The organism is Burkholderia sp. Ac-20365 (genome assembly GCF_017104715.1).
In the GTDB taxonomy this organism is placed as follows: Bacteria; Pseudomonadota; Gammaproteobacteria; order Burkholderiales; family Burkholderiaceae; genus Paraburkholderia.
This window is the reverse complement of sequence record NZ_JAAGPI010000026.1, coordinates 57,672-114,545: the sequence shown is the minus strand read 5'-3', so window position 1 is coordinate 114,545 and position 56,874 is coordinate 57,672. Positions and strand designations below refer to the sequence as shown.

At 63.3% G+C, this 56,874-nt stretch carries 53 protein-coding genes and 1 tRNA gene (2 of these 54 running past the window's edge); 23 read left to right on the top strand and 31 right to left on the bottom strand.

Translation table 11 applies throughout. The annotated features are described in order from the left end of the window. Nucleotides 1-304, bottom strand: partial view of an aldehyde dehydrogenase family protein gene (locus G3O01_RS31830; protein ID WP_205810953.1) — the 5' portion only. Its footprint begins 1,136 nt before the window's first position; only the first 304 of its 1,440 coding nucleotides appear in the window; it begins with the start codon at nt 302-304; its stop codon lies off the left edge, out of view. 238 nt (nt 305-542) lie between these two features. Between G3O01_RS31830 and ppa the strand changes: the two genes are divergently transcribed. Then, nucleotides 543-1,070, top strand: coding sequence for an inorganic diphosphatase (gene ppa, locus G3O01_RS31825; protein ID WP_205810952.1), 528 nt, complete (start codon nt 543-545; stop codon nt 1,068-1,070). Nucleotides 1,071-1,169: 99 nt separating this feature from the next. Here the strand turns inward: ppa and G3O01_RS31820 are convergent, their stop codons facing one another. From G3O01_RS31820 to G3O01_RS31810, 3 genes are all read right to left on the bottom strand, one after another. Then, entirely contained in the window at nt 1,170-1,496 is a 327-nt protein-coding gene (locus G3O01_RS31820) for an H-NS family nucleoid-associated regulatory protein (RefSeq protein WP_205810951.1), read from the bottom strand. 206 nt (nt 1,497-1,702) lie between these two features. Beyond that, on the bottom strand, nt 1,703-2,011 hold the full coding sequence (locus G3O01_RS31815) for a GIY-YIG nuclease family protein (protein ID WP_205810950.1): 309 nt from the start codon (nt 2,009-2,011) through the stop codon (nt 1,703-1,705). A gap of 19 nt (nt 2,012-2,030) precedes the next feature. Further along, nucleotides 2,031-3,203: a GNAT family N-acetyltransferase gene (locus G3O01_RS31810; protein WP_205810949.1), complete on the bottom strand. Its 1,173-nt coding sequence runs from the start codon at nt 3,201-3,203 to the stop codon at nt 2,031-2,033. Between the two features lie 296 nt (nt 3,204-3,499). On the opposite strand from G3O01_RS31810, the gene G3O01_RS31805 reads away from it, so the two are divergent. Then, nucleotides 3,500-5,557 (top strand): NAD(+) synthase, encoded by a 2,058-nt coding sequence (locus G3O01_RS31805; RefSeq protein WP_205810948.1) that lies wholly within the window; start codon nt 3,500-3,502, stop codon nt 5,555-5,557. A 132-nt stretch (nt 5,558-5,689) separates the two neighbouring features. After that, nucleotides 5,690-6,028 carry a P-II family nitrogen regulator gene (gene glnK / locus G3O01_RS31800; protein ID WP_008342452.1) on the top strand — a complete coding sequence of 113 codons (339 nt, stop codon included), beginning with the start codon at nt 5,690-5,692 and terminating at the stop codon, nt 6,026-6,028. 211 nt (nt 6,029-6,239) lie between these two features. Here the strand turns inward: glnK and G3O01_RS31795 are convergent, their stop codons facing one another. The 5 genes from G3O01_RS31795 to G3O01_RS31775 all read right to left on the bottom strand — a co-directional run bounded on the left by G3O01_RS31795 (nt 6,240) and on the right by G3O01_RS31775 (nt 11,249). Beyond that, on the bottom strand, nt 6,240-7,391 hold the full coding sequence (locus G3O01_RS31795; protein ID WP_205810947.1) for a porin: 1,152 nt from the start codon (nt 7,389-7,391) through the stop codon (nt 6,240-6,242). 581 nt (nt 7,392-7,972) lie between these two features. Further along, a complete protein-coding gene (locus G3O01_RS31790) occupies nt 7,973-8,758 on the bottom strand; it encodes an ATP-binding cassette domain-containing protein (RefSeq protein WP_277403066.1) in 786 nt (261 codons plus the stop codon). A 30-nt stretch (nt 8,759-8,788) separates the two neighbouring features. Beyond that, on the bottom strand, nt 8,789-9,502 hold the full coding sequence (locus G3O01_RS31785; protein ID WP_205810946.1) for an ABC transporter permease: 714 nt from the start codon (nt 9,500-9,502) through the stop codon (nt 8,789-8,791). Continuing rightward, complete coding sequence (gene hisQ / locus G3O01_RS31780; RefSeq protein ID WP_205810945.1) at nt 9,499-10,188, bottom strand: histidine ABC transporter permease HisQ; 690 nt, start codon at nt 10,186-10,188, stop codon at nt 9,499-9,501. The genes G3O01_RS31785 and hisQ overlap by 4 nt, the downstream gene beginning before the upstream one ends. A gap of 284 nt (nt 10,189-10,472) precedes the next feature. Beyond that, nucleotides 10,473-11,249, bottom strand: coding sequence for an ABC transporter substrate-binding protein (locus G3O01_RS31775; RefSeq protein WP_205810944.1), 777 nt, complete (start codon nt 11,247-11,249; stop codon nt 10,473-10,475). 473 nt (nt 11,250-11,722) lie between these two features. Between G3O01_RS31775 and G3O01_RS31770 the strand changes: the two genes are divergently transcribed. After that, nucleotides 11,723-12,430, top strand: a complete 708-nt coding sequence (locus G3O01_RS31770) for a pirin family protein (RefSeq protein WP_205810943.1) — start codon at nt 11,723-11,725, stop codon at nt 12,428-12,430. A gap of 112 nt (nt 12,431-12,542) precedes the next feature. On the opposite strand, the gene G3O01_RS31765 is transcribed toward G3O01_RS31770, so the two are convergent. Next, on the bottom strand, nt 12,543-13,082 hold the full coding sequence (locus G3O01_RS31765) for a periplasmic heavy metal sensor (protein ID WP_205810942.1): 540 nt from the start codon (nt 13,080-13,082) through the stop codon (nt 12,543-12,545). A gap of 223 nt (nt 13,083-13,305) precedes the next feature. On the opposite strand from G3O01_RS31765, the gene G3O01_RS31760 reads away from it, so the two are divergent. Next, a complete protein-coding gene (locus G3O01_RS31760) occupies nt 13,306-14,031 on the top strand; it encodes a response regulator (protein ID WP_109483336.1) in 726 nt (241 codons plus the stop codon). Beyond that, nucleotides 14,015-15,343 (top strand): ATP-binding protein, encoded by a 1,329-nt coding sequence (locus tag G3O01_RS31755; RefSeq protein WP_205810941.1) that lies wholly within the window; start codon nt 14,015-14,017, stop codon nt 15,341-15,343. Before G3O01_RS31760 ends, G3O01_RS31755 begins: the two co-directional genes overlap by 17 nt. A gap of 100 nt (nt 15,344-15,443) precedes the next feature. Here G3O01_RS31755 and G3O01_RS31750 read toward each other — a convergent pair whose 3' ends face one another. Next, nucleotides 15,444-15,710, bottom strand: a complete 267-nt coding sequence (locus G3O01_RS31750; protein WP_205810940.1) for a hypothetical protein — start codon at nt 15,708-15,710, stop codon at nt 15,444-15,446. 143 nt (nt 15,711-15,853) lie between these two features. Continuing rightward, nucleotides 15,854-17,533, bottom strand: a complete 1,680-nt coding sequence (locus G3O01_RS31745) for a sensor domain-containing diguanylate cyclase (RefSeq protein WP_205810939.1) — start codon at nt 17,531-17,533, stop codon at nt 15,854-15,856. 718 nt (nt 17,534-18,251) lie between these two features. On the opposite strand from G3O01_RS31745, the gene G3O01_RS31740 reads away from it, so the two are divergent. After that, nucleotides 18,252-20,006 carry an ABC transporter permease subunit gene (locus tag G3O01_RS31740; RefSeq protein WP_205810938.1) on the top strand — a complete coding sequence of 585 codons (1,755 nt, stop codon included), beginning with the start codon at nt 18,252-18,254 and terminating at the stop codon, nt 20,004-20,006. A 22-nt stretch (nt 20,007-20,028) separates the two neighbouring features. Continuing rightward, the gene (locus G3O01_RS31735; protein ID WP_205810937.1) at nt 20,029-21,372 is read left to right on the top strand and encodes a nitrate/sulfonate/bicarbonate ABC transporter ATP-binding protein; all 1,344 of its coding nucleotides are present in this window, start codon (nt 20,029-20,031) and stop codon (nt 21,370-21,372) included. A gap of 90 nt (nt 21,373-21,462) precedes the next feature. Here G3O01_RS31735 and G3O01_RS31730 read toward each other — a convergent pair whose 3' ends face one another. The 3 genes from G3O01_RS31730 to G3O01_RS31720 form a co-directional block, all read right to left on the bottom strand. Next, entirely contained in the window at nt 21,463-22,011 is a 549-nt protein-coding gene (locus G3O01_RS31730; RefSeq protein WP_205810936.1) for a hypothetical protein, read from the bottom strand. Nucleotides 22,012-22,013: 2 nt separating this feature from the next. Beyond that, on the bottom strand, nt 22,014-22,553 hold the full coding sequence (locus G3O01_RS31725; protein WP_241024424.1) for a hypothetical protein: 540 nt from the start codon (nt 22,551-22,553) through the stop codon (nt 22,014-22,016). Nucleotides 22,554-22,940: 387 nt separating this feature from the next. Beyond that, nucleotides 22,941-23,996: a sigma-54 dependent transcriptional regulator gene (locus tag G3O01_RS31720; protein ID WP_205810934.1), complete on the bottom strand. Its 1,056-nt coding sequence runs from the start codon at nt 23,994-23,996 to the stop codon at nt 22,941-22,943. A 413-nt stretch (nt 23,997-24,409) separates the two neighbouring features. On the opposite strand from G3O01_RS31720, the gene G3O01_RS31715 reads away from it, so the two are divergent. The 6 genes from G3O01_RS31715 (at nt 24,410) to otsA (ending at nt 29,132) form a co-directional block, all read left to right on the top strand. Then, the gene (locus G3O01_RS31715) at nt 24,410-24,727 is read left to right on the top strand and encodes a DUF883 family protein (protein ID WP_205810933.1); all 318 of its coding nucleotides are present in this window, start codon (nt 24,410-24,412) and stop codon (nt 24,725-24,727) included. A 71-nt stretch (nt 24,728-24,798) separates the two neighbouring features. Further along, nucleotides 24,799-25,059 carry a hypothetical protein gene (locus G3O01_RS31710; RefSeq protein ID WP_205810932.1) on the top strand — a complete coding sequence of 87 codons (261 nt, stop codon included), beginning with the start codon at nt 24,799-24,801 and terminating at the stop codon, nt 25,057-25,059. A gap of 305 nt (nt 25,060-25,364) precedes the next feature. After that, entirely contained in the window at nt 25,365-26,771 is a 1,407-nt protein-coding gene (locus G3O01_RS31705) for a sigma-54 dependent transcriptional regulator (protein ID WP_205810931.1), read from the top strand. A gap of 138 nt (nt 26,772-26,909) precedes the next feature. Then, complete coding sequence (locus tag G3O01_RS31700) at nt 26,910-27,131, top strand: hypothetical protein (protein ID WP_205810973.1); 222 nt, start codon at nt 26,910-26,912, stop codon at nt 27,129-27,131. Between the two features lie 176 nt (nt 27,132-27,307). After that, complete coding sequence (locus tag G3O01_RS31695; protein WP_109478469.1) at nt 27,308-27,520, top strand: hypothetical protein; 213 nt, start codon at nt 27,308-27,310, stop codon at nt 27,518-27,520. A gap of 190 nt (nt 27,521-27,710) precedes the next feature. Beyond that, complete coding sequence (gene otsA / locus G3O01_RS31690) at nt 27,711-29,132, top strand: alpha,alpha-trehalose-phosphate synthase (UDP-forming) (protein WP_205810930.1); 1,422 nt, start codon at nt 27,711-27,713, stop codon at nt 29,130-29,132. Nucleotides 29,133-29,231: 99 nt separating this feature from the next. On the opposite strand, the gene G3O01_RS31685 is transcribed toward otsA, so the two are convergent. The 7 genes from G3O01_RS31685 to G3O01_RS31655 form a co-directional block, all read right to left on the bottom strand. Then, a complete protein-coding gene (locus G3O01_RS31685; RefSeq protein WP_205810929.1) occupies nt 29,232-29,822 on the bottom strand; it encodes a hypothetical protein in 591 nt (196 codons plus the stop codon). Between the two features lie 149 nt (nt 29,823-29,971). Further along, a complete protein-coding gene (locus G3O01_RS31680) occupies nt 29,972-31,414 on the bottom strand; it encodes an MFS transporter (protein WP_205810928.1) in 1,443 nt (480 codons plus the stop codon). Between the two features lie 105 nt (nt 31,415-31,519). Beyond that, complete coding sequence (locus G3O01_RS31675; protein WP_205810972.1) at nt 31,520-32,029, bottom strand: YbhB/YbcL family Raf kinase inhibitor-like protein; 510 nt, start codon at nt 32,027-32,029, stop codon at nt 31,520-31,522. A 175-nt stretch (nt 32,030-32,204) separates the two neighbouring features. After that, complete coding sequence (locus G3O01_RS31670) at nt 32,205-32,651, bottom strand: very short patch repair endonuclease (RefSeq protein ID WP_205810927.1); 447 nt, start codon at nt 32,649-32,651, stop codon at nt 32,205-32,207. Nucleotides 32,652-32,664: 13 nt separating this feature from the next. After that, entirely contained in the window at nt 32,665-33,939 is a 1,275-nt protein-coding gene (dcm, locus tag G3O01_RS31665) for a DNA (cytosine-5-)-methyltransferase (protein ID WP_205810926.1), read from the bottom strand. 300 nt (nt 33,940-34,239) lie between these two features. Beyond that, a complete protein-coding gene (locus G3O01_RS31660; RefSeq protein ID WP_205810925.1) occupies nt 34,240-34,563 on the bottom strand; it encodes a hypothetical protein in 324 nt (107 codons plus the stop codon). Between the two features lie 442 nt (nt 34,564-35,005). Then, nucleotides 35,006-35,278: a hypothetical protein gene (locus G3O01_RS31655; RefSeq protein ID WP_205810924.1), complete on the bottom strand. Its 273-nt coding sequence runs from the start codon at nt 35,276-35,278 to the stop codon at nt 35,006-35,008. A gap of 230 nt (nt 35,279-35,508) precedes the next feature. On the opposite strand from G3O01_RS31655, the gene G3O01_RS45615 reads away from it, so the two are divergent. Continuing rightward, nucleotides 35,509-35,634: a hypothetical protein gene (locus tag G3O01_RS45615; RefSeq protein ID WP_277403065.1), complete on the top strand. Its 126-nt coding sequence runs from the start codon at nt 35,509-35,511 to the stop codon at nt 35,632-35,634. A 108-nt stretch (nt 35,635-35,742) separates the two neighbouring features. Here the strand turns inward: G3O01_RS45615 and G3O01_RS31650 are convergent. After that, a tRNA-Arg gene (locus G3O01_RS31650) sits at nt 35,743-35,817 on the bottom strand. 97 nt (nt 35,818-35,914) lie between these two features. On the opposite strand from G3O01_RS31650, the gene G3O01_RS31645 reads away from it, so the two are divergent. Beyond that, nucleotides 35,915-36,670: a class I SAM-dependent methyltransferase gene (locus G3O01_RS31645; protein ID WP_205810923.1), complete on the top strand. Its 756-nt coding sequence runs from the start codon at nt 35,915-35,917 to the stop codon at nt 36,668-36,670. 97 nt (nt 36,671-36,767) lie between these two features. On the opposite strand, the gene G3O01_RS31640 is transcribed toward G3O01_RS31645, so the two are convergent. Next, nucleotides 36,768-36,953 (bottom strand): rubredoxin, encoded by a 186-nt coding sequence (locus G3O01_RS31640; RefSeq protein ID WP_205810922.1) that lies wholly within the window; start codon nt 36,951-36,953, stop codon nt 36,768-36,770. A gap of 256 nt (nt 36,954-37,209) precedes the next feature. Between G3O01_RS31640 and G3O01_RS31635 the strand changes: the two genes are divergently transcribed. From G3O01_RS31635 to G3O01_RS31615, 5 genes are all read left to right on the top strand, one after another. Then, nucleotides 37,210-37,611, top strand: a complete 402-nt coding sequence (locus G3O01_RS31635; protein ID WP_205810921.1) for a DUF4399 domain-containing protein — start codon at nt 37,210-37,212, stop codon at nt 37,609-37,611. 220 nt (nt 37,612-37,831) lie between these two features. After that, nucleotides 37,832-39,757, top strand: a complete 1,926-nt coding sequence (locus tag G3O01_RS31630; protein ID WP_205810920.1) for an ATP-binding cassette domain-containing protein — start codon at nt 37,832-37,834, stop codon at nt 39,755-39,757. A 311-nt stretch (nt 39,758-40,068) separates the two neighbouring features. Next, entirely contained in the window at nt 40,069-42,054 is a 1,986-nt protein-coding gene (locus tag G3O01_RS31625; RefSeq protein ID WP_205810919.1) for a DNA topoisomerase IV subunit B, read from the top strand. 84 nt (nt 42,055-42,138) lie between these two features. After that, nucleotides 42,139-44,460 (top strand): DNA topoisomerase IV subunit A, encoded by a 2,322-nt coding sequence (parC, locus tag G3O01_RS31620; protein WP_205810918.1) that lies wholly within the window; start codon nt 42,139-42,141, stop codon nt 44,458-44,460. A 173-nt stretch (nt 44,461-44,633) separates the two neighbouring features. Further along, on the top strand, nt 44,634-45,092 hold the full coding sequence (locus tag G3O01_RS31615; RefSeq protein ID WP_205810917.1) for a CopD family protein: 459 nt from the start codon (nt 44,634-44,636) through the stop codon (nt 45,090-45,092). 796 nt (nt 45,093-45,888) lie between these two features. Here the strand turns inward: G3O01_RS31615 and G3O01_RS31610 are convergent. The 7 genes from G3O01_RS31610 to G3O01_RS31580 all read right to left on the bottom strand — a co-directional run bounded on the left by G3O01_RS31610 (nt 45,889) and on the right by G3O01_RS31580 (nt 54,832). Next, nucleotides 45,889-47,106 carry a chromate transporter gene (locus G3O01_RS31610; protein ID WP_205810971.1) on the bottom strand — a complete coding sequence of 406 codons (1,218 nt, stop codon included), beginning with the start codon at nt 47,104-47,106 and terminating at the stop codon, nt 45,889-45,891. A gap of 239 nt (nt 47,107-47,345) precedes the next feature. After that, nucleotides 47,346-49,730 (bottom strand): EAL domain-containing protein, encoded by a 2,385-nt coding sequence (locus tag G3O01_RS31605; protein ID WP_205810916.1) that lies wholly within the window; start codon nt 49,728-49,730, stop codon nt 47,346-47,348. A gap of 539 nt (nt 49,731-50,269) precedes the next feature. Further along, nucleotides 50,270-51,160: a PhzF family phenazine biosynthesis protein gene (locus tag G3O01_RS31600; RefSeq protein WP_205810915.1), complete on the bottom strand. Its 891-nt coding sequence runs from the start codon at nt 51,158-51,160 to the stop codon at nt 50,270-50,272. A gap of 217 nt (nt 51,161-51,377) precedes the next feature. Beyond that, entirely contained in the window at nt 51,378-51,842 is a 465-nt protein-coding gene (locus G3O01_RS31595) for a RidA family protein (protein ID WP_205810914.1), read from the bottom strand. A 119-nt stretch (nt 51,843-51,961) separates the two neighbouring features. Then, nucleotides 51,962-53,158, bottom strand: coding sequence for a PLP-dependent aminotransferase family protein (locus tag G3O01_RS31590; protein ID WP_205810913.1), 1,197 nt, complete (start codon nt 53,156-53,158; stop codon nt 51,962-51,964). 63 nt (nt 53,159-53,221) lie between these two features. Continuing rightward, on the bottom strand, nt 53,222-54,127 hold the full coding sequence (locus G3O01_RS31585) for a DMT family transporter (protein WP_205810912.1): 906 nt from the start codon (nt 54,125-54,127) through the stop codon (nt 53,222-53,224). A gap of 24 nt (nt 54,128-54,151) precedes the next feature. Next, entirely contained in the window at nt 54,152-54,832 is a 681-nt protein-coding gene (locus G3O01_RS31580; RefSeq protein ID WP_205810911.1) for a VOC family protein, read from the bottom strand. A gap of 378 nt (nt 54,833-55,210) precedes the next feature. Between G3O01_RS31580 and G3O01_RS31575 the strand changes: the two genes are divergently transcribed. Next, nucleotides 55,211-56,671: a PLP-dependent aminotransferase family protein gene (locus G3O01_RS31575; protein ID WP_205810910.1), complete on the top strand. Its 1,461-nt coding sequence runs from the start codon at nt 55,211-55,213 to the stop codon at nt 56,669-56,671. Nucleotides 56,672-56,795: 124 nt separating this feature from the next. After that, on the top strand, nt 56,796-56,874 hold the 5' end (the start) of the coding sequence (gene htpG, locus G3O01_RS31570) for a molecular chaperone HtpG (RefSeq protein WP_205810909.1). Its footprint extends 1,814 nt past the window's final position; the window shows 79 of its 1,893 coding nt (coding positions 1-79); its start codon is at nt 56,796-56,798; its stop codon lies beyond the right edge, outside the window.

The window sequence follows — 56,874 nt, the reverse complement described above, 5'->3', positions numbered from 1 at the left end:
CGCCGCGCGCCTGCTTGAGCGGTTTGCCTGTGTCGCGCGCTTCGAGTTGCGCCAATTCCTCGTGACAGGCGGCGACGAGCATCGACAGCCGATACAGCAGGCGCCCGCGCTCGGCGGCGCTGACGGCGCCCCATGCTCCTTCGTAGGCGCGCCGCGCGCTCTGGACGGCAGTATCGATGTCGGCGGCGGTGCCGCGGGCGAGAGCGGCGAATGGCTGGCCGTCGGAGGGATCGATGACGGGGATCGTTTCCCCGTTCGACGACGCGGCCCATTCACCGCCGATGAAGTGTTTCGCTTCTTCCACACATGCTCCTTGCCCATACCGGGCGATCAGGCAGACGACGAAAGAGACCACGAAAACCCACGCAAAGCACATGCACTGTGCGCGTCAGACGATTATCGCGCCGATCGCCACGCGGGTGTCATCGGCCGATTGGCTATAATGGCGCATTCCGCAGTGTCAGGGTTGCGGCGCCGCGTCTCGTAGAGGCGCAGCGCGCGCCGTGTGCCTTATTCCCATTTCATCCTGATCAGAGAGCGCCATGAGCTTCAATCACGTTCCCGCTGGCAAAGACCTCCCGCAAGACTTCAACGTCATCATCGAAATCCCGGCGCAAAGCGATCCGGTGAAGTACGAGGCCGACAAGGATCTGGGCCTGCTCGTCGTCGATCGTTTCATCGGCACGGGCATGCGTTATCCGGCGAACTACGGCTTCATTCCGCAGACGCTGTCGGGCGACGGCGATCCCGTCGACGTGCTGGTGATCACGCCGTTCCCGCTGCTGGCTGGCTCGGTGGTGCGCGCACGCGCGCTGGGCATGCTGCAGATGACGGACGAGTCGGGCGTCGACGCGAAGCTGATCGCCGTGCCGCACGACAAGATCTGCCCGATGACGGCAGACCTGAAGTCGGTCGACGACGTGCCGCAGTACCTGAAGGACCAGATCAAGCACTTCTTCGAGCAATACAAGGCGCTCGAGAAGGGCAAGTGGGTCAAGGTGGAAGGCTGGGCGGGCATTGAAGCCGCGCACAAGGAAATCACGGAAGGCGCAGCGAACTTCAAGAAGTAATTCGCGCAGCCAGTCGCTGGATTGACTAAAAGACGCTCCCTCGGGAGCGTCTTTGTTTTTGGGCGGTGCGTATGGTGATGCTAACTGCGGCGCATCGGCTCAATGCGCAGGCACGGTCGCGAGGCGGCTACCGGCGAACGGATCGTTGTTCCAGTCGACCTTCGGACGTTCCTGCTTGACCGCTTTAGCCGGCTTGCCGATAGCGAAGTGTTCCATCGACTGGCCGGCGCTGACAGCGTTGGCGAGCCATTGCGGCATTGCGCCATTGCCGTCCCACGTTTCGCCTACGGCGCTGCGAAAGCGCACCGATTTTGCGCGACGGCGGTCTTCCGCGAGTGCCGCTGCCAGATCCACTGCCTTGATGCCAACCTGCGCCATGCGGCGGCGGAGATACGCAATCATGCTGTCACGCTTACGCTCGTCCATTTGCTTCACCATTTAACGGCGGATGCCGGATAGATTATTCAAGTCGGGTGTTGCGTCGCCGGAGGGTTGCTGTCAAACCCGCGCTTTGGCCCACGTTCGGGCCGGCGATGCAATTGCTGTGATCGAAGTATCTGATCGGCGGAAGGCGGCGTCGAGATGCGTATCTTGAAAACACTGTTGCTGCTAACGGCAAACTGTGGCGCTTTTCAGGTTTCTTCTTCGCCCTCGGCCTCTGCTTCCAGCACGACGGGCAGCACGGACTCGAGCGTCCGCGCGCCCGACACCAGTTCCCATTTCTGCGCGGCCGTCAGCTGCTTGACGCGGTATTCGGCGCGCGACGCGCTCGAACGGTCGGTCAGTTCGAACGACGCCAATAGCCGGACCGGCTTGCGCGAGCGCGTATAGCGCGCGCCCATGCCGCTGCAATGCTTGTCGAAGCGGGCCTGGACGTCGGTGGCGATGCCCGTGTAGACGCTGCCGTCCGAGCATTCGATCAGATACAGAAACCACGGCATGGCGCGCGTTTGTTCCTCGTTATTCCTTGAACGGATTGTGTTCGCGCAGTTCGTCGACGTACGCGTGGATGTGATTCTTCTCGTTGTCGAGAAAATGCGCGACGGCGTCCGAAAAGGCCGGGTGCGCGAGCCAGTGCGTCGAGCGCGTGACCGTCGGCATGAAGCCGCGCGCCATCTTGTGCTCGCCCTGCGCGCCGCCTTCGAACACGCCGAGCTTCTGCTCGATGCAGAACTCCAGCGGCTGATAGTACGCGGTCTCGAAGTGCAGGCAGGGCACGTGTTCGAGCGCGCCCCAGTAGCGCCCGTAGAGCGTGCCGCCCGCATTCGCACCATCGCGCTGATAGACGACGAGCGAACTCGCGATCGGCTTGCCCTCGTACTCGGCGATCACCATCATCAGATTCTCGGGCATCGATTCGCCGATCATCCGGAAGAAGTCGAGATTGAGGTAAGGACTCGAAAAGTGCTCGCGGTACGTCTGCCGGTAGCACTTGCTGAAGAAGCGCCAGTCGGCGTCGCTGATGTCTTCGCCCAGCATGCGCCGGAAGGTGACGCCGGCATCGCGCACCTTGCGGCGTTCGGCGCGGATGTTCTTGCGTTTCTTCTGTTCGAGCGTCGAGAGGAAATCGTCGAAGTCGCGGTAGCCGTCGTTGAGCCAGTGAAACTGCACGCCTTCGCGCAGCATCATGCCGAGTTCGGTGAGCGCTTGTGCTTCGGGTTCGGTTGGAAACAGCACGTGCAGCGATGAGACGTCCGCCTGTTCCGCGAACGCGACGAGCGTGGCGGCGAGATGGCGTAACGCGTTGGCATCGGCGGCCATGAGGCGGGTGCCTTGCACGGGCGTGAACGGCACCGCGCACAGCAGCTTCGGATAGTAGGGCAGGCCGTTGCGTTTGTATGCGTCAGCCCAAGCCCAGTCGAACACATATTCGCCGTACGAGTGGCCCTTTGCATAGACGGGCGCGGCCGCGGCGAGCTTTCCCGTACGCGGATCGGTCAGCGTGACGAATTGCGGCGCCCAGCCGGTGTCCGCGACGGCGCATCTTGTCGCGTGCAGCGCGCTCAGGAATTCATGGCGGAGGAATGGCGTAGGTTGCGCCTGCTGGCTGAGCAGCGCGTTCCATTCGGCGGCATCGACTTCGAGCGGCGAAGCGAGAATGCCCGCGCGGTAATCAAAACGTTCCTGGTTCAATCTGTTCGACCGTTGACGATCCTTCGTGCCGCGCTGCTTGCTCGCATCGTTTCGCGGCGGCAGGACCTGATGAGGCTGATAGACGGATAACGTGCGCTTCGGCTCGCTGGCGTGAGCGCGGCCGCCGCGGCGCACGGCAATGTTAAAGCAAATGCGCGCGACGAGTGCGCGGCGTGGCCGGCGAGACCACGCGATCGAGACCTTGAATGCGCTTACGGCTTATCATCTACGCTGATCGATAGCAGCTGTTTCGCGCGTGACGGCATTTTCATTCTCGCGCATTAGGAATCTCCGACATGAAAGGCAACTTCTTCAATCTGTATTCGCATCGCTTCGCGCGTGTCGCGGTGGGCGTGCCGCGCTGCCGCGTCGCGGACCCGGCGTTCAACGCTGACGAGACGCTCGCACTCGCACGCGACGCGGCTGCCAAAGGCGCAGCGCTCGTCGCGTTCCCTGAACTCGGTTTGCCCGCTTACACCTGCGACGACCTGTTCCACCAGCGCGCGCTGCTCGACGCATGCAAGACAGCGCTGGCAAAGATCGTCGAAGCGTCGAAGACGCTGCCCATCGCGATGATCGTCGGCATGCCGTTGCAGGTGGACCACAGCCTGTACAACTGCGCGATCGTCGTCGCGCGCGGCGCCATTCTGGGCGCGGTGCCGAAGACCTATCTGCCGAACTACGGCGAGTTCTACGAGGCGCGCCAGTACGCGCCCGCCGATTGCGCCGTCGCGCGCGATATTGAACTGCTCGGCCAGCCCGTGCCGTTCGGCGCGTCGCTGCTGTTCGAACTGAACGACGTGCCCGATTTCCGCTTCCACGTCGAGATCTGCGAGGACGTGTGGGTACCGATCCCGCCGTCGTCGTTCGCCGCGCTCGCGGGCGCGACGGTGCTCGTGAATCTGTCGGCATCGAATGTCGTGGTCGGCAAGTCGGGCTACCGGCATCAACTGGTCGGCCAGCAGTCGGCGCGTTGTCTCGCGGCGTATCTGTACACGTCGGCGGGACGCGGCGAATCGTCGACGGACATGGCGTGGGACGGTCAGGCGCTGATCTGCGAAAACGGCGAGATGCTTGCCGAGTCCGAGCGCTTTCTCGACGACTCGCACATGATCTTCGCGGACATCGATCTCGAACGGCTCTCGCACGAACGCATGCGGCAGACTACGTTCGGCATGTCGGTGCAACGTCACAAGGAAGAGGCGGCGAAGTTCCAGATCGTGCGTTTCGCGATCGGCCACGATGCGTCGCAGACGCTGCCGCTTGCACGCAAGGTCGAACGTTTCCCGTACGTACCAGCCGATTCGCGCCGCCGCGACGAGCGCTGCAACGAGGTCTACAACATTCAGGTGCAGGCGCTCGTGCAGCGCCTGTCGGCGTCGAATATCCAGAAGGTCGTGATCGGCGTGTCGGGCGGGCTCGACTCGACGCACGCGCTGCTGGTGTGCGCGAAGGCGATGGACCGACTGCAACTGCCGCGCACCAACATCATCGGCGTGACGATGCCGGGCTTCGCCACGAGCGACCGCACGCTCAAGCAGGCGCGCGAGTTGATGGAAGTGGTGGGCTGCACGTCGATGGAAATCGATATCCGGCCGAGCTGCGAACAGATGCTGAAGGATCTCGGCCATCCGTATTCGGCGGGCGAGGCGAAGTACGACATCACGTTCGAAAACGTGCAGGCGGGTGAGCGCACGAATCACCTGTTCCGTCTCGCGAACTTCCATAACGGCATCGTGATCGGCACGGGCGATCTGAGCGAACTGGCACTCGGCTGGTGCACGTACGGTGTCGGCGATCACATGTCGCATTACAGCGTGAACGCGAGCGTGCCGAAGACGCTGATCACCCATCTGGTGCGTTGGGTCGCGGAGACGGGCGCCGTCGGCAAGAGCGGCTCGGATACGCTGCTCAACGTGCTCGCCACCGAAATCAGCCCCGAACTGGTGCCGGCGAAAGCCGCCGGCGCGATCGAACAGAAGACGGAATCGTTCATCGGCCCGTACGAGTTGCAGGACTTCAATCTGTTCTACATCCTGCGCTACGGCTTCGCGCCGTCGAAGGTCGCGTTCCTCGCGTTGCATGCGTGGCGCGACAAGGAGCAGGGCGGCTGGCCCGAAGGCGCGCACGTTGCGCGCAACGAATACGATCTCGCGGCGATCAAGCGCAATCTCGGCATCTTCCTGTGGCGCTTCTTCAAGACGAGCCAGTTCAAGCGCAGTTGCGTGCCGAATGCGCCGAAGGTCGGCTCGGGCGGTTCGCTGTCGCCGCGCGGCGACTGGCGCGCGCCGAGCGATTCGGAAGCTGTCGTCTGGACCGATGATCTTGCAACGGTTCCGGACAAAGCCGCCTGAAATCAGCTTCTATCTGCCGTTTTGCGCGCGTGAGCGCACGCGTTGTCGTGCCGATTGCTGGCAACGTGTGCGCTGCGGCGTAGAATCAACGCATCCGAACTTTCCTTTTTCCGAACCGAGACGAGGCCCGCCATGAAACGCATCACCGCCATCATCAAACCGTTCAAGCTCGACGAAGTGCGCGAAGCGCTCGCCGAAGTCGGCCTGACGGGGCTGACCGTCACTGAAGTCAAAGGCTTTGGCCGCCAGAAGGGCCACACCGAGCTGTATCGCGGCGCGGAATACGTCGTCGATTTCCTGCCGAAAGTGAAGATCGAAGTCGTGGTCGCGAACGACCAGACCGATCAGGTGATCGACGCGATCATCGGCGCAGCGCGCACTGGCAAGATCGGCGACGGTAAGATTTTCGTCGCGGATGTCGAACGCGTGATCCGCATTCGCACGGGTGAGGAGAACGAAGCGGCCGTGTGATTCCGCTTACTGCGTGTTGCTCGAAGCAGGGCAAACAGGAAGCGCCGGCGTTGCACCGAGCCGGTGCTTTTTTTGCGCGTGTGCAGTGCTGATGGATTTTGCGCAGAAATAAAAAAAGGTGCGACACCCTTTCGGACATCGCACCGATACGCGCCTCTCGCAGCAGCGTGAAAACCGTTTCTGTTAAAGCTGTTCTGTTAGCACCGTTCGATTAGAACGAGTGCTGGATACCTGCGTACACGCCCGTCTGGCTGTGGCCGGGCAGCGGGTTGTCCGTTGCGACCGACGTGCCCGAGTTGTTCGCGTTCAGGCCGTAGTTAGCACCCTTGCTGTTCTGCACCGTTGCGACTTGCAGGTCCAGCAGCGTACGCTTCGACAGGTTGTACGAACCGCCGATCGTGTAGATCGTCGCATTGCCCGCGCCGTTGTTGCCGTTCACGTGGTACACCGCTGCGATCAGAGCTGCAGCCGGCGTAGCTTGCCACGTAACACCGCCCCACTCGTGATCGAGCGTCGTCGGCTGACCCGGCAGAACTGCCGTTGCGCCCGACGTGCGGATTGCCTGGTAGGCAGCCTGAACCTTGAACTGGCCGAGGAACACGTTCACGAGAGCCGAGTATTCACGCGATGCTGCGAATACGCCCGTTGCGATGTTGGCCGTGTTCGTGGCAGTACCCGCCGGGCCATACAGACCGCCGTTTGCCGGATTGCGGATTTCGTCATAGAGACCGCGGATCTGGAACAGCGACGAGGTGTACGTCACTTGCGCGCCAGCTTCGCGGCCTTGCGCCGTCGTGCCGTTACCGTTCCAGTTCGTTGCGTTCGACAGCGCGTATTGACCGTAGAAGTCAAAGCCTGCGATCTTCGGCGACTGGTACGCTACGTTGTTGCTCGATTGCGGCCAGTTGCGGCCACGCACCAGCGATGCCGACGACCAGTTCGACTGACCGAACGGATCGAAGTCCCACACGCCGTTCGAGATGAAGAGCATGCGGCCCATCGTGAACGTACCGTACTGGTCATTCGCGAAACCGACCGTTGCCCAACGATTGAAGAGACCGCCGCCGCCAGGGCCTGCGCCCGTCATCGTGTTGAACGAGCCTTCCAACTGGAACACGGCCTTCGTGCCGGCGCCCAGATCTTCAGCACCCTTCAAGCCCCACAGGCTGGTACCCCAGTCGCCGCTTTCTGCGCGGAAGCGGTGCGTGCTGTTGGTAGCCTGACCAGCTGCGTTCTGGTTCGACGGCACGCCCGACATGTACTCCAGACCAGCGTCCAGACGCCCGTACAGCGTCACGCTGCTCTGCGCATGTGCTGCAACGCCAAAAGTCAGCAGCGCTGCGGCAGCTAAAGCTTTCTTCATCTTCTCCTCCATACCCTGTCAAAAAGTAAAGCCAGTACTGCGAGTGGTGCCCGGACGCCAGCAGCGCCGAGCAGGAATCTCTGTCCAGGGAGATGCGCAGTGACCGGTTTTGATGTCGACGCGCAGCTTCGAAAGCTGTCTGATCGTCGTTCCGATCCCTCGCGACCGGTATCTCCTGTTTTGTTCGTTTTGAAGTGAAACTACTTTTCTTGAACTTTGTTTTGCTACTTTCGTTACTAATTTAGCAAAATACCCCCCGGTTGGCGAATAAATTAGTGATGCTCGGTAAAGATGTCTCTAAATTGCAATACCACTGTGGGACAAGTGATGGCCAAAGGGCGTCAAACGGCCCAATCCGCCTTGCTCTGCAAGGGACACACCGTTGTTAATGACTTGTGTCAAGGATTGCCACTATTGACGGAAGGAATCGTCGGGAGTAGAGGCGTTTCGAACTGTCGTTCGCGCAGATGTTGGGATGCCGAAGCTTTTGGGCCCGCAGGAGGGAGAGAGCGGTGCTGCGCAGAGATAAAAAAGGGCGCCCGGTAAGCGCCCTGTAATACTACATAAACTACATTGCAGCCTTATTTCAGGCTGCCAGAGAGAAACTGCTTCAGGCGCTCACTCTTCGTGTTCCTGAACACTTCGTCCGGGTGACCTTCTTCTTCGACGCGTCCCTGATGCAGGAACATCACGTGGTTCGACACGTTGCGCGCGAAGGCCATTTCGTGCGTGACGACGATCATCGTGCGGCCTTCTTCGGCGAGCGTTTGCATGACCTTCAGCACTTCGCCGACCAGCTCGGGGTCGAGCGCTGAAGTCGGTTCATCGAACAGCATCACATCGGGGTTCATCGTCAGTGCGCGGGCGATCGCCACGCGCTGCTGCTGACCGCCCGACAGATGCGACGGATACTGTTTCTCGACGCGCGGCGCGAGGCCCACTTTCTCCAGATACATGCGGGCGCGGTCTTCGGCTTCCTTGCGCGGAATACCGAGCACGTGCAGCGGCGCCTCGATGATGTTCTCGAGCACCGTCATGTGCGTCCACAGGTTGAAGTGCTGGAACACCATCGAGAGTTTCGTGCGCATCTTCTGCAACTGCTTCGCGTCAGACACGCGCAGCGCGCCGTGCTTGTCCTTCAGCGTGCGGATCTCCTGACCTTCGACAAAGATACGGCCCGAGTTCGGCTGCTCGAGAAAGTTGATGCAGCGAAGCATCGTGCTCTTGCCCGAACCGGACGAGCCGATCACGCTGATCACGTCGCCGCGGTTCGCGCGCAACGTGACGCCTTTGAGAACTTCGTTATCGCCGTACTGCTTGTGCAGGTTGTCGACGAAAAGCATTTGCGGTGTAGCTGGAGTGTTCATCGGGTTCCTTGACTTGCTTTGGTCGACGCCTTACTTGCCTTGCGGGCGCAGATAAGCGAGCCAGCGGCGCTCGGCGCGGCGGAACAGCCAGACGAGCGCAAAAGAGATGATCAGATAGAGCAGGGCGGCGATACCGAACGCGTCGAACGAACGATACGTTGCCGAGTTCACGTCGCGTGCGATCTTCAGGATGTCCGGCACCGTGGCGGTGAACGCGACCGTGGTGGCGTGCAGCATGAGGATCACTTCATTGCTGTAGTACGGCAGCGCGCGGCGCAGTGCCGACGGCAGGATCACGCGGCGATACAGCGTGAACTGCGACATGCCATACGCGCGCGCCGCTTCGATCTCGCCATAAGGCGTCGCCTTGATCGCGCCGGCGAAAATCTCGGTGGTGTACGCGCAGGTGTTCAGCGTGAAGGCGAGCAGCGTGCAGTGCATGCCGTCGCGGAAGAACGCGTTGGTGAGTGCATTCGAGCGGATGATCTCGAGGCTGTACAGACCCGTGTAGCAGAGCAACAGTTGCACGTACAACGGTGTGCCACGGAAGATATACGTATACAGCCAGACCAGCGACGACAGCCACTTCTTCTTCGACACGCGCGCGACCGCGAGCGGCACGGAAAGACAGAAGCCAAGGCCGATCGATATGACCAGCAGCCACAACGTGATGGCGACGCCGGTGAAGCGGTAGCCGTCCGTATACAGATAGTTGCGCCAGTATTCCTGGATCAGCTCGATCATAGTTCCGCCTTGCGCACGCCAGTCGAGTAGCGTTTTTCGAGGTACATCAGCACGAAGTTCGACGCCGTCGTGATGAGCAGATAGATGGCGCCCGCCATCAGCGTGAAGAAGAAGAACCGCAGCGTGCCCTTGCCGGCGTCCTGCGCGGCCTTCACGACATCCGCGAGGCCGATGATCGACACGAGCGCGGTTGCCTTGACCATCACCTGCCAGTTATTGCCGATGCCGGGCAGCGCGAAGCGCATCATCTGCGGGAACATGATCCGCGTGAACACCTGCCAGCCCGTCATGCCGTAAGCGGCGCCCGCTTCGAGCTGGCCGCGCGGCACGGCGAGAAACGCGCCGCGGAAGGTTTCCGTGAAGTACGCGCCGTAGATGAAGCCGAGCACGGCGACGCCCGCGACGAATGGATCGATGTCGATCTGATCCCAGCCGAGCATGTCGGTGAGATCGTTCAGCCAGATCTGGATGCTGTAGAAGAGCAGCAGCATCAGCACGAGGTCGGGGACGCCGCGAATCAGCGTCGTATAGACCGTGCCGATGCCGTTGGTCACCCGGTTCTTCGACAGTTTCGCCGCCGCGCCGAGCAGGCCCAGCACGAAAGCGAACGCGAGCGACAGGATCGCCAGCTTCACGGTTTGTACCGTGCCGGCAAAGATCAGCGGGCCGTAGCCTTGAAAGAACATAGTGAGTCCTTGACGACGCTCACGTGCGCCGCGAAAGACGCGGCAATCCGTACGCTGCGGCGGTTGGTCCGAAGGCGGGTGCCCTCGATGTCTCCCGTGCGGCGCACAGCGTGCCGCTGTGCGAATCATGACTGCCTGGCCTTCGTGTCTCTCTCAGGCCGGCAGCGCGCTTTACTGCTTTGATCTTCTACTGCGGTGCTACCGTCGATGCGACTGTATTACGAAGCTTGCGAACCGGCCCATCGGGGCGAGCCCCAGCTTTTGCCCTACGCGTTTGCGACGCGTCAGCGGCTTTCGTAAATGTCGACGTCGAAATACTGCTTCTCGAGCTTCGTGAACGTGCCGTCCTGGTGAACCTGGGCAAGCGCCTTGTTCAGCATCGCCTTCAGCTCGCCGTCTTCCTTGCGCACGCCGATGGCGGTGCCTTCGCCGATCGTCTTCGGATCCTTCACTTCCGGGCCCGCCCACGCGAAATCCTTGCCGCGCGGTGTCTTCAGGAAGCCGGCGTCGGCCTGCAACTCGTCTTGCAGCGCGGCGTCGAGACGCCCCGTCGCCAGATCGGCGTAGACCTGATCCTGATTCTGGTAAGGCACGATCGTCACGCCCTTCGGCTCCCAGTACGCCTTCGCAAACGCTTCCTGAGTCGAGCCCTGCTCGACGCCGATCCGCTTGCCCTTGAGCGACTGCGCCGTCGGCAGCAGCGTCGAACCCTTCTTCGCGATCATGCGCGCGGGTGCGTCGAACAGCTTGTCGGAGAAGTCGATCTGCTCGCGGCGCTGGTCGGTCACCGTCAGCGACGACACGATGATGTCGAACTTCCGCGCCTTGAGCGCCGGGATGATGCCGTCGAGATCCTGTGGAATCCACACGCACTTCACGTTCATCTTCGCGCACAGTGCACGGGTGAGATCGGCGTCGAAACCGACCACCTGACCGCCCGGCGCGATCGATTCGAACGGCGGATAGCTGGCGTCGACCCCGATACGCACGGTTTTCCATTCTTTTGCCATGGCGCCCGATGCCATGACCGCGAGCACCACGCCCACTGCGTACTTCTTCATGTTTCTCCTGACTTCCCGGCCGCCGCGCGTTGTCCCGCAGCGACCACAGCGCGCTTGCGGCCGGCCGTCGCCATTCTAGGCGGACAAAATTAGGCTGCCCGAACCCGGTGCGGATTGTTTTGCGGCTGGCGACAATCGACCGTCGACGGGCGCCTGCCTTGCGGGGCGGCCGTCCGGACGCGGTACGCGCGTCGACCCGTACCAAAAAGCGCGGTATTTTACCCGAACCCGCCAGCGAAACCAGTCTCGCGGCATGGAAAAAGCCCTTTGCCGCCATAGACATGCGCGAAGGGCGCAGGGTTGGAGGATGTCAGTGCGCGATTTCGTCGCGCCGCGCCGGCTGATGCGGCCTGCATCGCGTCGAGGCCCGCATTGCCATCATTTATGAAACGATCCAGTGCGGCGGCGCGGATTGTTTGCCGGGAGCGCAGCCCATACATTCCCGTATCGCCACATTTCACCGGGAGATTCACATGATCAGGATTCGCCGTTCCGAGGAACGCGGCCACGCCAACCATGGCTGGCTGAACGCAAAGCACAGCTTTTCGTTTGCCGATTACCACGATCCCGACAACATGCACTTCGGTCCGCTGCGCGTGATCAACGAGGACCGGATTGCCGCGGGGCAGGGTTTCGGCACGCACGGGCATCGCGACATGGAAATCGTCACCTATGTGCTCGAAGGCGCGTTGTCGCATCGCGACAGCCTGGGCAACGGCTCGACGATCCGTCCCGGCGACGTGCAGCGCATGAGTGCCGGCACGGGCGTGATGCACAGCGAGTTCAACGGCTCGCAGGACGATCCGCTGCATCTGCTGCAGATCTGGATCATCCCGAAGCGCGCCGGCGACCAGCCGGGCTACGAAGAAAAGCGTTTCAGCGATGACGACAAGCGCGGACAGTTGCGCGTGGTCGCGTCGCCGGAAGGGCGCGACGGCTCGGTGACGATCCACGCCGACGCGTCGATCTACGCAGGTCTGTTCGATGGTGCGGAGCGCGCCGAGCACACGCTCGCGGCGGGACGCCAGGCGTATGTGCACGTTGCGCGGGGCGCGGTCGTGGTCAACGGCGAACCGCTGAAAGCAGGCGATGCCGCGATGATCACCGATGCTTCGAACGTCACTGTGGAAAAGGGCGAGGGCGCTGAAGTGCTGCTATTCGACCTCGGCCAGTTGCGCTAACGAAGACGCGCTGTCCATCGTCCCTGCACGAGCTGGACGACCCATGAAACAACGCCACGGAAGGCAACTTCCGTGGCGTTGTTTTCTTTCCGGCTATGACTGACTGCCGTCCTTACGGCTTTACAGCGGAAGCCGCTGCATCGTTATTATGCTTTTCCCAGCGCTCGCGCATCTTCTGGTGGCGCTGCTCCATCTTCGCGAAGTGCTGCTTGAGCGCGGTGCTGACGGTGGTCTTCTGCTGGTCGTTCAGGCCGTTGTAGAAGTTCAGCCACGCCGTCGAGGTCTGCTCGCGCAGCTGCGCGTCCTTCTGCTCGATCTGCTGATGCGCGGCGTGCATCGCGTTCAGGTCGAGAATAGGTTGCTGCTGCATCTGCTTGAACTGCTGGCGCATCTGCTCGTGGTTCGCGCGCTCGGCGTCATGGCTTTGCTTCATCGTGTCGAGCGCGGCCTGCCATGCCTTTTCCTGGTCCGCGTTCAATTTCAGTTGCCCATGCAACTGGTTCAGTTCCTTCATGAAGCCGCCATGGTGCCAGCCCGGGCCGCCATGACCCATGCCGGGACCGCCTTGCGGCTGCGCGGCGAAGGCGGCTCCGAGACTCAGTGCGAGCGATGCTGCGGCAACGGCGAGAAAGCGTGATGTTTTTTTGGACATTACTGTGCTCCTTGATCAACTAGCCGACGATGCCGCGAGTCTCGAAGGTGGACCAGCGCGCATTCGGTAAGGCACAGCGTAGAGGGATCGAATGCGGGCCGTGTTACGCGTATCCTTGCGGAAGTTACGTGACATTACGTGCGCCTTTCGCGGTAACACCCCGTAACCCTTTCGGGGACGCATGGGGCGGAAACGCATAGGGGCGCGCGTTACACTTCAAACCATGGCTACTCAAATACTTGTCGTCGATGACGACGTCGAACTGCGCGATCTGCTGCGCGACTATCTGGCCCGTCAAGGCATCGAAGTCTCGGTGCTGCACGACGCCAGTTCGCTCGAACGCCGCATCGAACGCGAACGTCCCGACCTGATCGTGCTCGACCTGATGATGCCGGGTGTCGACGGCCTCACGGCGCTGCGCAAGCTGCGCGCGTCGGGCGACGATATCCCCGTCATCATGCTGACGGCACGCGCGGACGACGTGGACCGCATCGTCGGGCTGGAGCTTGGCGCGGACGATTACCTCGGCAAGCCGTTCAATCCGCGCGAGCTGCTCGCGCGCGTGCAGGCAGTGCTGCGCCGCCGCAAGACAGTGCCGTCGGCGGCGGCACCCGAGCAGCGCGAGCCGTTCTCGTTCGGCCGCTTCACGCTCGACTTCCAGTCGCGCACGCTGCATCAGGAAGGCAAGCCGCTCACGCTGTCCGGCAGCGAATTCGCGCTCCTGAAGATCTTCGTCAATAACCCCATGCGCACGCTCACGCGCGAGCGCCTGCTCGAACTGCTGCACGGTCCCGAATACGACGGCACCGATCGCGGTATCGACGTGCAGGTGTGGCGCCTGCGCCGCATTCTCGAAACCGATCCGTCGGTGCCGCGCTTCATTCAGACGGTGCGCGGGCGCGGATACGTGTTCGTGCCCGATGGCGAGCAACATGCGGCGTCCAATTGATTCGTTGTTCGGGCGGCTCGCGCTGCTCGTCGTTTGTGTATTGCTGGTGTCGCATTTCGCGTGGTACCTGCTGGTGCGCTTCGAGCGCAACCAGTCGCAAACGCGCTACGCCGTAGAAGAGGCGGTATTCCTCGTCGATGCCGTGCGCGATCACGTCCGGCGCGAGCCGGATCAGCCGCTGCCTTCGCGCGTGCGTCTGGTCGATCCGGCGAGCGCGGATGTTCCGCCCGAAGTGCCCAATCTGCCCGCGCCGCTCGACCGTTTCGTCGACGACGTGCGCGACCGTCTGCCCACTTCTACTCAGGTGCGTGTCGGCACGCCCGGCAAGCCGCCCACGCTGTGGGTGCGTTCCGCGAGCGACGCCAGCTGGATCGTCGTGCCCGTGCAGCCGCTGCGGCCGCCGCGTTCGCTAGACCGGATGGTGTTGTGGCTCGGCATCATTTTCTCGGCGGGCGTGATGGCGGCGCTCTTTGCCGCGTGGCAACTGCAGCAGCCGTTGCGCTCGCTCGCCCAGGCGGTGACGCGCTTCGGGCGCGGTCTGCCCGTGCCGCCCGTGCGCGAGCGCGGTCCGCGCGAGTTGCGGCAGCTCACACATGGTTTTAACCAGATGGTGCAGGAAGTCGCGCGCACCGAACACGATCGCGCGGTGATGCTGGCGGGCGTTGCGCACGACCTGAAGACGCCGCTTGCGCGGCTGCGGCTGCGCGCGGAAATGATGGACGAGGCGAAGATGCGCGACGGCGTCGTGCGCGACGTCGACTCCATGACGCATATCGTCGAGCAGTTTCTGGTGTTCGCGCACGACGGCGCGGACCGCAGCGAACCCGTCGACGTCGATGGCCAGTGCGAGCGTGTCGTACGCAGCTATCGGGCGGTGTCGGGCGGTGCGCCGACAGTGCAGACGGATCTGCGCGCGGGTGCCGGCTTCAAGCTTCCCGCGGCGACGCTCGACCGTATCCTGTCGAATCTGCTCGACAACGCGCATGCGTATGGTGCGCCGCCCATCACGGTGGCGACGGCGCGCACGCCGCAAGGCTACACGCTGACGGTCACGGACAACGGCAGCGGTATCGCCGCGCAGGATCTGATCAACGCAAGCCGTCCGTTCGTACGGCTCGATCCGGCGCGCGGCGGCAATGGCCATAGCGGTCTCGGTCTCGCGATCGTCGAGCGGCTCGTGCGGCGCGCGGGCGGCGAATGGCAGATCGGCAATAACGACGGGGAGAGCGGCGGGCGCGGCTTGCGCGTGCAGATGACGTTCCCGCTGGAAGCGGTGTCGCGGGCAACGGCTGCGTCGGAAAGTGTCTGGTGAGAGTGATGTGCCGCGCGCTTCGGCTGCGCGGCATGCATGAATGGGGCTAGCGATATCGCAATCGCCCCGGCCGTCCTGTCCGGTCAGACAGGTAACAAGCCTATTCGGTAAAGAGCGTATTGAGCGCGGCGGCGGCTTCGCTGTCCACGGTATTCCACGTCACCGTGTCTGCCTCGAAGATGTAATGCGTCGTGTACTTGCCAAGGCGCGTGAGAATTTCTTCCTGTATGACTTCGGGCGCTACGTCCAGCTTCAGATACCACGCGGTCGACGACAGACGCGTCTGAAACGCGCCGTACTCTGCGAGCAGATGATCGAAAGCGTCAGCGTCCTGATCGCGGCAGACGATGACCAGATTTCCCTTCATGCGAACCTCCGGGGGAGCGTAAAGCGGTGATCACAACTTTCCGATGAAAGTCGATCATACCTGCTTAAGCTCGAATCGCCCGGCAGCGTCGACACGCGCGATGCGGTGCGCATCGCGGATTCCCAAACTAAGCTTGCGCTGGCTTACCAGGCGTTGGCGGGTGCGCGCGTGGGCGGCGCGGTGTCGTCGGGCGGCACCGCTTCGCTGCGGTCGCGGCCGCCCTGTTTCGCGGCATAGAGCGCCTGGTCGGCGCGGCTGATGATGCGCTCCGGCAGATCTTCCGGCGACAGTTCGGTAATGCCGATACTCACGCTCAGTCCGACCGATTGCGGCAGCTTTGCCGAAGGCGTTGCCTTCAGCCGCACGCGCAGCCGTTCGACCACTTCAAGACCGGTGCCGAGCGGCGTGGCGGGCAGCAGAATGCCGAACTCCTCGCCGCCCAGCCGGCCGATCGCATCGCTACCGCGCAGTTCGGCGCGGCAGGTGTCGACGAAGTGCTCGAGCGCGCGGTCGCCGGCGGCGTGGCCGAAGCGGTCGTTGATCTGCTTGAAGTGGTCGAGGTCGGCGATCGCCATGCACAGCGGCTCGCCTGTCGCGCGCGCCCGGTCGATCTCATGCCGCAGCAGATCGAGGAAGTAGCGGCGCGACAGCGCGCCCGTCAGCGCGTCGTGGCGGGCCTCCGCCGACAGCAGCGTATTGGCCGACTGCAACTGCTCGGCCAGCACACGGGTGGCGCGGTGATGACGCCGTTCGCGCAGATACGACACCGTGATGACCCACGCGAGCGCCACCGTGCCCGCCAGCGTCAGGAACACCAGCAGATGGTCACGCTTGTGATTGCGCATCAGCTCGGGCCACGCGACGAGCGGGTCGACGAGATGCGCGGACAGCCCGGAGTTCAAGCCGCCGCGCGACTGGTAGAGCGTCGGGATCGGCTGGCCGGGCATGTCGAACAGCTGCTCGGCGATCGCCGCCGACACCCACGGCGCGTCGCTGCCCACCTGGCTCTTGACGGGCCGGATCTGGATGGTCGGGAACTGCTCGCGATGATACGTGCCCATGCGCTCGGCTAGGCTCATCTGCGTGACGCGCGAGTTCGGCATCGCCTGGCCTTCGAGCGCTGCGTTGTGCGCCATGATGACCACACCGTTGTCGTCGGTGACGAAGGTGCCGGCGTGCGCGACCCAGTGGCGCAGCCGCGCGATCCCCACCTTGGCGACGATCGCGCCGACCAGCAGCCCGTCGTCATACACGGGCGCAGAGATGAAAATGCCCGGCTCGCCGCTCATGCGGCCCACACCGTACGCCTCGCCGAACGCGCCGAGCAGGGCGTTGGTCAGATAGCTGCGCGAGCGCATGTCGAGGCCGACGAACGAATGCGCGTTCTGCGCGTTGCTGGCCGCGACGCACAGCCCGTTCGCATTGACGAGCCAGATGATGTCGAGACCGGAGAAGCCCTGGGCGTCGCGCAGGAAGGCGTTGATGCCCGCCAGTTCGGGCGACTTCAGGAGTTCGTCGCGGTGCGCGGGTTCCAGGTCGACGCCCGACGCGGCATAATTCTGCGAGTGCGTCAGCGCCTGCTGGATCACGCCGAGTTCGGCCATGGTGGCGGGAATCGCCCGCGACATCGCGAGGTCGCTCGCGATCACCTCGGCCATGTTGTAGACGATCGAGGCGGACATTTGCCGCTGCTGGCGCAGCGCGGCATCCAGTTCTTGCTGTACCATCCGGTCCGCAACCAGGCCGGACGCGAACCAGCATGCGAGCACGACCAGTACGAAACTGGCCGGTCCCAATGCCTGGCGCAAGGTTGTCCTTTTCATCGACCCTCTGATCCGTCTGACTGATTCATGCAACAACGTCTCTCGTTGCAACGCGCCGGCGCTGGGCCGTTCCTGCCGATAATTTCCGTGCGCCGCACGGAGCCAGGATAGTGCGCCGCGCCGCCGTCCTCGTCGCCGGCGGCCAGCAGGTTTGCCGCATCCCGATTTTAACCGCCGCACGGCCCGACGCCAGTCAGGATTTGCGCGTGCCGAACTCCCGTGTGGGGTATTAACGGCCTCTGGCAAGAGTTTCTGAATAGCTCGCTCGCCAGCCTGATGTGGCTCGCACGCGACGGTTCGTCGGAAGCGGGCGCAAGAGTCCGCCCGTTGATGCATGTGGCCTGCCGCTTACAGATCCATTCCGGGAACCATTCAGCGTGACAAATGAATGTCAACGGTTGTTTCTGTCACACAGGTTGTAGTAGTGTCGTGCCGTCCAAAATGAGGAAAGCTCGCTGGCCTGCCGGCGGCGGCCCGCGCAACACGATTGCGCCGGCCGTAAGTGCAGGCCCGCACGGGGCGCCGCGCGATGTATCCGTCGCCGGCCAATGCGTACTCAACGCCAACGATTTACCGCGCATTCGCGTTTTGCCATGCCTGATTTCCGCTTTCCGGATCGATCCTCGGACCGTCGCGCCGTCGCAAGCCATGCCGGCGCGCGCGTAGCCATCGTGGCATGCGGCATGTTCGCGTCCCACCGCACAGGGAGGGCCGCCTGATGGATCTGTTCAGCTTTACCCTCAATCGCACTGCCAACGCGTCGGCGTGGCGGGTGCTGCCCAATCGTTGGGATTTCGTCGCGTTCCCGCTGATCATCTGCCTGATCGCGATGGCCGTGGTCGGTTTCCACGAGACGATGGCGCCCATCTCGACGCTGCAGAGCGAGCCGATCTCGCTCGACCCCGGCAAGCTGCCCGAATATGCGCTGCGTACCACCTTGCGCATGCTCGCTGCGATGGTCGCGTCGCTGGCGTTCACGCTGGTCTACGGCACGCTCGCTGCCAAGAGCCGCCGCGCGGGCCAGGTGCTGGTGCCGATTCTCGACATCCTGCAGTCGGTGCCCGTGCTCGGCTACATCTCGTTCACGGTGACGTTCTTCCTCGCGCTGTTTCCGTCGCGCGTGCTGGGCGCCGAGCTGGCCGCGATCTTCGCGATCTTCACGAGCCAGGCGTGGAACATGACCTTCAGCTTCTATCAGTCGCTGCGCACCGTGCCGCGCGATCTGGATGAAGTGTCGAAGGGCTTCCATCTGACCTCGTGGCAGCGCTTCTGGAAGCTCGAAGTGCCGTTCTCGATGCCCGGCCTCATCTGGAACATGATGATGTCGATGTCGGGCGGCTGGTTCTTCGTAGTCGCCTCCGAGGCGATCACCGTCGGCAATCACACCATCACGTTGCCGGGCGTGGGCTCGTATCTGTCGCAGGCCATCAACGAGCGCAACCTGCACGCGATCGGCTGGGTGATCCTGACCATGACGGTCGTGATTCTCGCGTACGACCAGTTCCTGTTCCGGCCGCTCGTCGCGTGGTCCGACAAGTTCCGCATGGAAAACACGAGTTCCGGCGATGCGCCGGAATCGTGGCTGCTCGACCTGATTCGCCGCACGCGGCTGATTCACCGGCTGCTCGTGCCGATCGGCTGGATGTTCGCGAAGGCTGCGCGCGTGCCGATCCGCTGGCCGAGCGTCGGGCCGGTGAAATTCTCGAAGCCGGCGGTGCTGAAGCAGTCCAGGGCGGGGGACATAGTATGGGCGGTGATCGTCGTGCTGGTAACGGCGTTCGTCGTGTACCGCGTGGTCGCCTACGTTCGCACGGGCGTGACGCTCGATGAAGTCGGCCATGTGTTCGTGCTCGGCCTCATCACGCTGCTGCGCGTGACGCTGCTGATCGCGCTGGCTTCCGTCGTGTGGCTGCCTGTCGGTGTGCTGATCGGACTGCGTCCGGCGCTCGCCGAGAAGGTCCAGCCGGTCGCGCAGTTCCTCGCGGCGTTCCCGGCGAACCTGCTGTTCCCGGTGTTCGTGATCGTGATCGTCAAGTTCAACCTGAACCCGGATATCTGGCTGTCGCCGCTGATCGTGCTCGGCACGCAGTGGTATATCCTGTTCAACGTGATTGCGGGCGCCAGCGCCTATCCGAACGACTACAAGGAAGCCGCGAAGAATTTCCGCATCCGCGGCTGGCAGTGGTGGCGCCAGGCCATGCTGCCGGGCGTGTTCCCGTACTACGTGACGGGCGCGATCACGGCCTCGGGCGGCGCGTGGAATGCGAGCATCGTCGCGGAAGCCGTGCAGTGGGGCGATACCAGACTCGCCGCGCACGGGCTCGGCGCGTATATCGCGCAATACACGGCCGCGGGCGACTATCCGAAGATCATCCTGGGCATCGCGGTGATGTCCCTGTTCGTGTCCCTCTTCAATCGCGTGTTGTGGCGTCCGCTGTACGCCTACGCCGAAAGCCGCCTGCGGCTCGATTGAGATTCATTGAAGGCAAAACGCGATGCAAAATCCGAAAACCGTAACCGCTGCGCCGATCCAGACGCCGCCGACGCCGCCGCGCCTCGGCGAAGAAATCCTGCGCGTCAAGGACGTGTGCCGCGGGTTCAACAAGACGCAGGGCGAACTGCTCGTCCTCGACGACGCCAACCTGTCGCTGCGTGAAGGCGAGATCGTCGGGCTGCTGGGCCGCTCGGGCTCGGGCAAGTCGACGCTGTTGCGCATCATCGCCGGGCTGATCGAGCCGACGGACGGCGAAGTGACCTACATGGGCAAGCCGCTCAAGGGGCCCGCCGAAGGCGTCGCAATGGTGTTCCAGACTTTCGCGCTGTTCCCGTGGCTGACCGTGCTGCAGAACGTGGAAGCCGGGCTGGAAGCGCTCGGCGTCGGCGCGCGTGAGCGTCGTGAGCGCGCGCTGGCTGCCATTGACCTGATCGGTCTGGACGGCTTCGAGAACGCGTATCCGCGCGAGCTGTCGGGCGGCATGCGCCAGCGCGTCGGCTTTGCGCGCGCGCTGGTGGTCGACCCGACACTGCTGCTGATGGACGAACCGTTTTCCGCGCTCGACGTGCTGACGGCCGAAACGCTGCGTACCGACCTGCTCGATCTGTGGACGCAAGGCCGCATGCCGATCAAGTCGGTGCTGATCGTCACGCACAACATCGAGGAAGCGGTGTTCATGTGCGACCGGATTCTGGTGTTGTCGTCGAATCCGGGCCGCGTGATCGCCGAGATCAAGGTGCCGTTCAAGCATCCGCGCAACCGTCTGGATCCGGCGTTCCGGCGGCTGGTGGACGACATCTACGCGAAGATGACGGCGCGTCAGACGGGCGAGGCCACGAAGAAGGGGCTTGAACTGCACAGCTGGCTGCCGCACGTGTCGACCAACCTGATGGCGGGTCTGATCGAAACGCTGGCGGCGGCGCCGTATCACGGCCGCGCGGACATGCCGGAAATCGCGCGCTCGCTGCATCTGGAAGTGGACGATCTGTTCCCGATCGCCGAAGTGCTGCAGCATCTGGGTTTCGCCGACGTGCGCGAAGGCGATATTTTCCTGACGCCGCCCGCGCGGGTGTTCGCCGAATTCGGCACGCAGGAACGCAAGCTGATGTTCGCCGATCACCTGCTCAAGCATGTGCCGCTGGCAGCGCGAATCAAGAAGGTCCTGAACGAGCGGCCGGGACACCGCGCGCCGCGCGTGCGCTTCGAGCAGGAACTCGAAGACTTTCTGTCGGACAGCGCTGCGGAAGAGACGCTCGACGCCGTCATCAACTGGGGCCGTTATGCCGAGATATTCTCGTATAACGACCAGACGGAAATCTTCAGTCTCGAGGACGTCGAATCCTGATTGGCGTAGTTGCACACGCAATGAAAGAAGGGGAGTCACGCAACGTGACTCCCCTTTGTTTTTGTCGAGACGTTTAACGCGGCTGCCGCGTTACTGCAGATTGCCCCAGCGCGGGACAGCCGGTTCCGCCGACGCCCACTTCCAGTAGCCTTTGTTGTCCTGCTGGCAGGCGCTCGCCGTGTACCAGTAGACCTTCGAATCGGGCTTGTCGCCGTCGACAACGGAGAACACGAACTCCTTGCAGATCGCGAGCGCCGACGCGAATGCGCGCGTCACGCGCACCTGGCCGTGGCCGTTTTCGATGGGCAGCGTGTGCTTGACGCTCCAGTCGCGCGTCTCGCCGACGGGCATCGCGCCTGCAAGTGCGGAGATCATGTTCTGCTGATCCGCATGCATGTTGCGCAGATACGTGGCGACGGCTTCATCGGTGACGGCCTGCACGGCAATGCCGACGCCGATCCCCACGGCGGGATTCGCCGAGACGATGCCCGTCGCCACGCCGGCACCGGCGCCTGCTGCCGCGCCCACAGAAGCCGAAGTACAGCCGCCGACGAGCGCACCCGAGCCGATGCACAGCGCGCCAACGAGCGCGAGCCGTGCCGCCGCTGACGCACTCAGGCTTCGGATGAATGACTGCATGTTCATTGCAGCGAGCCCCAGCGCTCGGTCGCAGGTTCCGCAGATGCCCACTTCCACGCATTGCCGTCGCGGCAGATCGACGCGACATAGAACGCGCTCGATGCCGGCACGTTCTTCGTCGCCACCTTGTCGACGGAGAACACGATCTCCTTGCAGTCGAGTTCGCCCGCGCTGATCGTGCGGCTTACCGTTACGCGTCCGTGCTCGTCTTCTTCGAGCGGCACCGAGTGGGTGATGCTCCACGGCGCGACGGCGCCCACCGCGAGCGGCCCGGCGGCCACGGCGATGCTGTCCTGGGTGTTGGTATGGATCACGCGTTCCGAATACTGCACGCCCGCGCGCGCTGCGGCGACGGCGCCGAGGCCGATACCCGTTGCGACGGCGGCGTTGTTCGTCACTTTCGCGGCGAGGGCCGCGCCGGCGATACCGGCGCCCGCCGTTGCGCCTTCCGAGTAGAGCGAGCTGCATCCGCTCAAGGCCGTCGTGACAGCGACGGCTAGCGAGACGATCAGCGTTGCGCTCGGGAAGATCGATCGCCGCATGGCGCTGGCCGGCGCGGCGTAGGTGTCACGGTGCATTGCTTTTTGCATTTCTTCGTCGTCGCTCCTGCTCGTGCCTTCGGCGCGTGGAGCGCGCCAGCGCGAAGGCAGGTTACATCTGATTTTTTCGCAGCGGCATTGTGCAGGATAGGTTTTGTAATTGGCATAGGGAAAATGCAAGCAATTGCAAAAGATGCTGCGCTGCCGGGGCCTTTCTGTTTGGCCAGAGGAGCAGTTCGCATGCCTGAGCGGGCTGCAAAACGGGCCCGCGTTGTCGCGATGGACGGCGCGCGGCTTCATCGGAAACCGCGCGCATGGGTGGGGAAAATGAGGCGAGGAAGGGCGTGAAAAATCGACACGCGCGCGATGTGCGGCGCGTGTCGATGGGCGTCAGTTGTCGTCGGGATTCGACTCTTCGTCGCCGTAGGTGCTGAGCCGGTTGTACAGCGTCTTCAGGCTCACGCCGAGCGCTTTCGCTGCGCGCCGCTTGTCGCCGCCGCAGTATTTGAGCGTGCCGAGGATGATCTGCTTCTGCGCGTCCGCGAGCGGCGTGCCGATCCACACGCTCATCGAATCGCCGACCGTGACGGGTTTCTTCACGCGCGACATCAGATGCGGATGCGGCAGTTCCACCGCTTTCTCGGCCAGAATGAACGCGCGATACACGGCGTTCTTCAACTCGCGCACATTGCCGGGCCACGACCACGTGCGCAGCGTTTCCATCGACCGCTTGCTAAACACCTTGTTCGTGCTTTCCTGACGGTTGAGTTCGTCGAGGAAATGCAGCGCGAGCAGTTCGCGGTCGCCTTCGCGCTCGCGCAGCGGCGGCGCGCGCAGCGGAAACACGGCGAGCCGGTACATCAGGTCTTCGCGCAGGCCGTTTTCCTTCACGGCGACAGCCGGGTCGCGATTGGTCGCGGCGATCACGCGGACGTCGCCGCGAATCAGTTCGGTACCGCCGACGCGATAGAACGTGCCGGTTTCGAGCGCGCGCAGCAGTTTCACCTGGCGCACGGGCGCCATTTCGGTGACTTCGTCGAGAAAGAGCGTGCCGCCGTTCGCGTGCTCGAAGTAGCCGATGCGGCCCTGGACCGCGCCGGTGAAGCTGCCTTTTTCATGGCCGAACAGTTCGGCTTCGATCAGTTCGTCGGGAATCGCGCCGCAGTTGACCGCCACGAACGCGCCGCCCTTGCGCGCACTGTGCTCGTGAATCGTGCGGGCGATCAGCTCCTTGCCCGTGCCCGATTCGCCGATGATGAGCGCGGTCGCGTCCGTCGCCGCGACGCGGTCAATCTGATCGTAGAGATCCAGCATGACGGGTGATGAACCGAACAACGTGCCGTAAGACTTCAGTCCCGGGACGTTTTCCGCCGCGCGTTGCTTCGCCTGGGACGATCGGCCGCCATCGGCTTCCGTGGCGGGCGAGTCCAGATCGGTTGACGACATAGCCAAGGGTGTCCTGTGCAATTTCGGGTAAGTGTCGTGAATGGCGCAGGCCAGTATCGAGTGCGTGGATTGCCTTGTAAGAGTGGTCCACTATCTCACAAAAGGCAATTTAACCACTCGCGCGGCATATCCGGCAAGACGCGTGCTAGTTTGCCGTTCGCTGGCAGTTCGCAAACGTTGGCGTACGATCGACACGCGATGCCGGCAAAAGTTGCGCATGCGCGTTCGCTCATCGGCAACTTTGTCCGCATGGTGCGTCGCTTGTCACCTTGCGATGCGCTTGCGGAACTCGACCGATGCAGATGGATCGCACGACGATGCCGGGAACGACCGTTGCAAGCCTACGAGGGAGGGCGCACGACACCGGACGCGTTTAGACGACTCCGGTCCCCACGCCGAAACAGGAGATAGCAATGACAGAAACCACTGAACAGCTCGCATTGGGTCGACGGAAAATTGTCCAGGATCTCAACGTGCTGTTGACCGATTCGGAAGAAATGCTGCGGCTCGCGGCTGCGGTGCCGGGCGAGGGGCTCGACGCGCTGCGCGAGCGGCTGCGCACGCATGTCGATTCCGTTCAGCATGCGCTCACCGACGCGCAGACGTCGGCCCAGCGCCGCTACCGCAGCGCGACGGTGCAGACGGAGCGCTACGTGCGGCAGAACCCGTGGCAGTCGCTGGGCATCGCGGCCGGCGTCGGCTTCGTGCTGGGCATGCTTGCCGCACGTTGAGCGGCATCGAACGCCACGCGTTCACGCCGCTTGCATCTCAGTCCCCATTCACGACCTGCAAGGAGTTCAAGATGGCACGACCCAGAATCGGCGTATTCGGCGCGCTGTTCGCCGTGGGCAGCGTACTGGCATGGCGTTGGGTGCAGAAGCAGCGCGCCGCGCAGCAGCCGCTCGCGCGCGATCTGACGCGTTGGGAAGGCGAGGGCGGCACGGTCACTGAGCCCGTGCAACCCGCGCAGGGCGCGCCAGGCGCGCAACTGGCGCCCGCGGCCCATCTGCACAACGGCAACGGCGCGGACCATAGCGAACCGTGGCCATTTCCGCGCAGCTAGGCCGGTTGCGGCGAATGCACGTTGCGGCGAACGTGCGCTGCCGCATATGCGGCTTGATGTTTTTTCGACGCAAGGCCGTATAATGACCAAAAAGCACAACAATACGTGCATTTAATAGCAAAATTTACGGCAATTGTTGCGTAGATGCGTTGATTCGGGAAGTTTTTCCGGTTGAAGCGTCCGATGCCGCGGTGCAAGCGTATGCTTGAGATCGCGGCGCGCGGGCGCTTTCTTCGTTCGCAACTTTCCGGCGAAGCGCAGGCTGCGCGTATCCATGACCAGCACTGACGAGCTTTCCATACGCGATGCCACATGTATTGATTGTCGATGACGATCCGAGTACCCGCGAGGCACTGGCGGCCATCATCGCGGAAGACGGGCTGACAACCGCCACAGCGGGCGACCTGCGCGAAGCGCGCATCCAGCTCGTGCGACAGATGCCCGATGTCGTCTTCACCGATCTCAAGCTGCCCGATGGCACGGGCGTCGACCTGTTCGAGGATCTCGATCCGCGTTCGGGCGTCGAGTTCGTCGTGATCACGGGGCATGCGACCGTCGAATCGGCCGTGAGCGCGCTCAAGATGGGTGCCGCCGATTACCTCGTGAAGCCGATCAACATGCAGCGCGTGAAGGCGATTCTCGCCCGCCTGCCGCGCGCAGGCGACCTGAAGGCGGAAATCGGCACACTGCGCGGCGAACTGCGGCGCATGGGCCGCTTCGGGCTGATGCTCGGCAATTCGTCCTGTATGCAGCAGGTGTACGACCAGATCAGCCGCGTCGCACCGACGGCTGCTTCCGTGATGCTGGTGGGCGAATCGGGCACCGGCAAGGAAGTCGCCGCGCAGACGCTGCATCAGTTGAGCTTGCGTCGCAAGCACGCGTTTCTGGCCGTCAACTGCGGCGCGATCTCGCCGAACCTGATCGAATCCGAGATGTTCGGCCATGAGCGCGGCGCGTTCACGGGCGCGGATCGTCAGCACAAGGGGTATTTCGAGCGCGCGAACGGCGGCACGCTGTTCCTCGACGAAATCACCGAAATGCCGATCGAGCTGCAGGTGAAGCTGCTGCGCGTGCTGGAGACGGGCATGTTCATGCGCGTCGGCACGACCAAGGAAATCGAAACCGACGTGCGCCTGATCGCCGCAACCAACCGCGATCCCGAGCAGGCAGTGCTGGAAGGCAAGCTGCGTCTGGACCTGTATCACAGGTTGAATGTGTTTCCGATCAGCCTGCCGCCGCTGCGCGAGCGCGGCAAGGACGTCGAACTGCTCGCGCAGTCGTTCCTCGATGAACTCAACGATCAGCACGGCACCAAGAAGCACTTCCCGGCTGCCGTGAAAGAAATGCTCCTGTCGTATCCATGGCCGGGCAATGTGCGCGAACTGAAGAACTACGTGCAGCGCGCGCACATCATGTCGGGCACGGATTCGGACAGCACGGCGACCGTGCCGCTGCAGATTTCGCTGTCGAAGCCGGCGGCGGGTACGGCGATCACGATTCCGTTCGGCACGTCGCTCGCCGAAGCGGACCGACAGTTGATTCTGGCGACGCTCGAGCAGTGCGGCGGCGTGAAAACGCGCGCCGCCGAGATTCTCGGCATCAGCCTGAAGACGCTCTACAACCGGCTGGTCGAGTACGGCAACGACACGGGCCGCGGCGACGGTGACGACGTCAGCGACGAACCGCAGGCGCTCGGCAAGGCCGACGCCTGAAGCTGCTTTTGTATAGACGATGATGTCCCGTCCGCCTGCGCGGACGGTGTCATGGCGGCACATCCCTTGCTGGTTTCTGTTCATTGGCTGACGGCGCGCGAAGCGCTGTCGGCGTCGAACGAAAACAGGGAGCCCAACATGCCGGATCATGACGCTGTCCGCGACATCTACGCACATCGCCCCGAACCCGTTACACCCACACCGCCCGACGCGCCGCCCGAGCCGAATCAGCCCGATACGGTGCCCGATCCCACGCGCGAACCTGTCGATCCCGACACGCCCGCTATCGGCGATCCGCCGCCGCAGCCAGCGCAGACACCTCATACGAATGCGCGCATGACGCTGCTGCCGGAGTTCTGACGCGAACTCCGTCATGAGCGACGGGCGCGTGTCCGCAAATCACGCGCCTGCAACCGGTACCCGTTACAAAACCGCCGAACTTTTTACCGGCAAATTACGTTCACCGGCCTAGACTAATGTGATGCGCCCCGGGCAAACCCTGTCCGGGCACTGGCCTTCCCCTGGAGGCGTCCATCATGAGACATCCCGCATTGCGGCGCTCCGCGCGCCATTCGAAGCGCGACCAGCGCCCAGCCGGCGGCACGGGCAATCCACCCATCGGACCGGACCCGGCCCAGCAGAACCGCGCCGCACCCGGCGCCCCGCCGGACGGGGATCACAACCAGGGCGGGACACGTCAGGAAGGGCTGGAGTACCAGCGCGACCTCGGCTCCGAACAGGACGCCTGAAGCCGTTTTCCCTGTGGATCATCGAGCGAAAAATCTGCTGCGCGCATGCCCGTGCACAGCGGGTTTTTGCTCGCCAGTCAAATTTGCATACATTTTTATTCCGTGTTTTTGCGGTTTGCGGCATAGGACTTGCGTGCCGTCAGTCGGAGTATCACCGCATGTACAGTCAACTGAATGAGGTGGAGCCGCAATGAGCAGATTGATCGTCGTTTCAAACCGCGTCGCGCCGACTCAGGAAGGACGCCCCGCAGCGGGCGGTCTCGCAATCGGCGTACTGGACGCCCTGAAGGAAACGGGAGGTGTGTGGTTTGGCTGGAGTGGCGAGATCGTCACCGAGCAGACGGCACCCGTCATCGAGAAACAGGGCAACGTGACCTACGCCACCGTGGGCCTGACCAAGCGCGACTACGACCAATACTACCGCGGCTTTTCGAATGCGACGCTGTGGCCGACCTTCCACTATCGCAACGATCTGTCGCGCTACGACCGGCAGGAATATGCCGGGTATCTGCGGGTGAACGTGACACTCGCGAAGCAGCTTAAGGAGTTGCTCAAGCCCGATGACATCATCTGGGTTCACGACTACCACCTGCTGCCGTTCGCGCGCTGCCTGCGCGATCTGGGCGTGAAGAACCCGATCGGCTTTTTCCTGCACATTCCGTTTCCTGTGCCGGAAGTGATGCGCACGGTGCCGCCGCATGAAGAGCTCGTGAAGTGCATGTGCAGCTACGACGTGGTCGGTTTTCAGACGGACGCGGACCGGCAGTCGTTTGTCGATTACATCGAGCGCGGCAATCACGGCACGTCGAGCGACGAGAACATGATTCACGCGTACGGACGCTTCCTGAAGGTGGCGGCGTACCCGATCGGTATCTATCCCGACGCGATTGCCAAGGCCGCCGATCAGTTCAGCGACCGCAAGCAGGTGCGCAGCCTGCGCGATGCGATGCGCGGCCGCAAGCTGATCATGAGCGTCGACCGGCTCGATTATTCGAAGGGGCTGGTGGAGCGCTTCCAGGCGTTCGAGCGTCTGCTGCTGAACGCGCCGGGCTGGCACGGCCGCGTGTCGCTCGTGCAGATCGCGCCGCCGACGCGCGCCGACGTGCAGACGTATCAGCGCATCCGGCAGACCCTCGAAGGCGAGGCGGGACGGATCAACGGCCGCTTCGCCCAGCTCGACTGGACGCCGATCCAGTACCTGAACCGCAAGTACGAACGCAATCTGCTGATGGCGCTATTCCGTCAGTCGCAGGTCGGCTACGTGACGCCGCTGCGTGACGGGATGAACCTCGTCGCGAAGGAGTACGTTGCGTCGCAGGACCCCGCCGATCCTGGCGTGCTCGTGCTGTCGCAGTTCGCGGGCGCCGCCGAGCAGTTGCCGGGCGCGCTGGTCGTCAATCCGTTCGATCTGTCGCAGATGGCAGAGGCGCTGGAGCGCGCGCTGTCGATGCCGCTCGCCGAGCGTCAGGCGCGTCACGCTGACATGATGGCGCCGCTGCGCGAGAACAATCTCTCCGTGTGGCGCGATACGTTCCTCGCGGATTTGCGGCATGTCGCGACGGCTTCGTCGGTGACGGAGAAGGCGGTCAAGCGCGCGGACGTGACGGTTTGAAATGAACCGCGTGAGCGCTGAGTCGCGGGCGCACGGTACTACAGACGGCAGCCTTTGCAGGCTGCCGTTTTCGTTTCCAGCGAGGCCCGATCAGAAGCTTCAGGCCTGCTGCTGGCTCATCTCGGCAAACGGCACGGGCGTTTGACGCGGATCGAAGTCCGCCCATCTGCCGCGCTGCCAGTGACCCGTCGCGCGCTCGATATCGGAGCCGCCCGCGTCGCGCAGCAGTTGTGCCGCTTCCGTCTGATTTTCCGGGCTCACATGCACGGCGACGAGCACGCCCGAATTGCGCATCTCGTGATGCACGACATCGTGATGCTCGCGCGGTCCGCTGCGAGAACTCGCCATCTTGCCGACCAGCGAGCCGAGATACGCGCCGACGCCCGCAGCGATCACGACGACGGGTACCGACGCCGAGAACGCCATGAACACCGCGACGCCGATCACGGCGCCCGCGACGGCGCCGATCGTCATCGGGTGCTGATGGCGATTGAGCGTCGGCGATGGAGCGGGCGAGATCGACGGTGCAGTGGCTGCGTGTTCGTCGAGCGGATGGCGCGCGTGCTGGCCGCGCGGATTGACGAAGAACAGCGTGACGTCTTCGCCGGGAAAGCCGTGATCGAAGAGCGTCTGCGCGGCGTCTTCAGCGGCCGGGAAGGTGGTGAAACGTCCAGCGACGATGAGTGACATGGCGCCCCCTATCGTTTAAAAGCCAGCGGTTCATAGGCCAGAGCGAAACCTGCGCAGGAGGTCTCGGCGGACATCGGCAGTCGCAGGTTTCGTCTTTAAGGATAGGCGGAAAGCGGCGCAGCGGAGAGAGTGTGCGTCGAATGTGGGTACTACGCAGTCGTTGCCGCGTGATGCCGCACGCGCATCGTACTGACGAGCGCGCCCACGCCTGCGAAGCAGGCCGCGACGTACAGCGTGATCACGGGGCCATGCTGCGGCGCGATACCGAAAATCAGCGCGACCAGCGCCGAGCCGAGCGTTTGTCCCGTCAGACGCGCCGTGCCGAGCATGCCGCTCGCGCCGCCGCTGCGATGGCGCGGCGCGGCCGACAGCATCGTCCGGTTGTTCGGCGACTGGAAGATGCCGAAACCCGCGCCGCACAGCGCCATGCGCCACACGATATCGAACGCCGTGGGATGCGCGCCGAGCGTCGCGAGCAGCAGCAGACCGAGCGCCAGCGTCGCGAGCCCAAGGCCGCCGAGCCAGCCCGCCGAAATCTTGTCCGACAGCACGCCCGACAGCGGCGCCGCGCCGACGATCACGAGCGGCCACGGCGTCATCAGCAGCCCGGTTTCGACCTGGGACAGCCCGAGATTGATTTGCAGCAGGAACGGCAGCGACACGAACGCGAGCATCTGCGCGCAGAACGAGCACACGGAAGTGCCCACCGACAGCGCGAAGATGGGAATACGCAGCAGATCGACGGGCAGCAGAGGCGCGGCTTGCGTCAGCTGCCGTCGCACAAAGAAATAGCCAATCACGATGGCGGCGATCAGTTCGATGGCGACATAGCCGTAGCGCTCGCCGTGCCCGAAGCCGTCGACGGCGAAGATCACGAGGCCGAATACGAACGCGTTCATCACCGCGCTCGTGTAGTCATACGGCGACGGATGACCGACGTTGCGCGGCAGCGCCCGCAGGCCGACTGCGATAGCCGCGACACCGATCGGCACGTTGATCGCGAAGAGCCACGGCCACGACGCGACTGCCAGCACGGCCGATGCAACCGTCGGCCCGACCGCGGACGAAATCGCGACCACCATCGCGTTGATCGCGACGCCGCGCCCGAGGCTCGCGGGCGGATAGATCATGCGCACGAGCGCGGTGTTCACGCTCATGATCCCTGCCGCGCCGAAGCCCTGAATGACGCGGGCGAGCGCGAGCGTCGGCAGCGACGTGGCGAGCGCGCAACCGAGCGACGCGACCGTGAACAGGATCAGCCCACCAAGATAGACACGCCGGTAACCGATGCGATCGCCGAGCGACGACAGCGGCAGCAGCGAGATCGTCACCGACAGCTGATACGCGTTGACGATCCAGATCGAGTTCGCCGCGCTCGAGTTCAGATTGCGAGCGATGGTCGGCAGCGCGACGTTGGCGATCGCGCTGTCGAGCACGGCGAGCGTGACGCCCAGCGCGAGGACGAGAATCGCCCAGTAGCGCTGAGGAATGGGAAGGCCGAGTTCGGGTTCCGGCGTGCTGGCGGGAGAGGGAGCGGCGTTGCGGGCAGTGCCCGAGGGATCGCGGTGGTCGGTCGACGAAGTGGCTTGCATTGTGTTGTTGTGGTGAGCGGCGAGGCAGTTAACGCGCGACCGTCCCGGCATGCAGCGCACATCGCGCGTCGGCCATGCCGGGCCGTGCAGATCCGGTCTTCCGCGTTACTTCAGTTCGTACAGGCCCGTGTACGTGGCCGAATCGACTTCATTCAGATGCGTCATGTAGCGCGCGACGGCATTGGTCGAATCGGCCGTGAGCGGCAGGTTCGCCACCTTCAGCGCGTGAATGCGGAAGATGAAGCGATGCGGCTTGTCGCCACGCGTGGGCGCCGCGCCGCCGAAACCCACCGTGCCATAGTCGTTGCGGAACTGCAGCGCGCCCGGCGGCAGCAGGCTGCCATCGGCCTTGCCTGCGTTGCGCGGCAACGAGCGGGTGTCGGCGGGAAGGTTGACGACGACCCAATGCCAGAAGCCGCTGCCCGTGGGCGCGTCGGGATCGTAGACGGTGAGCGCGAGACTTTGCGTGTCGGCGGGCGGCGCGTCCCATTGCAGCGCGGGCGACAGGTTCTCGCCTTCGCCCGAGACGCCGAACGATTTGTCGTTCATCTCCTGTGCTTTGGGCATGAAGCCGTTGGCAGGGAAGTCGTCCGACCAGATTCGGAAATCAGCCATCATGTGCCTCCTTCGGTGGATGGTTCCAGGATGGGCAGGAGCCGCTGGGAACCCGCTTCAGAGACAGGAACGGAGATTCCCAGTGAGCCAATCGAGTGTAGCACCGGCATCTTGCAGTAGCTGGCGTGCAGGTATCGGTGAGACGCTGCCCGAAGAGGCAACTGAAGCGGTAACGTCAGGCACGCTCTTCGTGCAGTGGAGAGTCGCCGTGCAGCCAGTCGATCAGCCGTTGCAACACGCCGTCGATGTCCCGGTTCGCTCCGCGCAAGGCGCATTCCCATACCGTCGCCACGCGCCAGCCGGCGTCGAGCAGCGCGGCTTGCGCCTTCGCGTCGTTTGCGCGGTTGCGGCCGATCTTGTCGCGCCAGAACTCGGGGCGTGTCTGCGGCCATTTGAAGAGATGACAGTCGTGGCCGTGCCAGAAGCAGCCGTGCACGAAGATCACGGCGTGGTAACGCGGCAAGACGATGTCGGGACGGCCGGCCAGATCGCGCGCGTCGAGCCGGAAGCGGAAGCCGCGGCGATGCAGCAGACTGCGGATCAGGATTTCGGGTTTCGTGTTGCGGCCGCGAATGCCGGACATCATCCGGCTGCGCGTGGCCGCATCGACGATATCGACCATTACAGCGCCACCATCAGTGCGCGAGCTCCGCCGCGCTTTCCTCGTGCGATGCGCGCGTGAGCGCCTGCACATGCGGCAGCATGATGCGCGCGACTTCGCGCATCACCGGGACGACGACGCTGTTGCCGAACTGGCGATACGCCTGCGTATCGCTGACGGGAATCCGGTAGGTGTCAGGAAAGCCCATCAGGCGCGCGCATTCGCGTGGTGTCAGGCGGCGCGGGCGCTGCTTCTCGCCCTGATAGACGAGAATTTCCGAGCCGTCCTTGTGATAGCGCGCCGACAGCGTGCGCGTCACGCTTTGCGGATAGGCCATTCCATAGCCGAAGCCGTTGCCTGCCGCGCGATGTTTCTCCGCGTAGTTCTGCAGATAAGTCCAGAGCTTGGGCGTGAGCGTGTATTTCGGTTGCACGCGGCGCGCGGTGTGATCGAAGAAACGGTCGGCGTCCCACGGCAATACGGGCTCACTGCCATCGGTGCGATGCAGGATCGACGCGAGGCGCGGGCCTTCTTCGGGCAGGCGCAGATCGTCCCAGGAGAACGACGTCTTGCCGCGAAAGCCGACGATGATGATCCGCTCGCGATGCTGCGGCGTGAAATGCGCGCCGTCGATCACACGGTAATGCACTTCGTAGCCGAGTTCGTCGCGCAGCGTCTGCAGGATCACGTCGAAGGTGCGGCCCTTGTCGTGCGACAGCAGGTTTTTCACGTTTTCGAGCAGGAACGCGGCGGGACGGCGCGTGGCGATGATGCGCGCGACATCGAAGAAAAGCGTGCCCTGTGTCGCGCATTCGAAGCCGTGTGGCCGGCCGAGCGCGTTCTTCTTGCTGACGCCTGCGATCGAGAACGGCTGGCAGGGAAAGCCGCCGAGCAGGATGTCGTGCTCGGGCACGTCCTCAGCGGGATACGTGACGATGTCGCCGATCAGCGTGTGCTGCGCGGCGCCGTCACGGAAATTCTCCTGATACGTCTTCTGCGAGAAGGCGTTCCACTCGCTCGTGAACACGCACTCGCCGCCGTGCGATTCAAACCCCATGCGAATCCCGCCGATGCCCGCGAACAGATCGATGAAGCGCGTGCCGTTGTTCGCATGTTTGTCGGCGCGGCGCGCGTTCGCCCGATAGAGCAGCGCTTGCAGCGCCGGCTCGAGCATCGCCGGGCAAGGCGTTTCGCCTTTTTCCCAGCGGCGCACCGTCTTGATGTCCTTGCCGACATGCGCGGCGATTTCTTTTTGTGTGAAGCGGGTGCGCGCCTGCTTCAGCAGTTCAAGCGGTGAAGCCTGAGTCACAGGAGTCCTTGCTGGGTATTTTTGCGGACATTATGACCTATGAATGTCCCTAATTTGCGTGCGATGGCGGTTGCGCAGACAAATTTTCCTGCGGAAAGGCGGCGGGAGTGTGCGGAGGGAGGGGAGAGGCAGCCCCGGCGACGCGCCAGATCATCCTGTCGCTGTGTCGCCGGGTGTTCGCGCTGCTGGCAGCAGCATCGTGGAAGGACGCGCGGCGGGTCAATGAATGTTAAATGCGTGGCGCGCGTTCAACCTGTTGCAGCGTTGCCGCGGCGGCGGCATCTGCCAGCTTGCCCAGCGTCAGCGCTTGCGGCGAACGCGATGGCGATTGCCGTCGCGCGACGCCGCGGGCCGCGAGGTCGTCACGGGCAGCGGCGCCAGTTCCATGGTGCACAGATCGTCGAGCTGGAGCAGCAGGTCGTCGATGGCACAAAGCTGGGCGTTGGTCAGGTGGTCGGCGTCGAGCAGCTCGAAGAGCCGTTTGCGCCAGTAGTCGGCCGGGAGGATGGCCCCACCCAGGTCGCCATGCATCGAAGGCCGCATGACGCGGGCAATGTGCGCGATGTCCTGATCGATCAGAGTCGATTTAAACGATCCCGCCGACGAAGTGAGGTAATGGTCCATGCCCCGCTCTACGGCAGGGGTTTAGGAAACTTTAGGGTCGGTTCGGAAATATTTTTAGTCGCGTGCTTTGGCGGTCCGACGGACCGTCGGCGCGGGCAGCGGGCGGATGGCCGTCGAATGGCGGCCCGTGGGCATGTCAGCTCATGTCAGTGCGAGCGCCAGGCTGCAGGTGAGCACGATGATCATCAGGCCAGCGGCGACTGCGAGGTTGTACGGGTAGGGCATCTGTCAACCTGACGTATCCGAGGAGTGACGAGATGATATGAGGATGTCGCGTACCCGTCCGCAGGCAAATGGCGCGTTAGGTGGGAGAGCGCACACTGGTCTGCGGCGCCGGCGCACGAGCCCCGCCGGGCGGGCTTGCCGCGCATGCCGGGGTGTCCGTGAGTGTGGCTTTTTCGCCTCGTGTGGCGTGCGCGGCGAGCGTTGCCGGCGTGTTGCGTCAGGCCGGCTGGTCGGGGCTCGGGCTGACCGGCTGGGCCGCGCCTTCGAGGAAGCGGCGCGTCGCTTCGAACGATTGCAGCATCTGGTCCGGCCACGGCGTCTGCTGCATGACGGCCTGATGATTGACGAACGCGGAGCTGAGCAGCTTCGACAGTTCGGGGGAATTCAGGTGACGCATCAGCACGCTGACGGCGATGGCCGTCGCCTGGCTGGCGCCCGCCGTTTGCAGTTCGGAAGTGGTGAGGGCGGCGAGTTGCTTGTTAATGTCCATGAGATGTCCTTCGTTGTGCTGGCAGGTGTTGCGCAAAATGCGTGATTTTGTCACGGGCGGGCGAGGTCGATTGGACTCCGGTAGCCTGCGGAGCCGCTCTGAAGCTGCGTCAGGCGGTCGACTCGCACTTCACGCACAAAAATGGGAACTGTGTTTTGGCGATTCCGATAGTTTTCCGCGATGAGCGTAGCGGTACACTGGTTACAACTGTTATCGCTCTGGAGTCGATCATGCTTGCCACCTTCTTTGTGCTCTGGCCGTTTGCCGCTGCATCGCTGTTTGCGCTCGTCCGTTTCTTCGATCAGCGCGACCAGCAACTGGCCAAGGTTCAGGTGGTGTGCCGTCGGCATCGTTGAACGGTTTTGCCGCGTTGCTGGGTTACCAACAACGAGGCTGTAGCAAACAAAAAACCCGCAAAGCGTGAGCTGTTGCGGGTTTTTTTATGGCGTCGTCCGTCGCCGATGTGGTCCCCCCGACAGGAATCGAACCTGTATCTAGCGCTTAGGAGGCACTCGTTCTATCCATTGAACTACGGGGAGGGGCCGCCGACGAGCGCAGAGTATAGCAAATCGCCCGTTTGCCAAAGCGGCTTTCAACGCATTGGCGGCACACACACCGCGCCGTTAATATCGGCCGATGGTCCACACGCCCGACACCCACTACACCGACGCGGGTCTTGTCGCGCTCTACGACACGCTCAATCCCTTCGCCGCCGACACGCGCTTCTATATCGATCTCGCTGAGCGCACGAAATCGGTGCGTATCGTCGATATCGGCTGCGGCACCGGGTTGCTGGCCGCCGAACTGGCCCGGCGCGGCCACGCGGTGACGGGCGTCGATCCTTCGTCAGCGATGCTTGAGATTGCGCGTCAACGTCCGGGTGGCGAACGGGTGGAGTGGATCGAAGGCGACGCCACACAGCTGGGCGCGCTGAATGCCGATCTCGCCCTGATGACTGGCCACGTCGCGCAGGTTTTTCTCGACGATGCCAGCTTCGACGCCACGCTTGCCGCGGCGTACGCGGCGCTGCGTCCGGGCGGCCGGCTCGCGTTCGAGAGCCGCAATCCGGCCTTGTCGCCATGGAGGGCGTGGACGCCACAACAGTCGCGCCGCGTGATCGACGACACGCGCGTCGGCCCGGTCGAAATCTGGCAGCAACTTATCGAAGCGACGGACGGCATCGTGCAGTTCGATACCCATCATCGCTTTCTTCGCGACAGCGACGGCGACGCAATCGTCTCAACCAGCGAACTGCGCTTTCGCACGCAAACCGAACTGGACGACGCACTGCGCAAAGCCGGCTTCAGCACGACGCGATGGTGCGGCGACTGGTCCGGTCATCCCGTCGACCCGGCGAGCCGCGAACTGATCGCCGTCGCCACACGCGACTGACCGCCACACCCCCGCGCACCAAAAACAAAAGCGGTCCGCAGGCATCGACCCGCGGACCGCTTCATAGATAAGACGTTTCTGTAGCAGAACCCGTCTATCAGAACTCCACTACAGCAAATTCTGCCTTGCCCACGTCGCACAGCGGACAGCGCCAGTCGTCCGGGATATCGGCGAAGCGCGTACCTGGCGCGATGCCTTCTTCGGGCAAACCTTCTTCTTCGTTAAAGATCCAGCCGCAAATCAGGCAGACCCAGCTTTTGTATTCGACGATCACTTCACTCACGACACACGCTCTTCATTGATTCAATGCAAAATCCGCCAATCTGCCCCTTTATTGTGCATACGGCGGCGACCCGCAATATTACCGGAATTTGACGAACTGCCCACGGATCGCGATTTTTTACCGTTTCAAATCAACGCGAAGCGGCATGCATAAGGGCGATGCGACGCCCGGCGGGGCCGTTCCCAGCGTGTATCCTTTCTGTGCGGTGTGGCCATGCGTCGCGCCCCTCGAGCCGCTTTTGCCAAGGAGAAAAAAGATGCGGAATAACAGATGGTTGGCCGGCGCAGCGTGCGCGGGCATGCTGGTGATGTCGGGCGTGGCGCATGCCGCGGGCGTCTCGTTCGTCGAACCGAAGGACGGCGCGACCGTCAGCAACCCGATCCACGTGAAATTTGCCGTCGAAGGCATGAAGATCGTGCCCGCCGGCACGATGACGGAAGGCACGGGACATCATCACCTGATCATCGACGGACAGCCGCTGCCGAAGGGCGAAGTCATTCCCGCCAACGACAAGTCGCTGCACTTCGGCAAAGGCCAGACGGAAACGGAGATCACGCTGCCGCCCGGCGATCACACGCTGACGCTCGATTTCGGCGATGGCGCGCATCGTTCGTATGGACCTGACATGAGCAGGACGATCACGATTCACGTGAAGTGATGCGGGCGAGTCTGCCGCGCCTTTGACACAGCGGACGCCCGCTCCAGGGCGTTCGCCCGCCGCGTCGTCGTTCGGACTTCGGACCGAAAGATCGCGATCGCGGACCAGAACCAGCGCGTCATTCGTCCTATGCCATCCTGCCGGGCCATATCCCGTCAGTCTGCGCGCTGCCGACCGGTACAATGAGCGCTTCCGACTCATCGCTGGTTTCTTCCTTTCCATGTCGCTTTACACCATTACGGGCGCGCAACTGGCGTTCGGCCACGTCGCGCTGCTCGATCACGCGGATTTCTCACTTGAAGCCGGCGAGCGCGTCGGGTTGATCGGCCGCAACGGCGCGGGCAAGTCCTCGCTGCTGAAGATCGTCGCCGAGCTTGCAAAACCGGACGACGGTCTGATTACGCGTCAGCAGGACCTCGTCACCGTGTACGTGCCGCAGGAGCCCGAGTTCGACGGCGACGTGTCGGTATTCGACACGGTCGCAGCGGGCCTCACGCACGCGAGCGCGCTGCTCGACGAATACAACACGGTTGCGCACGAACTGGCGGAGACGCCCGAAGGCGCGCAGCACGACGCGTTGCTCGCGCGCATGAACACGCTGCAGTCGTCGCTCGACGCAACCGATGCCTGGAACTGGCGCACACGCGTCGCCACGACGCTCGCGCAGATCGGACTGGACGGCGACGCGCGGGTGGGTTCGTTGTCGGGCGGCATGCAAAAGCGCGTCGCGCTGGCACGGGCGCTGGTCGTGCAGCCGGATGTCCTGCTGCTGGACGAGCCGACCAACCATCTGGATTTCGACGGCATTCGCTGGCTGGAAGAGTTGCTGGTGTCTCAGCGCGCCGGCCTGCTGTTCATCACCCACGATCGTGCGTTTCTCGACCGCGTCGCGACGCGCATCGTTGAACTGGATCGCGGGCGCCTGCTGTCATATCCTGGCAATTTCTCTGCTTATCAGACACGCAAGGCGCAACAACTGGAAGTGGAGCGCGTCGAGAACGAGAAATTCGACAAGCTGCTCGCCCAAGAGGAAGTGTGGATCCGCAAGGGCGTCGAGGCGCGGCGCACGCGCAGCGTCGGACGGATTGCACGGCTCGTGCAAATGCGCAACGAACGCGCGGAACGCCGCAACGTGCAGGGCAACGTGAAGCTCGACGTCGGGCAGGGCGAGAAGTCGGGCAAGATCGTCGCCGAACTCACGGACGTGACCAAGCGCTACGGCGAGCGCACGGTGGTCGACCGTTTTTCGACGACGGTCATGCGCGGTGACAAGATCGGTTTTGTCGGTCCGAACGGCGCAGGCAAGACCACGCTGCTCAAGCTGATTCTCGGCGAACTGCAGCCGGATGAAGGCAAGGTGCGCGTCGGTACTAACCTTCAGGTTGCTTACTTCGACCAGATGCGGGCTCAGCTCGATCTGGAAAAGAGTCTCGCCGACACCATCAGCCCAGGCAGTGACTGGGTCGAGATCAACGGCCAGAAAAAGCACGTGATGAGTTATCTGGGCGACTTCCTGTTCGCGCCGGAGCGCGCGCGCTCGCCTGTCAAATCGCTGTCGGGCGGCGAACGCAACCGGCTGCTGCTCGCGCGTCTGTTCGCGCGCCCGGCCAACGTGCTGGTGCTCGACGAGCCGACCAACGACCTCGACATCCCGACGCTCGAACTGCTCGAAGAACTGCTGACCGACTACGACGGTACGGTCTTGCTGGTGAGCCACGACCGCGCGTTTCTGGATAACGTGGCGACGTCGGTGATCGCGTCGGAGGGCGCGGGGAAGTGGCGCGAGTATGTCGGCGGATTTACAGACTGGCAGATCCAGCGCGATCGTTCCGAGCAGATTACGCAACAGGACGCACCGAAAGAGGCGCCGAAAGAAGCCGCGCCGAAGGAAAGCGCAGCGGGCCGCAACGCGCAGCGCACGGTGAAGCTTTCATTCAAGGAACAGCGCGAACTGGAAGCGTTGCCCGGGCAGATCGCCGCGCTCGAAGCCGAGCAGAAGGCGATCGGCGCGCAGATCGAGGAAGGTTCAATCTTCGTCAAGGACGCGCAGGAAGGCGCGCGGCTGACCGAGCGCTACGCGGCGATCGACGAGGAGCTGCTCGTGGCGATCGAACGGTGGGATGAGCTGGAGAGCAAGAAGAAGTAGTATGCCCCTCGGGTGCAGGGCACTTTCCCCGCCAACCGTCCTACACCCATCATCTAAATTGCCCCGCGCATCGAAATCAGTAAAATACCCGCGAACCTGCTTCCCACGGTCCTTCCAGCGAATCGCCCGCAAAGCGTGTCGAAGGAAAACCGCGGAAAGCAGGCAAGGCAAACCGATAAGCGCTGCACGCAAGTCGCGCAGCGCACACACTCCGTTGTTTCGTTTCGCTTTTTTTGAAAACTCAACGCATTGTCCACGCACCTGTCCACAGGACTTGTGGACAACGATGAACCGACGGACCCGAGCAAGCCATGTCAACGAAAAAGCCTAACGCCGCCTATAGCGAAGCATCGATCAAGGTGCTCAAGGGCCTGGAGCCGGTCAAACAGCGGCCCGGCATGTACACGCGCACCGAAAATCCGCTGCACATCATCCAGGAAGTCATCGACAACGCATCCGACGAAGCGCTCGGCGGCTATGGCCGTCAGATCACCGTCACATTGCACGCCGACCATTCCGTGTCCGTCGAAGACGACGGCCGCGGTATTCCGTTCGGCATGCACCCCGAAGAGGGCGTGCCCGTCGTCGAAATCGTCTTCACGCGTCTGCACGCGGGCGGCAAGTTCGACAAGGCGGCCGGCGGCGCCTACACGTTCTCGGGCGGTCTGCACGGCGTCGGCGTGTCGGTCACGAACGCGCTGTCCACGCGCCTCGACGTCACCGTGTGGCGCGACAACAAGGTCGCCGAGCTGAGCTTCTCACATGGCGACGTCGTCAAGCCACTGCAGGTTCGCGCCGCGGCTCGGGCCGACAAGAAATCCGGCACGCGCGTTACCGCCTGGGCCGATCCGAAATACTTCGATTCACCCAACCTGCCGCTCGGCGAACTGCAACGCCTGTTGCGCTCGAAAGCCGTGCTGCTGCCGGGCGTCGAGGTCGTGCTCGTCAACGAAAAGACGGGCGAGCGCCAAAGCTGGAAATACGAAGACGGCCTGCGCGGCTATCTGATGGAAGGCATGGCGGGCAGTGATCTGCTGATCCCGCTGTTCGAAGGCGAGCGCTACGCGGAAAGCTCGCGTTCGAACGAAGAGACGTTTGCCGAAGGCGAAGGCGCGGCGTGGGTCGTCGCGTGGAGCGAAGAAGGGCCGCTCACGCGCGAGTCCTACGTCAATCTGATTCCGACGCCCGCAGGCGGCACGCACGAAGCGGGTCTGCGCGACGGTCTGTTCCAGGCCGTGAAGAGCTTCGTCGAATTGCACAACCTGCAGCCAAAGGGCGTGAAGCTGCTCGCGGAAGACGTGTTCGCGCGCGTGTCGTTCGTGCTGTCGGCGAAGGTGCTCGATCCGCAGTTCCAGGGGCAAATCAAGGAGCGCCTGAATAGCCGCGACGCCGTGAAGCTGGTGTCGTCGTTTGCGCGTCCGGCGCTCGAACTGTGGCTCAACCAGCACGTCGAGCACGGCAAGAAGCTCGCCGATCTCGTCATCAAGCAGGCGCAGGCGCGCACGCGTGCCGGCCAGAAGGTCGAGAAGCGCAAGAGTTCGGGCGTCGCCGTGCTGCCCGGCAAGCTGACGGATTGCGAATCGACGGAAATTGGCCGTAACGAGCTGTTCCTCGTCGAGGGCGATTCGGCGGGCGGTTCCGCGAAGATGGGCCGCGACAAGGAATATCAGGCCATCCTGCCGCTGCGCGGCAAGGTGCTGAATACATGGGAAACCGAGCGCGATCGTCTGTTTGCGAACAACGAAGTGCACGACATTTCCGTGGCGATCGGCGTCGATCCGCATAACCCGGACGACACCGTCGATCTGTCCAATCTGCGCTACGGCAAGATCTGTATCTTGTCCGATGCTGACGTCGACGGCTCGCACATTCAGGTGTTGCTGCTCACGCTGTTCTTCAAGCATTTCCCGCAACTGATCGAACGCGGTCACGTGCATGTCGCGCGTCCGCCGCTGTTTCGCGTCGATGCGCCCGCGCGCGGCAAGAAGCCCGCGCAGAAGCTGTACGCGCTCGACGAAGGCGAACTCGAAGCGATCCTCGACAAGCTGCGCAAGGACGGCGTGCGTGAATCGCAATGGTCGATCAGCCGCTTCAAGGGCCTTGGTGAAATGAGCGCCGAGCAGTTGTGGGACACGACGATGAACCCGGACACGCGGCGCCTGTCGCCCGTCGCGCTGGGCGAACTCGACTTCGACGCAACCGTCGCACGCATGACGATGCTGATGGGCAAGGGCGAAGCGTCGTCGCGCCGTAGCTGGCTCGAAGAGAAGGGCAACCAGGTCGAAGCGGATATCTGAGCGCCGCCGCGCTTCGTGCCCGCGAACCATGCCATGCATGTGACGCACGAAGCGCACGCCGCCCAACAAGGACACGGAATCTAGATGGACGACAACACTACCGATCTTTTCGCCGAGCCGGCCGCGCCCGAAGGCGATGTGCTGACGCTTGGCAACTACGCGGAAAGCGCGTACCTCGAATACGCGGTGAGCGTCGTGAAAGGCCGCGCGCTGCCCGACGTCTGCGACGGCCAGAAGCCGGTGCAGCGACGCATCCTGTACGCGATGAACGAGATGGGTCTCGGCGACAACGCGAAGCCGGTGAAGTCGGCGCGCGTGGTCGGCGACGTGCTGGGTAAATATCACCCGCACGGCGACCAGTCGGCGTACGACGCACTCGTGCGTCTCGCGCAGGACTTCTCGATGCGCTATCCGCTGATCGACGGCCAGGGCAACTTCGGCTCGCGCGACGGCGACGGCGCAGCGGCCATGCGATACACGGAAGCGCGTCTCACGCCGATCGCAAAACTGCTGCTCGACGAGATCGACCAGGGCACCGTCGATTTCATGCCGAACTACGACGGCTCGTTCCAGGAACCGAAGCTGCTGCCTGCGCGTCTGCCGTTCGTGCTGCTGAACGGTGCATCGGGTATCGCGGTGGGTCTGGCGACGGAAATTCCGTCGCACAACCTGCGCGAAGTCGCAGCGGCAGCCGTCACGATGATCCGTCATCCGAACATCACGCACGCTGAACTGATGCAACTCGTGCCCGGACCGGACTTCCCGGGCGGCGGTCAGATCATTTCGAGCGAAGCGGAAATCGCGCAGGCATATGAGACGGGCCGCGGAAGTCTCAAGGTGCGTGCGCGCTACAAGATCGAAGATCTCGCGCGCGGCCAGTGGCAACTCGTTATCACCGAATTGCCGCCGAATACGTCTGGTCAGAAGGTGCTCGAAGAGATCGAAGAACAGACGAATCCGAAAATCAAGCTCGGCAAGAAGTCGCTGACGCCGGAACAGTTGCAGACGAAACAGACATTGCTCGGTCTGCTCGACGCCGTTCGCGACGAGTCTGGCAAGGACGCACCCGTGCGTCTCGTGTTCGAGCCGAAGTCGCGCACCATCGATCAGACCGAATTCGTCACTACGCTGCTCGCGCATACGAGCCTCGAGTCGAACGCGGCGCTGAATCTGGTGATGGTCGGCGCCGATGGCCGTCCGCGCCAGAAGGGCCTTGGTGAGATCCTGCGCGAATGGGTCGGCTTCCGTTTCACGACGGTAACGCGCCGTACGCAGCATCGTCTGGGCAAGGTCAACGACCGGATTCACATCCTCGAAGGTCGGATGATCGTCTTTTTGAATATCGACGAAGTCATCCGCATCATTCGCGAATCGGAAGAGCCTAAGACTGCGCTGATCGAAGCCTTTGGTCTGTCCGATCGACAAGCCGAAGACATTCTTGAAATCCGACTGCGTCAGTTGGCGCGCCTGGAAAAGATCAAGATTGAGAAGGAACTGTCCGAACTGCGCGACGAGAAGGCGAAGCTCGAAGAACTGCTTGGCAGCGAATCGGCGATGAAGCGCCTGCTCATCAAGGAAATCGAAGCTGACGCCAAGCAATACGGCGACGATCGCCGCACGCTGATCCAGCAGGAAAAGCGCGCGACATTCGAAGCACGTGTCGTCGATGAACCTGTCACCGTCGTCGTGTCGCAGAAGGGCTGGGTGCGGGCACTGAAGGGCCACGGGCTCGATCCCGCAGGCTTCACGTTCAAGGCGGGCGACGGTCTGTACGCGGCGTTCCAGTGCCGCACGCCCGATATGCTGATCGCGTGGGGCAGCAAGGGCCGCGTGTATTCCGTTTCCGTCGCGCAGTTGCCGGGCGGACGCGGCGATGGCGTTCCTGTCACGTCGCTGATCGAGCTCGAATCGGGCACGCATCTGATGCATTACTTCGCGGCGTCGGCGGATCAGGCGCTGTTGCTGGCGTCGTCGAACGGCTTTGGCTTTATCGCGAAGGTGGGCGATATGGTGAGCCGCGTGAAGGCGGGCAAGGCGTTCATGACGATCGACGAAGGCGCGACACCGCTCGCGCCGATGCCGATGTTGCCTGACGCGACGCAGGTCGCGTGTCTGTCGGGCGGCGGGCGTCTGCTGGTGTTCGGTCTCGACGAGATGAAGACGTTGTCGGGCGGTGGGCGCGGCGTGATCCTGATGGCGCTCGATTCGAACGAAGCGTTGACACAGGCGCTGGCGATCAACAAGGCGGGCGTCGTGCTGGAAGGCGTGTATCGCAACAAGCCGACGGAAGAGCAGTTGTCGGGTGCGTCGCTGGCGTCGTGTGTCGGCAAGCGCGCTCGCAAGGGCCGCGCGCCGGATACGAAGCTCAAAGAGGTGACGTCGCTTCGTCCGGTGCTGGGCACTTAACGATGATGTGCGCCGTGAGCGGGGTGTCTCACGGCGTAACATGGAAAAGAAATTAGCGCAGCAAATGAACTGCGCATCGTGTCGCGAGTCGAACGCGGTCATTGACGCATGTCAGTGCCGCGTTTTCTGGCTGCACAAAACGGCAGCGCGCTATATCGGGAAAGGAAAACAAAATGAACAAGGCGATTGAAATCGCGCTCTTTCTGCATCTGCTGGGTGTCGCCGTGTGGATTGGCGGCATGATATTCGCGCATTTCTGCCTGCGTCCGGCACTCGAAGATCTTTCGCCGCAATTGCGGCTGCCGCTGTGGGAGTCGGTGTTCGGCCGGTTTTTCAACTGGGTCGGTGTGTCGGTGCTCGTTATTCTGCTGACGGGTGGTTTCCTGCTGATGCAGTTCGGAGGTGGCCATGCGACCTGGCAGCTTCATGCGATGGCAGGTATCGGTATCGTGATGATGCTGATTTTCGGGCATATCCGTTTTGCGGTTTTTCCGCGGATCCGGCGTGCTGTGCAGGCGCAGAAGTGGCCTGATGGTGCGCGTGCTGTGGCCACCGTGCGGCGGCTGGTTGTTGTTAATCTGGTGTTGGGGATCGTGACGATTGGGGTTGCGGTGTTGTCGCGCGGGTTTTGAGCGCGGTTCGCAGCGCAGTCAAATGCCGCTTCTGCGGCGGGTTTTTGAGTTTTGTTGATTTTTGTTTTTTGCTTTTTGCTTTTGCTTTCGCTGGCATCCGCGATTTGCCTTCGTGATTCACGCGTCGCCCCTGTGCGGGGCGGCACCTACTTTTCTTTGCCGCGGCAAAGAAAAGTGGGCAAAAGAAAGCCGCTCAACACCGCCAGCTATTCTCGCTGCCCACGGGCCCCCAACGGCCCCGTCCTGTGCGCGACAGCATCCTTCTCGACGCCGGCTGCCAACGCTTCGGCTAAGCTCATCACCCGCTCCACACTCTCGCGTCGCCACAAGCGCGATCAAATCTCCCACGTTCTATAGCGGCAAACTGTGTGTCGGCTTTCGCGACGTATGCGCTCCACTCCAGACGGGAAACCAGGGTCACGGCTCGAAAACACGATCGGTGTCGTAGGAGCGCCGAGGTGTGAAGCACTACGATCTACACACAGTTTGCCACCTGGGCGGCCGCAACTATTCGCTGCCGCTGGCTGTGTTACGGGTGATCGAAGTGGGTGAGGCGCCGAGCCGAAGCGCTAGCAACGCGCGGGTACTGAGAAGTTGTCGTGTGAAGGAGAGGACCCGTTGGGGGCCCTCAGGCGGTGGTCAAGAGCGGGCGGTGTTAGCCCGCTTTCTTTGCTTACTTTCTTTGCGGCGGCAAAGAAAGTAAGTGCCGCCCCGCACAGGGGCAACGCATGAATCACGAAGGCATAGCGCGGATGCCAGCAAAAACAAAAACAGAAGCAGAAGCAGAAGCAACATTTCAGCCAACAGGCACAAAGTAAAGCCACACACCACACACAACAGCAACAGTCCCATACACCGCATAAACCGGCATCTTCAGCTTCGCAAAGCAAAATCCGGAAAACAGCGCAGTCACGAGATACGCCGGCTCGAACGGCACATTCCGCACGATGCGCAGCACGGCAATAGCCAGAAACGCCGTCGTGACTGCCCGCAGCACGCGCATGCCGTGCTCGAACCGCGGGTTCGTCTTCAACTGATGCAAGTGACGCTGCGCAAGCACAACGAGACAGCCCGAAGGCACGAAGAGGGCGATCGTTGCAATGACCGCCCCACGCCATCCCTCGATCAGATAACCAAAGAACGGCACGACATTCAGCAACGGTCCAGGCGACAAGGGCGATAGCGAAAACGCCAGCGTGAACTCGTTATCGGTCACACCGACAACCGGCGTGACGAACAGCGTCTTCAACACCGGCAGCGCCGAAAAACCGCCGCCGAACAGCGTCAATCCCGCACCCGCAAGCCGCGGCCACAGCAGCGCGAGTTCATATCGATGCGGCAAAGGCAGCGCGAAAATCACCAGCAGCACGCACAAACCAATCAACAACCGCCAGTCGCCTGGGCTGAGCGTCGTCGAGAGACGGGCGTCGCGCGCATCGCTGCGCACCCAGCCCGACATGAATGCCGCGCCGAGCATGCCGATATACGCAGCCGGCGTATGCGCGCCAACCAGCGCAATACTGCCCAGCACGGCCGCCGTCCATTCGAGCCGCCCACGCACGAGCGCACGTGTCTGCTTGTACCAGGTCACGCCGATCAGCGTCGCCAGCACGACGCTGAAATGGTTGAGCAGCGTCTGCGACGCGACTTCGCGCACCAGCGGTGTCTGGTAAAAGATCGCGAAGGCAGTCATCAGCATGAAGAAGGGCAGCACGCTCGCGATGCCCGCGACCCATGCGCCCGCACGTCCGCGCAACACATGGCCGAGCTGCACGGCGACATTGCAGCCGACAGGGCCCGGCACCATCCACGCAAGCGCCACGATGTCGGAGAACGCGAGGCGCGTGAGGCGCTCCTCACGCTCGACGTAGTGATTCTCCAGTTGCGCCATCAGCGCGAGCCCGCCCCACGACAGCGCGGACAAGCCGAACACGACGCGAAACAGCGTCCAGAGCGGCTCGCGCTCGTGGCATCGCGTGGTTTCGTTTTCTGTGGGCGCGTGAAGCGCCGTCATCTCCCTGGCTGGGCGCATGAGAACACCTGTTGGGCTGGTTTCTTATCAAGCCCGCGCCGTCGATGGCCATGACAACGCGCGCTGAGGTCATGCGAGGTCAGGCGAATCCGCCCGAATTGCGCTGATACCCTTCGTGTTCTATCAGGCGCCTGATACGCGCCTGGTGCATGCCTCGAGCTTGCCTGGAGCGCGCCGGATGACTGGCGGCAGCGAAGCCGCGTCGCTGCGGCGAATGTCGCTCAGGCCGATTCGTTGCTCGTGCTGGTACTCGTGCTCGCAGCGTCGCTCGTGTGATCCAGATCTCTCGCGTGCGAAAGACGCACGGCACCGTGCGTGCCGCACACGCCGAAGCGTTCGAGCAGCGCCGGGATGCCCTCGGCTGGGACGGGCCGCGAGAACAGGAAACCCTGCGCCTCGATATGCCCGAGCGCCGCAAGCCACGCAATCTGCTCTTCGGTCTCCGTGCCTTCGACGACCACGGTCAGCCCCAGCGAGCGCGCGAGGTTCACGATAGCCGTCACCATCACGCAGACGCTGCGATCGCCGGGAATGGCCTGCACGAACGAGCGGTCGACCTTCAGCGTATCGACCGAGAAGCGGTTCAGATACGACAGCGACGAATAGCCGGTGCCGAAATCGTCGAGCGCGATACGCACGCCGAGCCGCTTCAACGCGAAGATCTTTTCGGAGACGAGATCGGGATATTCCATCATCGCCGTCTCGGTGATCTCGAGTTCGAGGCGGCGCGCCGCGATGCCCGTTTCTTCGATCGCCTGCGAGATCGTCTCGTAGATGTCGCCGCGCCAGAACTGTACGGCCGAAATATTCACGGCGAGTGACAGCGTGTCGTAACCCTGTTGCTGCCATTGCGCGAGCTGCCGGCAAGCAGTACGGATCACGAAGTCGCCGATCGGCACGATCAGACCCGTCGATTCCGCCACGGGAATGAACTCGTTCGCGGGAATCAGCCCGTGCTGCGGATGGTTCCAGCGCACCAGCGCTTCGAAGCCCGTGATGCAGCGGCGGGCGAGATCGATCTTCGGCTGATAGGCGAGGAACAGTTGCTGGTCGGCAAGCGCCACGCGCAACTGCTGTTCCCACTTCATCAGATGGTCCGCGCGATGCGACAGATGCGGCGAGTAGAACTGATAGCAGTTCTTGCCTGCGTCCTTTGCGCTGTACATCGCGAGGTCGGCTTTTTTCAGCAGGTCGATTTCGCTTTCGTTTGCAACGGAGTAGAGCGCGATACCGATGCTCGCATGCAGTACGAACGAACTGCCGCGCACTTCGAACGGCTTCGCGAACATCTCGACGATCGCTTCCGCGAGTGTCACCGAGCGCTTCTCGACATCGTCGCCTTTGATCACGACGACAAACTCGTCGCCACCGATGCGCGACAGCGCACCCGCGTCGCCGACGGCGTCGGCGAGACGCGCGGCCGTCATCTGCAGCACGATGTCGCCGGCATTGTGGCCGAGCGTGTCGTTGACGGTCTTGAAGTTGTCGAGGTCGATGAAGAGGATTGCGAGATGGCCGAGATGGGCCGGTTGCGCAACGTCGTGACGCAGGGTCTGCAAGGTCGAATAGCGGTTACGCAGCCCCGTGAGCAGATCGAATTCGACGAGATGCGTCATCTCGCGTTCGCGCCCGAGCAGCTTGCCGATCAGCCCGGTGGCGACGGCGAAGAAACCGAGCATCGCGAGCGAGATGAAGCTCGCCATCAGCAGATAGACGTTGCGTGTGTGGTTGTAGTCGGCGAATTCTTCGGCCTGCGACAGACCGACCAGCACACCGAGCGGATAGCCGTCGATATGCCGGTACGACACGATGCGCGTCACGTTGTCGATGGAGTCGACATAGGTGCCCGACACATGTTCCGAGGTCGGATACACGCCCGTGGCCGTGAACACGCCTTGCGCGTGATCGGAATTGCCCGTGCGCCGCGCGAGCACCGCGCCGCTGTCGGAGATCACGGCGATCACGCCGTCGCGCCCGATGGCCGCGTTGTTGTAGAAGTCGCTGGTGAAATAGCTCGGGTCTTCCGACACCACCACGACGCCCGCGAACGAGCCATCTGGATGATTCAGGCGGCGCGTCATCTGCAAGGTCCAGTGGCCCGACACGCGGCCGAGGACGGGCTTGCTGATGAACAGCTGATCGTCGTTCTCGTGCTCGTGCACCTTGAAGTGCTCGCGGTCCGACAGGTCGATCGGTTTCGGGTTGGGGTCGGCTGTGTTGGCGATCAGCTTGCCGTGCTCGTCGATCAGCGAAACCTGCACAAGCGTTTCGCTCTGCACGACGCCTTTTTCAACCGTGCTTGCCAGATCGAAACGTCCCGGCGTCTTTTCGAATTCGAACTTGACGAAACGCGTGATCTGGTCGACCTGGTGAATGGCCTTCACCGTATGCTGTTCGAGTGCAGCCGACAGGATCGCCGCCGAAGCCATCGCCTCGCGATACGTCGTGTCCTTCTCGACCGAGAGCCGCGCGAAGATCACCGTCCACAGCAACACGAGCACCAGCACGCCGAGCGCGGGAATCGCGAGCAGCGCGCGTCGGCGGGTGCCCGCCGGATCGAGGCGGTGCCGGGCGTCGCGCGCGGAAGAGAGGCGGAACTGATTCATCGGCTGGACCGTGACCCTGTGCCTTGCGGCTGTACTTGTGCTGCTGTGTTTGCGTTTCGATTGACTGCGCGAATGTAAGGCAACCGGCTGCTTCGACGAATGGTTAAAAGGCGACCAGGCGGCAACTGCGTCATGGAAGCGGGGTGTGGTGGCGAGCCAGACCACCCGTTGGTCATCGGTTACGATTTGATATTACTGAATGGGCAATAATTAAGGAAGGGCCCGCGCATCGGGTATACGCTGTCCTTGACGGGCATGCGGGCAAGCTTCCCGCCGATCGCGTGTGCTGCCCCGACAGGCGCGCCAGCCGTGCGTTTGAAAGAATGTGTCGAAAACCGGGCAAGAGCGGCCAGTCGCCGCAATGGTAGTTCGACAGCCATCATGGCAATGCGGCCATTCATGCAGTGTGCATGAATGGCCGCATTCATATGGGATTGGGGCGTTTTACATGTGCGCATTCAATGGACTTTTAGAACATCCAGGTGACGCGCAAATGTCAATTCACTCAATCTTCACTTCGGCTTATTACGTTTTGCGGATTACGGCAGGCGGAATGTGCCGTCGATAATCGTCACTGACGCACCGCCAATCCACGTCTTGCCTGTTGCATCGTCGTAACGCACGTACACGTCGCCTGTGCGGCCAAGCGCGGTGCCCTGGCGTACTGTGTATTGCACGCCGGGCCGTGCGTTCTGTTCGGTAAGCAAGCCCGCGACCGCGGCGTTCGCGCTGCCCGTGACAGGGTCTTCCCCTAGGCCGAGGCCGCCGCCCATCATCAGGCAGCGCAGCTCGAAGGTCGCGGGGCCGCTTGCGTCATGTGGCCCGTAAGCGGCGAGGCCGAGCGCGCCCACGGTTTGCCCGACACGCCGCAGCGCTGCCGCATCGGGATCGAGTGCGAGCACGGCCGCCGCCGATTTCATACGGACCACGAGCCATTGCGGACCATTGTCGATGGCGCAGGGTTGTGCTGTGTAATCGATCGCATCGCTGCGCATGGCTTCGGCGAGCGCGCCGTATTCGCTTTGCGCGAGCGGCGTGACGCGCGCGGGCGGCGCGGCGAAGGCCCACACGTTGCGCGCGCTATCTTCTTGCGTCAGTTCGATCAGACCCGCCGCGCATTGCTGGACGAGGCGGCCTGATTGCTTCGGCTGGTTGCCCGCTTCGCGCCACGCGTGCGCGGTGCCGAGCGTCGGATGGCCGGCGAACGGCAATTCGCCCTGCGTCGTGAAGATGCGCACGCGATAATCGGCCGACGGGTCGGTCGGCTTTAACAGGAACGTCGTTTCGGACAGGTTCGTCCATTGCGCGATGGCCTGCATCTGCGCCGTGTCGAGTCCGTCGGCGTCGAAGACCACGGCAAGCGGATTGCCTTTGAACGGCACCGACGTGAACACATCGACCTGTTTGAAGCGAACGGTTTGCTCTTGCATTGTCTGTTTCCTGTCCGATGTTCGACCTGGGGTTTCTGCGCAGTCTGCTGTGCGTGCGCGGTGTTGTGATGGCACAACGTCGGTGCGCTCAACACACGAAGTCAAGGCACAAAAAAACGCCGCCGATGACGCTTTCACATCATCGACGGCGTATTAGCGTCGGTGCTCGCTCGCGACGGAGACGCTCACAGCGAACGTCCCGTTGATGCCGCGCTGCTTATTGCACTTCAGCGATCAGTTCGATCTCGACGCATGCGCCCAGCGGAATCTGCGCGACGCCGAACGCCGAACGCGCATGCTTGCCGCTCTCGCCGAACACGTCGGCGATCAGTTCCGATGCGCCGTTCGTCACGAGATGCTGTTCGGTGAAGTCGAGCGTCGAGTTCACGAGGCTCATCACCTTGACGATGCGCGTGACGCGGTTCAGGTCGCCGACATGCGCATGCAGTGTCGCGAGCAGGTCGATTGCAACGGCACGCGCGGCTGCCTTGCCTTCTTCCGTGCTGATGTTGTCGCCGAGCTTGCCGGCCCACACCTTGCCGTCCTTCTTCGCAATGTGGCCCGACAGGTACACGGTGTTGCCGCTCTGCGCGCTCATCACATACGCGGCAGCGGGCGCGCCCGCGACGGGCAGCTCGATGCCCAGTTCCTTCAGCTTGTCATACACATTCGATTGAGCCATGACGTGTCCTCGTCGATGAATGGAAAGTAGCGTTAAGCGTGCGCGCGGCCGGCTTCACTACGATGCCGGCCGGGCACTGGCGCCGTGCGACGCGCGATGGCGCATCATACAGCGGGTGTTCAGACACGCGCGCGGATGAGTTCCGCGAGGCGCGCGACGCCTTCGTCGATCTTCGCCGGCGGCACCGTGACGAACGACAGACGCAGCGTGTTGTGCTGCGCTTCGTTCGCGAAGAACGGACCGCCCGGCACGAACGCGACGTTTTGCGCGACGGCTTCTTCGAGCAGCTTCATCGAGTCGATCTGCTTCGGCAGCGACACCCAGATGAACATGCCGCCTTCCGGACGGTTCCACGTCACGCCTTCGGGCATGTAGCGCTCGAGCGAGCCGAGCATCGCTTCACACTGGTCGCGATAGAGTTCGCGAATCTTCGGCACGTGTGTGTCGAGGAAGCCGTCTTTCACCACTTCGTGCACGATGCGCTGCGTGAAGCTTGGCGTGTGGAGATCGGTGGCCTGCTTCGCTTGCACGAGTTTGAAGTGCAGTTCTTCGGGCGCAATGATGTAGCCGACGCGCAGACCCGGTGCGAGCACCTTCGAGAACGAGCCGAGATGCACGATGTGATCGGGCGCCATCGACAGCATGGTCGGCAGCGGTTCGCCGCGATAGTCGAGCGCACCGTACGGATCGTCTTCGATCACGGGGAAGGGCGCCGACTTCGCGAGTTCGGCGAGCGCGCGGCGGCGCTCGACGGGCAGACGGCGTCCCGTCGGGTTCTGGAAGTTCGGCTGCGCGTACAGCAGGCGCGCGCCCTTCGTCAGTTCGGGCGTGAGACCTTCGGGGATCAGGCCGTTGTCGTCGGTCGGCACCTGCACATAGCGCGGCTCGTACATCGAGAACGATTGCAGCGCGCCGAGGTAGGTGGGCGTTTCGACCAGCACGGGGCTTTCGGGGCAGACCAGCACCTTGCCGAGCAGATCGAGCGCCTGTTGCGAGCCCGTCGTGATCAGCACTTGCGATGCACGGATTTGCGCGCCGTTCACCGAATAGCGCTGCGCAACCCATTCGCGCAGCGGCAGATAGCCTTCCGTCGCACTGTACTGGAGCGCGGCGGCGGGCGAGTCGCGCAGGATGCGGTCGCTGGCGGCGCGCATTTCCTCGGCCGGGAACGTGGCGGGCGAGGGCAGACCGCCTGCGAACGAAATGACCTCGGGCCGCTCGGTGACCTTCAGGATTTCGCGAATCGCCGAGCTGGTCAGCTTGCGAGCACGTTCGGACAATTGCCAGGTCGGGGCATTGAGGTCGCTTTGATTCATGGTCTCCTCGGCGTATAGCGGGAACAGGTGGTCGGTCAAAAGAGAGATTATCGCGCGAACTGGTCAGGCGGCGCGAACCGGCCGTACGGCCGTGTGTACGGTGGCCTTGCGGCCCAGCATCACGGTGGCGATCACGGCGGCCGCGAAAAGCCACGTGACAGGCGAGACGTTCTCGCCGAAAAAGAGCGCCGAGAACGCCATCGTGAAGAAAATCTGCAGCAGCTGGACCTGGCCGACGCGCGCCGTGCCGCCCATCGCGAGCCCCGCGTACCACGCGAAAAAGCCGATGAACTGCGAGAACACGGTGACGTAGCCGAACGCGAGCCACGTTTTCAGCGCGACGGGGTCGGGATGCGTGATGTGCTGCTGCCAGCCGAGCCACGCGACGGGAATCGCGAGGAACGGCGCGGATACGACGAGTGCCCAGCAGATCACCTGCCAGCCGCCGATCTGCCGCGCAAGGCGCGCGCCTTCCGCATAGCCGAGCGCGCCGATGCCGACGGCGACGAGCATCAGCAGATCGCCCGCCTGGAAAGCGCCGCCGCCTGCCTGCAAGGCGAACGCGACGACAATCGCGCTGCCCGCGATGGCGCTGGCCCAGAAGGCTTTCGACGGACGCTCGTGCGACAGCAGCGCCGCATAAATGGCGACGCACAGCGGCTGCAAGCCATTGACGACGGCGCCGTGCGAAGCCGGCACGCTTTTCATCGCCCACGCGGAAAACACCGGAAACGCGACGATCACGCCCAGCGATACGACAGCAAGGCTTTTCAGTTGCGGCCATGTCGGCAGCTTTTCGCGGCGCGCGGCGAGCAGGATGGCGGCGGGAACAGCGGCAGCGAGCGCGCGCCCAAGGCCGTTCAGCAGCGGGCTGAATTCGGCGACGACGATGCGGGTCATCGGCAGCGTCAGGCTGAAAATCATCACGCCGATCAGGCCGAGCAACATGCCCTGGGTTTCGCGCTTCATTGCTTCTGTCTCTCCATATTGGGGTTATTTGAGCGTGCGCAGCCCGCTCGGGGTTTCGATTTCAGCGGCGAGGGCGGGCGCGCCGTCCGTGCTTTCCAGCACGATCAGCGACGCGGCGCCGAGCCAATGCAACTGCTGCGCAACGACGTCGGCTTGCGGATGCCAGCCTTTCAGTGCTTTCAGCGCGAGGCCCGTTTCCGGCAGCAAGTCTGGCGGATGGCGCGGCGTGTCCCACTGGATCAGCGAGGGCACGACGCCGTCGCCCGCGCCTTGCCATGACGGAAACGCGCCGTCGTTGGCGACCGTCAGGCTCCAGGTCAAATCGCCGCGCGTCATCGGCACGACGGTCGAAATGCGCTCCGGATACTGCTGTTGCCAGAGCGCCAGATTCTTCGGTCGCCCGACGCTCGCGACCCAGTGCGACAGATACGGGCCCTTTTCGAGGCGCGCGTGCACGGCGGGATCGTCGAGCGCGAAAAGGCGCGCGCGGGCATCCGCGGGTTCCGCGGCAGCCGGATCGATCGCGATCACTTCCAGATACGTGCCGCCCCACAGGTTCAGCAGCCGGTTGTGCGTGCGCATCGACGGATGCGACCCGCCGCCCACGGGCGCGATGCCGAGCGTGTCGGCCACGTACTGCGTGCCCTCGTCGAGGGTGCGGGCGGAAACAACGAGATGGTCGATGCGTAGCGTGTGTGCGGTCATGGCGGCAAGTGGACGGTCGTTCTGGCGGGCGCTACGGCAGGCGATGTGATTCAGCCTGCCGGGCGACCGGGCTAATCCGTAAGAATAACCGTTCGACTTGCGGCCGGACCATGCGCAGTGCGGCAGGGCCGGTATCAGCGGGCGTTCGCGCGGCATCGGATGGAGCGCGCAAAGGGTCAGAAACGGGGTTGAAAATGGCTGAACGTCGATTTAAATGTACCGACAGTCACCGGCACAGTAACGGTACAATCGCTGCGATACTGTTCGGTACAGTTGTCCGCCCGTCTGATGGACTTTTGTCCGCGCAGCCTGTACGGCCGCGCTATCGACAGTGCGTCTTTCCGACGTTGCCCTTGCAGCACCCAGCTGGAGTTCGCCATGTCCGTCCCGCTCGACCTGATTCCCGCCCCGCACGACGCTTCGGCGCTGACGCTCGTCGATCAGCTCGTCCAGTGGGCGCGCCGCCGCATCGAGGAACGCGTGTTCCGGCCCGGCATGCGCATGCCGTCGATCCGCAAGCTCGCGCTCGATAAAGGCGTGTCGCGCTTCACGGTGGTCGAGGCGTACGAGCGGCTCGTCGCGCAGGGTTATCTGGATTCGCGGCGCGGCTCGGGTTTTTACGTGCGCGAGCGGTTCGCTTCCGGTCCGTTGCCTGTCGAGCGCCGGGCAGCCGTGGCCGACGCGGCGCCCGCCCCGAGCACGATCGACGTGGTCTGGCTGCTGCGCAACATGCTGCACACATCGACGCGGCCCGAACGCGGTCCGGGCCTCGGCTATCTGCCGTCGCGCTGGCTCGACGGCGAGCTGATCACGGGCGCGCTGCGCACGCTGGGCCGGCAAAGCGGCGCGCAAATGCTCGGTTTCGGCACGCCGCAAGGCTTTTTGCCGCTGCGCCAGCAATTGCAGACGCGGCTCGAAGAACTGGAAATCGGCGCGTCGCCGGAGCAGATCGTGCTGGTGTCGGGCATCACGCAGGCGATCGATCTGATCGCGCGGCTCTACGTGCAACCGGGCGACTCGGTGATCGTCGGCGATCCAGCGTGGTTCCAGATGTTCGGGCGCTTTGCGTCCCAGGGCGCGCGGCTGGTGGGCATGCCGTACACGCCGGATGGCCCGGATCTCGACGCGCTCGAAACACTCGTGCAGACGTGGCGTCCGAAAATGCTCGTGATCAACTCGGTGCTGCAGAACCCGACGGGCACGTCGCTGACGGCGGCGCAGGCGTTTCGCATCCTGCGGCTCGCGGAAGAGTACGACTTTATCGTCGTCGAAGACGATATCTACGGCGATCTTTGCCCGCCGGGCTTTCCCGCGACGCGTCTGGCAAGCCTCGACCAGCTGAAGCGCGTGATCTATCTGGGCAGCTTTTCGAAGACGCTGGCGGCGAACCTGCGGGTCGGATTCATCGCATCGTCGCCGGATGTCGCGAAGGCCGTCACGGACCAGAAAATGCTGGTCGGCATGACGACGCCCGAACTGAACGAGCGCGTGCTGTACAAGATCCTGACGGAAGGGCATTACCGGCGGCACGTCGAACGGCTGCGCGCGCGCCTCGACACCGTGCGCGACAAATCCGTGCGGATGCTCGAAAAGACGGGCCTGCGCATGTTCCAGACGCCCGCCGCGGGCATGTTCGTGTGGGCCGATACGGGCGTCGATGCCGATGCGCTGGCGGCTGCCGGTCACGAGGAAGGGTTTTTACTGACGCCGGGCAGCCTGTTCTCGCCGCAGCAGTCGCCGACCACATGGATGCGCTTTAACGTCGCGAATTGCGGCGATCCGGCGCTGCCAGCCTTTCTGTGCCGTTATCTGGACGGTGTCGCGCGGCGGGCGTCGTAACGCCTCTTGAACTGCCGGCAAACGTCCCCATTTGCACCGGCAACGTCCGGAAGGCGCGCCTTGCAACAAGGGCGCCCGGCTTCGAATCCACGAATCAACCTGCAATAGAAGAGGAAAACTGACCATGGCACAAGAAACCATGAGCTTTCAGGCAGAAGTGAAACAGCTTCTGCATCTGATGATCCATTCGCTGTACAGCAACA

Coding starts and splice junctions, on each gene's coding strand:
- ppa (WP_205810952.1), top strand. CDS start 543: ATGAGCTTCAATCACGTTCCCGCTGGCAAAGACCTCCCGCAAGACTTC.
- G3O01_RS31820 (WP_205810951.1), bottom strand. CDS start 1,496: ATGGACGAGCGTAAGCGTGACAGCATGATTGCGTATCTCCGCCGCCGC.
- G3O01_RS31815 (WP_205810950.1), bottom strand. CDS start 2,011: ATGCCGTGGTTTCTGTATCTGATCGAATGCTCGGACGGCAGCGTCTAC.
- G3O01_RS31805 (WP_205810948.1), top strand. CDS start 3,500: ATGAAAGGCAACTTCTTCAATCTGTATTCGCATCGCTTCGCGCGTGTC.
- glnK (WP_008342452.1), top strand. CDS start 5,690: ATGAAACGCATCACCGCCATCATCAAACCGTTCAAGCTCGACGAAGTG.
- G3O01_RS31795 (WP_205810947.1), bottom strand. CDS start 7,391: ATGAAGAAAGCTTTAGCTGCCGCAGCGCTGCTGACTTTTGGCGTTGCA.
- G3O01_RS31790 (WP_277403066.1), bottom strand. CDS start 8,758: ATGAACACTCCAGCTACACCGCAAATGCTTTTCGTCGACAACCTGCAC.
- G3O01_RS31785 (WP_205810946.1), bottom strand. CDS start 9,502: ATGATCGAGCTGATCCAGGAATACTGGCGCAACTATCTGTATACGGAC.
- hisQ (WP_205810945.1), bottom strand. CDS start 10,188: ATGTTCTTTCAAGGCTACGGCCCGCTGATCTTTGCCGGCACGGTACAA.
- G3O01_RS31775 (WP_205810944.1), bottom strand. CDS start 11,249: ATGAAGAAGTACGCAGTGGGCGTGGTGCTCGCGGTCATGGCATCGGGC.
- G3O01_RS31770 (WP_205810943.1), top strand. CDS start 11,723: ATGATCAGGATTCGCCGTTCCGAGGAACGCGGCCACGCCAACCATGGC.
- G3O01_RS31765 (WP_205810942.1), bottom strand. CDS start 13,082: ATGTCCAAAAAAACATCACGCTTTCTCGCCGTTGCCGCAGCATCGCTC.
- G3O01_RS31760 (WP_109483336.1), top strand. CDS start 13,306: ATGGCTACTCAAATACTTGTCGTCGATGACGACGTCGAACTGCGCGAT.
- G3O01_RS31755 (WP_205810941.1), top strand. CDS start 14,015: ATGCGGCGTCCAATTGATTCGTTGTTCGGGCGGCTCGCGCTGCTCGTC.
- G3O01_RS31750 (WP_205810940.1), bottom strand. CDS start 15,710: ATGAAGGGAAATCTGGTCATCGTCTGCCGCGATCAGGACGCTGACGCT.
- G3O01_RS31745 (WP_205810939.1), bottom strand. CDS start 17,533: ATGAAAAGGACAACCTTGCGCCAGGCATTGGGACCGGCCAGTTTCGTA.
- G3O01_RS31740 (WP_205810938.1), top strand. CDS start 18,252: ATGGATCTGTTCAGCTTTACCCTCAATCGCACTGCCAACGCGTCGGCG.
- G3O01_RS31735 (WP_205810937.1), top strand. CDS start 20,029: ATGCAAAATCCGAAAACCGTAACCGCTGCGCCGATCCAGACGCCGCCG.
- G3O01_RS31730 (WP_205810936.1), bottom strand. CDS start 22,011: ATGCAGTCATTCATCCGAAGCCTGAGTGCGTCAGCGGCGGCACGGCTC.
- G3O01_RS31725 (WP_241024424.1), bottom strand. CDS start 22,553: ATGCGGCGATCGATCTTCCCGAGCGCAACGCTGATCGTCTCGCTAGCC.
- G3O01_RS31720 (WP_205810934.1), bottom strand. CDS start 23,996: ATGTCGTCAACCGATCTGGACTCGCCCGCCACGGAAGCCGATGGCGGC.
- G3O01_RS31715 (WP_205810933.1), top strand. CDS start 24,410: ATGACAGAAACCACTGAACAGCTCGCATTGGGTCGACGGAAAATTGTC.
- G3O01_RS31710 (WP_205810932.1), top strand. CDS start 24,799: ATGGCACGACCCAGAATCGGCGTATTCGGCGCGCTGTTCGCCGTGGGC.
- G3O01_RS31705 (WP_205810931.1), top strand. CDS start 25,365: ATGCCACATGTATTGATTGTCGATGACGATCCGAGTACCCGCGAGGCA.
- G3O01_RS31700 (WP_205810973.1), top strand. CDS start 26,910: ATGCCGGATCATGACGCTGTCCGCGACATCTACGCACATCGCCCCGAA.
- G3O01_RS31695 (WP_109478469.1), top strand. CDS start 27,308: ATGAGACATCCCGCATTGCGGCGCTCCGCGCGCCATTCGAAGCGCGAC.
- otsA (WP_205810930.1), top strand. CDS start 27,711: ATGAGCAGATTGATCGTCGTTTCAAACCGCGTCGCGCCGACTCAGGAA.
- G3O01_RS31685 (WP_205810929.1), bottom strand. CDS start 29,822: ATGTCACTCATCGTCGCTGGACGTTTCACCACCTTCCCGGCCGCTGAA.
- G3O01_RS31680 (WP_205810928.1), bottom strand. CDS start 31,414: ATGCAAGCCACTTCGTCGACCGACCACCGCGATCCCTCGGGCACTGCC.
- G3O01_RS31675 (WP_205810972.1), bottom strand. CDS start 32,029: ATGGCTGATTTCCGAATCTGGTCGGACGACTTCCCTGCCAACGGCTTC.
- G3O01_RS31670 (WP_205810927.1), bottom strand. CDS start 32,651: ATGGTCGATATCGTCGATGCGGCCACGCGCAGCCGGATGATGTCCGGC.
- G3O01_RS31660 (WP_205810925.1), bottom strand. CDS start 34,563: ATGGACCATTACCTCACTTCGTCGGCGGGATCGTTTAAATCGACTCTG.
- G3O01_RS31655 (WP_205810924.1), bottom strand. CDS start 35,278: ATGGACATTAACAAGCAACTCGCCGCCCTCACCACTTCCGAACTGCAA.
- G3O01_RS45615 (WP_277403065.1), top strand. CDS start 35,509: ATGCTTGCCACCTTCTTTGTGCTCTGGCCGTTTGCCGCTGCATCGCTG.
- G3O01_RS31645 (WP_205810923.1), top strand. CDS start 35,915: ATGGTCCACACGCCCGACACCCACTACACCGACGCGGGTCTTGTCGCG.
- G3O01_RS31635 (WP_205810921.1), top strand. CDS start 37,210: ATGCGGAATAACAGATGGTTGGCCGGCGCAGCGTGCGCGGGCATGCTG.
- G3O01_RS31630 (WP_205810920.1), top strand. CDS start 37,832: ATGTCGCTTTACACCATTACGGGCGCGCAACTGGCGTTCGGCCACGTC.
- G3O01_RS31625 (WP_205810919.1), top strand. CDS start 40,069: ATGTCAACGAAAAAGCCTAACGCCGCCTATAGCGAAGCATCGATCAAG.
- parC (WP_205810918.1), top strand. CDS start 42,139: ATGGACGACAACACTACCGATCTTTTCGCCGAGCCGGCCGCGCCCGAA.
- G3O01_RS31615 (WP_205810917.1), top strand. CDS start 44,634: ATGAACAAGGCGATTGAAATCGCGCTCTTTCTGCATCTGCTGGGTGTC.
- G3O01_RS31610 (WP_205810971.1), bottom strand. CDS start 47,106: ATGACGGCGCTTCACGCGCCCACAGAAAACGAAACCACGCGATGCCAC.
- G3O01_RS31605 (WP_205810916.1), bottom strand. CDS start 49,730: ATGAATCAGTTCCGCCTCTCTTCCGCGCGCGACGCCCGGCACCGCCTC.
- G3O01_RS31600 (WP_205810915.1), bottom strand. CDS start 51,160: ATGCAAGAGCAAACCGTTCGCTTCAAACAGGTCGATGTGTTCACGTCG.
- G3O01_RS31595 (WP_205810914.1), bottom strand. CDS start 51,842: ATGGCTCAATCGAATGTGTATGACAAGCTGAAGGAACTGGGCATCGAG.
- G3O01_RS31590 (WP_205810913.1), bottom strand. CDS start 53,158: ATGAATCAAAGCGACCTCAATGCCCCGACCTGGCAATTGTCCGAACGT.
- G3O01_RS31585 (WP_205810912.1), bottom strand. CDS start 54,127: ATGAAGCGCGAAACCCAGGGCATGTTGCTCGGCCTGATCGGCGTGATG.
- G3O01_RS31580 (WP_205810911.1), bottom strand. CDS start 54,832: ATGACCGCACACACGCTACGCATCGACCATCTCGTTGTTTCCGCCCGC.
- G3O01_RS31575 (WP_205810910.1), top strand. CDS start 55,211: ATGTCCGTCCCGCTCGACCTGATTCCCGCCCCGCACGACGCTTCGGCG.